Annotated in this window: 48 protein-coding genes and 1 pseudogene; 29 read left to right on the top strand and 20 right to left on the bottom strand. The window is 48.7% G+C overall.

Annotated elements, in window-relative coordinates; genetic code table 11:
- Positions 1-163: 163 nt before the first annotated feature.
- From P8P30_09715 to P8P30_09700, 4 genes are all read right to left on the bottom strand, one after another.
- A complete protein-coding gene (locus P8P30_09715) occupies positions 164-1186 on the bottom strand; it encodes a PhoH family protein (GenBank protein MDG1287820.1) in 1023 nt (340 codons plus the stop codon).
- Positions 1187-1251: 65 nt separating this feature from the next.
- Positions 1252-2616, bottom strand: coding sequence for a tRNA (N6-isopentenyl adenosine(37)-C2)-methylthiotransferase MiaB (gene miaB, locus P8P30_09710; protein ID MDG1287819.1), 1365 nt, complete (start codon positions 2614-2616; stop codon positions 1252-1254).
- A 127-nt stretch (positions 2617-2743) separates the two neighbouring features.
- Positions 2744-3355, bottom strand: coding sequence for a hypothetical protein (locus tag P8P30_09705; protein MDG1287818.1), 612 nt, complete (start codon positions 3353-3355; stop codon positions 2744-2746).
- Complete coding sequence (locus tag P8P30_09700) at positions 3336-3590, bottom strand: 4a-hydroxytetrahydrobiopterin dehydratase (protein ID MDG1287817.1); 255 nt, start codon at positions 3588-3590, stop codon at positions 3336-3338. Before P8P30_09700 ends, P8P30_09705 begins: the two co-directional genes overlap by 20 nt.
- A gap of 140 nt (positions 3591-3730) precedes the next feature.
- Here P8P30_09700 and tsaB point away from each other — a divergent pair, with 140 nt between their 5' ends.
- The 3 genes from tsaB to P8P30_09685 all read left to right on the top strand — a co-directional run bounded on the left by tsaB (position 3731) and on the right by P8P30_09685 (position 5707).
- Positions 3731-4372, top strand: coding sequence for a tRNA (adenosine(37)-N6)-threonylcarbamoyltransferase complex dimerization subunit type 1 TsaB (gene tsaB / locus P8P30_09695; protein MDG1287816.1), 642 nt, complete (start codon positions 3731-3733; stop codon positions 4370-4372).
- A 158-nt stretch (positions 4373-4530) separates the two neighbouring features.
- Positions 4531-5442, top strand: coding sequence for a sulfite exporter TauE/SafE family protein (locus tag P8P30_09690; protein MDG1287815.1), 912 nt, complete (start codon positions 4531-4533; stop codon positions 5440-5442).
- 4 nt (positions 5443-5446) lie between these two features.
- Positions 5447-5707 (top strand): hypothetical protein, encoded by a 261-nt coding sequence (locus P8P30_09685; protein MDG1287814.1) that lies wholly within the window; start codon positions 5447-5449, stop codon positions 5705-5707.
- A 41-nt stretch (positions 5708-5748) separates the two neighbouring features.
- Here the strand turns inward: P8P30_09685 and P8P30_09680 are convergent, their stop codons facing one another.
- Entirely contained in the window at positions 5749-7566 is a 1818-nt protein-coding gene (locus tag P8P30_09680; GenBank protein MDG1287813.1) for a M3 family oligoendopeptidase, read from the bottom strand.
- A gap of 65 nt (positions 7567-7631) precedes the next feature.
- Here P8P30_09680 and P8P30_09675 point away from each other — a divergent pair, with 65 nt between their 5' ends.
- Positions 7632-8930 (top strand): AMP-binding protein, encoded by a 1299-nt coding sequence (locus P8P30_09675; GenBank protein ID MDG1287812.1) that lies wholly within the window; start codon positions 7632-7634, stop codon positions 8928-8930.
- Between the two features lie 180 nt (positions 8931-9110).
- Here P8P30_09675 and P8P30_09670 read toward each other — a convergent pair whose 3' ends face one another.
- Entirely contained in the window at positions 9111-9428 is a 318-nt protein-coding gene (locus P8P30_09670; GenBank protein ID MDG1287811.1) for a DUF1476 domain-containing protein, read from the bottom strand.
- 102 nt (positions 9429-9530) lie between these two features.
- On the opposite strand from P8P30_09670, the gene P8P30_09665 reads away from it, so the two are divergent.
- Both P8P30_09665 and purS read left to right on the top strand, forming a co-directional pair.
- Complete coding sequence (locus tag P8P30_09665; GenBank protein MDG1287810.1) at positions 9531-10358, top strand: phosphoribosylaminoimidazolesuccinocarboxamide synthase; 828 nt, start codon at positions 9531-9533, stop codon at positions 10356-10358.
- 11 nt (positions 10359-10369) lie between these two features.
- Positions 10370-10612, top strand: a complete 243-nt coding sequence (gene purS, locus P8P30_09660; GenBank protein MDG1287809.1) for a phosphoribosylformylglycinamidine synthase subunit PurS — start codon at positions 10370-10372, stop codon at positions 10610-10612.
- Positions 10613-10643: 31 nt separating this feature from the next.
- Here purS and P8P30_09655 read toward each other — a convergent pair whose 3' ends face one another.
- Entirely contained in the window at positions 10644-11534 is an 891-nt protein-coding gene (locus P8P30_09655; protein ID MDG1287808.1) for a cation diffusion facilitator family transporter, read from the bottom strand.
- A 60-nt stretch (positions 11535-11594) separates the two neighbouring features.
- Here P8P30_09655 and P8P30_09650 point away from each other — a divergent pair, with 60 nt between their 5' ends.
- The 3 genes from P8P30_09650 (at position 11595) to pyrH (ending at position 13878) form a co-directional block, all read left to right on the top strand.
- Positions 11595-12581 carry a DUF2333 family protein gene (locus P8P30_09650; GenBank protein ID MDG1287807.1) on the top strand — a complete coding sequence of 329 codons (987 nt, stop codon included), beginning with the start codon at positions 11595-11597 and terminating at the stop codon, positions 12579-12581.
- A gap of 253 nt (positions 12582-12834) precedes the next feature.
- Positions 12835-13086 (top strand): helix-turn-helix transcriptional regulator, encoded by a 252-nt coding sequence (locus P8P30_09645; protein ID MDG1287806.1) that lies wholly within the window; start codon positions 12835-12837, stop codon positions 13084-13086.
- A gap of 39 nt (positions 13087-13125) precedes the next feature.
- Positions 13126-13878 carry a UMP kinase gene (gene pyrH, locus P8P30_09640; protein ID MDG1287805.1) on the top strand — a complete coding sequence of 251 codons (753 nt, stop codon included), beginning with the start codon at positions 13126-13128 and terminating at the stop codon, positions 13876-13878.
- Positions 13879-14227: 349 nt separating this feature from the next.
- Here pyrH and P8P30_09635 read toward each other — a convergent pair whose 3' ends face one another.
- Entirely contained in the window at positions 14228-14398 is a 171-nt protein-coding gene (locus P8P30_09635) for a hypothetical protein (GenBank protein ID MDG1287804.1), read from the bottom strand.
- A gap of 311 nt (positions 14399-14709) precedes the next feature.
- On the opposite strand from P8P30_09635, the gene frr reads away from it, so the two are divergent.
- From frr to lpxB, 12 genes are all read left to right on the top strand, one after another.
- Positions 14710-15267, top strand: coding sequence for a ribosome recycling factor (gene frr / locus P8P30_09630; GenBank protein ID MDG1287803.1), 558 nt, complete (start codon positions 14710-14712; stop codon positions 15265-15267).
- Positions 15267-15986 carry a polyprenyl diphosphate synthase gene (gene uppS / locus P8P30_09625; protein ID MDG1287802.1) on the top strand — a complete coding sequence of 240 codons (720 nt, stop codon included), beginning with the start codon at positions 15267-15269 and terminating at the stop codon, positions 15984-15986. Before frr ends, uppS begins: the two co-directional genes overlap by 1 nt.
- Positions 15979-16650, top strand: a complete 672-nt coding sequence (locus tag P8P30_09620; GenBank protein ID MDG1287801.1) for a phosphatidate cytidylyltransferase — start codon at positions 15979-15981, stop codon at positions 16648-16650. Before uppS ends, P8P30_09620 begins: the two co-directional genes overlap by 8 nt.
- Positions 16647-17861, top strand: a complete 1215-nt coding sequence (locus P8P30_09615) for a 1-deoxy-D-xylulose-5-phosphate reductoisomerase (GenBank protein MDG1287800.1) — start codon at positions 16647-16649, stop codon at positions 17859-17861. The genes P8P30_09620 and P8P30_09615 overlap by 4 nt, the downstream gene beginning before the upstream one ends.
- Positions 17862-17874: 13 nt before the next feature.
- Positions 17875-18981, top strand: coding sequence for an RIP metalloprotease RseP (rseP, locus tag P8P30_09610; GenBank protein ID MDG1287799.1), 1107 nt, complete (start codon positions 17875-17877; stop codon positions 18979-18981).
- Between the two features lie 64 nt (positions 18982-19045).
- Positions 19046-21391 (top strand): outer membrane protein assembly factor BamA, encoded by a 2346-nt coding sequence (bamA, locus tag P8P30_09605; protein ID MDG1287798.1) that lies wholly within the window; start codon positions 19046-19048, stop codon positions 21389-21391.
- Between the two features lie 100 nt (positions 21392-21491).
- Positions 21492-22019 (top strand): OmpH family outer membrane protein, encoded by a 528-nt coding sequence (locus tag P8P30_09600; GenBank protein MDG1287797.1) that lies wholly within the window; start codon positions 21492-21494, stop codon positions 22017-22019.
- 9 nt (positions 22020-22028) lie between these two features.
- Positions 22029-23051, top strand: a complete 1023-nt coding sequence (gene lpxD / locus P8P30_09595; GenBank protein ID MDG1287796.1) for a UDP-3-O-(3-hydroxymyristoyl)glucosamine N-acyltransferase — start codon at positions 22029-22031, stop codon at positions 23049-23051.
- A 12-nt stretch (positions 23052-23063) separates the two neighbouring features.
- The gene (fabZ, locus tag P8P30_09590) at positions 23064-23513 is read left to right on the top strand and encodes a 3-hydroxyacyl-ACP dehydratase FabZ (protein ID MDG1287795.1); all 450 of its coding nucleotides are present in this window, start codon (positions 23064-23066) and stop codon (positions 23511-23513) included.
- 2 nt (positions 23514-23515) lie between these two features.
- Positions 23516-24310: an acyl-ACP--UDP-N-acetylglucosamine O-acyltransferase gene (gene lpxA, locus P8P30_09585; GenBank protein MDG1287794.1), complete on the top strand. Its 795-nt coding sequence runs from the start codon at positions 23516-23518 to the stop codon at positions 24308-24310.
- Between the two features lie 2 nt (positions 24311-24312).
- Positions 24313-25104 (top strand): UDP-2,3-diacylglucosamine diphosphatase LpxI, encoded by a 792-nt coding sequence (gene lpxI, locus P8P30_09580; protein MDG1287793.1) that lies wholly within the window; start codon positions 24313-24315, stop codon positions 25102-25104.
- A gap of 1 nt (position 25105) precedes the next feature.
- Positions 25106-26278: a lipid-A-disaccharide synthase gene (gene lpxB, locus P8P30_09575; protein MDG1287792.1), complete on the top strand. Its 1173-nt coding sequence runs from the start codon at positions 25106-25108 to the stop codon at positions 26276-26278.
- On the opposite strand, the gene recG is transcribed toward lpxB, so the two are convergent.
- Positions 26258-28366, bottom strand: a complete 2109-nt coding sequence (gene recG / locus P8P30_09570) for an ATP-dependent DNA helicase RecG (GenBank protein MDG1287791.1) — start codon at positions 28364-28366, stop codon at positions 26258-26260. The genes lpxB and recG overlap by 21 nt on opposite strands.
- Before the next feature lie 47 nt (positions 28367-28413).
- Between recG and P8P30_09565 the strand changes: the two genes are divergently transcribed.
- Positions 28414-29193 (top strand): glycosyltransferase family 2 protein, encoded by a 780-nt coding sequence (locus tag P8P30_09565; protein MDG1287790.1) that lies wholly within the window; start codon positions 28414-28416, stop codon positions 29191-29193.
- Here P8P30_09565 and P8P30_09560 read toward each other — a convergent pair.
- Positions 29190-29552 (bottom strand): cyclic nucleotide-binding domain-containing protein, encoded by a 363-nt coding sequence (locus P8P30_09560; protein MDG1287789.1) that lies wholly within the window; start codon positions 29550-29552, stop codon positions 29190-29192. The genes P8P30_09565 and P8P30_09560 overlap by 4 nt on opposite strands.
- Before the next feature lie 155 nt (positions 29553-29707).
- Between P8P30_09560 and thrS the strand changes: the two genes are divergently transcribed.
- The 6 genes from thrS to P8P30_09530 all read left to right on the top strand — a co-directional run bounded on the left by thrS (position 29708) and on the right by P8P30_09530 (position 35049).
- On the top strand, positions 29708-31657 hold the full coding sequence (thrS, locus tag P8P30_09555) for a threonine--tRNA ligase (protein MDG1287788.1): 1950 nt from the start codon (positions 29708-29710) through the stop codon (positions 31655-31657).
- Positions 31658-31705: 48 nt separating this feature from the next.
- Positions 31706-32233: a translation initiation factor IF-3 gene (infC, locus tag P8P30_09550; protein ID MDG1287787.1), complete on the top strand. Its 528-nt coding sequence runs from the start codon at positions 31706-31708 to the stop codon at positions 32231-32233.
- Between the two features lie 126 nt (positions 32234-32359).
- The gene (locus tag P8P30_09545) at positions 32360-33445 is read left to right on the top strand and encodes an outer membrane beta-barrel protein (GenBank protein MDG1287786.1); all 1086 of its coding nucleotides are present in this window, start codon (positions 32360-32362) and stop codon (positions 33443-33445) included.
- Positions 33446-33613: 168 nt separating this feature from the next.
- Positions 33614-33949, top strand: coding sequence for a hypothetical protein (locus P8P30_09540; GenBank protein MDG1287785.1), 336 nt, complete (start codon positions 33614-33616; stop codon positions 33947-33949).
- A gap of 38 nt (positions 33950-33987) precedes the next feature.
- Positions 33988-34323 carry a ferredoxin family protein gene (locus tag P8P30_09535; protein ID MDG1287784.1) on the top strand — a complete coding sequence of 112 codons (336 nt, stop codon included), beginning with the start codon at positions 33988-33990 and terminating at the stop codon, positions 34321-34323.
- 189 nt (positions 34324-34512) lie between these two features.
- Positions 34513-35049 carry a CarD family transcriptional regulator gene (locus P8P30_09530; protein MDG1287783.1) on the top strand — a complete coding sequence of 179 codons (537 nt, stop codon included), beginning with the start codon at positions 34513-34515 and terminating at the stop codon, positions 35047-35049.
- A gap of 82 nt (positions 35050-35131) precedes the next feature.
- Here the strand turns inward: P8P30_09530 and P8P30_09525 are convergent, their stop codons facing one another.
- From P8P30_09525 to rimP, 10 genes and pseudogenes are all read right to left on the bottom strand, one after another.
- Positions 35132-35842: a pilus assembly protein gene (locus P8P30_09525; GenBank protein ID MDG1287782.1), complete on the bottom strand. Its 711-nt coding sequence runs from the start codon at positions 35840-35842 to the stop codon at positions 35132-35134.
- An 11-nt stretch (positions 35843-35853) separates the two neighbouring features.
- The gene (locus P8P30_09520) at positions 35854-36486 is read right to left on the bottom strand and encodes a TadE/TadG family type IV pilus assembly protein (protein ID MDG1287781.1); all 633 of its coding nucleotides are present in this window, start codon (positions 36484-36486) and stop codon (positions 35854-35856) included.
- Positions 36487-36630: 144 nt separating this feature from the next.
- Entirely contained in the window at positions 36631-38811 is a 2181-nt protein-coding gene (pnp, locus tag P8P30_09515; GenBank protein MDG1287780.1) for a polyribonucleotide nucleotidyltransferase, read from the bottom strand.
- A gap of 135 nt (positions 38812-38946) precedes the next feature.
- Complete coding sequence (gene rpsO, locus P8P30_09510) at positions 38947-39216, bottom strand: 30S ribosomal protein S15 (protein MDG1287779.1); 270 nt, start codon at positions 39214-39216, stop codon at positions 38947-38949.
- Between the two features lie 28 nt (positions 39217-39244).
- Positions 39245-40141, bottom strand: a complete 897-nt coding sequence (gene truB, locus P8P30_09505; protein ID MDG1287778.1) for a tRNA pseudouridine(55) synthase TruB — start codon at positions 40139-40141, stop codon at positions 39245-39247.
- Between the two features lie 11 nt (positions 40142-40152).
- Positions 40153-40563 (bottom strand): 30S ribosome-binding factor RbfA, encoded by a 411-nt coding sequence (gene rbfA, locus P8P30_09500; protein MDG1287777.1) that lies wholly within the window; start codon positions 40561-40563, stop codon positions 40153-40155.
- Between the two features lie 104 nt (positions 40564-40667).
- Positions 40668-43079, bottom strand: a pseudogene (gene infB / locus P8P30_09495) (translation initiation factor IF-2).
- Positions 43080-43107: 28 nt separating this feature from the next.
- Positions 43108-43737 (bottom strand): RNA-binding protein, encoded by a 630-nt coding sequence (locus P8P30_09490; GenBank protein ID MDG1287776.1) that lies wholly within the window; start codon positions 43735-43737, stop codon positions 43108-43110.
- A complete protein-coding gene (gene nusA, locus P8P30_09485; protein ID MDG1287775.1) occupies positions 43715-45259 on the bottom strand; it encodes a transcription termination factor NusA in 1545 nt (514 codons plus the stop codon). Before nusA ends, P8P30_09490 begins: the two co-directional genes overlap by 23 nt.
- A 111-nt stretch (positions 45260-45370) precedes the next feature.
- Positions 45371-45934, bottom strand: a complete 564-nt coding sequence (gene rimP / locus P8P30_09480; GenBank protein MDG1287774.1) for a ribosome maturation factor RimP — start codon at positions 45932-45934, stop codon at positions 45371-45373.
- 169 nt (positions 45935-46103) lie between these two features.
- Here rimP and P8P30_09475 point away from each other — a divergent pair, with 169 nt between their 5' ends.
- Positions 46104-46862, top strand: a complete 759-nt coding sequence (locus tag P8P30_09475; GenBank protein MDG1287773.1) for a hypothetical protein — start codon at positions 46104-46106, stop codon at positions 46860-46862.
- Positions 46863-47059 lie beyond the last annotated feature (197 nt).

The following is a 47059-nucleotide window of genomic DNA, read 5'->3' as shown; positions in this document are numbered from 1 at the left end:
GCCGTAGAACCCGCAATGAAATATTTTATCAACTCTAACTGCTTATTTCTCGATAACTTACAATGCTTTATATACATCAATAACTCCTAACAATTTAAATGTTAGGTGTCAGCCCCTATTTTTAAGGTACCTCCCAGTTAGGGGGGTGTTGGTGTTTTTTTGTTTAATCACCCTTACTGCGGGCTTCTTCGGCGCGGATTCTCTTTACTTTATCCCATTCTTCATAGGCGTGGACGATCTTAGCCGCCAGATCATGGCGCACGACGTCACCATCCGCAAAGCGGGTGATTTCGACACCCTCAACTCCATCAAGTTTACGGGTCGCATCGGCGAGGCCAGATTTCACATCGCGCGGCAAATCCATTTGACTCAAATCACCGGTCACCGCCATTTGGCTCCCCTCACCCAAACGTGTCAGGAACATCTTCATTTGCGTAGCAGTTGAGTTCTGTGCCTCATCCATAATGATATAGGCATTGCTCAACGTACGGCCACGCATGAAGGCCAGCGGTGCCACTTCAATTTCACCATTTTCGATATGACGCATCACTTTTTCAGGTGACATCATCTCAAACAGCGCATCGTAAAGCGGGCGTAAATAAGGATCGATTTTATCTTTCAGATCACCCGGTAGAAAACCAAGCTTCTCACCCGCTTCAACTGCAGGACGCGAAAGAATAATCCGGTCTACTTCGTGATTGATAAATTTCTTCACCGCCATCGCCACAGCGATATAGGTTTTACCCGTCCCTGCAGGGCCAAGCGCAAAGACGAGATCATGATCATGCAGCGCTTTGATATATTCCGCTTGCTTGGGCGTATACGCCTTAACCTCTTTACGCAGCGTTTTAATCGTCAACGAGGGCACCGTTGTCGTTTTATTCTTGCTCGGTTTTTTCGGATCCGTTTCCATACGAATCGCCGCGTCAATTTCGGCTTTATTCACATCTTCACCGGCCGCAAGCGCGCCATAGAGATTTTCCAAAACGGCACGTGCTTGGTTGACTGCCTCCTGTTCACCCGTAATGGCCAGCATATTACCGCGCGAGACCATTCCTACATTAAGCTTCTTTTCCAGCTTCTTAAGCGTCGCATCATTTTCACCATAAAGCATCGGTAACAGACTATTATTCTCGAAGAGCATGGTTTCGGAATGGCTGGCGGTGCTTTTGGATTTTTGAGGCATAGCTTAACTTTCGTTTTCGTCTTTGCGAAGAGCGTTAGCGACGTGGCAATCCAGTGTTTTTTGCCCTAGATTGCCGCGCTCACTGCGTTCGCTCGCAATGACGGAGTTTCTACAATCCGCCCGGCCAAGCTGTTTGGCTGAGCTTCTACAATCTCAACTTTACATAAATCTCCAACTTTGTAACCCATTGATTGTGCATCGGTGACATGAACCGACTGTTGATACGGACTTTTACCAATCAACTGCCCCTCTTTTTTGCCAACTCGATCAAACAACACTTCAAACGTCTTTCCGTCTGAACTGCGGTTAAATGCCTCATGTTGGCGACTCAGCAGGCCTTGCAACAGTGCTAAACGTTTCACCTTTTCAGGCTCGGGCACTTGCTCTTTTTCCGCCGCGGGAGTCCCCGGACGCGGGCTATATTTAAAGCTGTAACTCTGCGCATAGCCGACCGTTTCGATCAGGCGCATCGTATCTTTAAAATCTTCATCTGTCTCACCAGGGAAGCCCACAATAAAATCACCCGAAAGCGCAATATCAGAGCGCACCGTGCGCAGTTTATCAATAATCTCAATATAGCTCGCCGCCGTATGCTGACGGTTCATCGCCTTCAAAATACGATCCGAACCCGCCTGTACCGGCAAATGCAAATAGGGCATCATTTGCGGCAAATCACCATGCGCGGCGATCAGATCATCTTCCATATCGCGTGGATGCGAGGTCGTATAACGAATGCGTTTAATCTCAGGCACATCATTGGCAATCTCACGTATTAGCCACGCAAGGCCGCGCTCATTGCTATGCTTATCCAGCCCATGATAGGCATTCACATTTTGGCCTAGCAACGTCACTTCAATCGTGCCTTTGGCGGCTAGAATCTTCGCTTCTTCCAGAATCTTCTCTACCGGGCGAGAATACTCACCTCCGCGCGTATAAGGCACAACACAGAAAGTGCAGAATTTATCGCAGCCTTCCTGAACTGATAAAAAGGCCGAGCCAGCTTTAGGCTTACCTGGTTGCGGTAATTCATCAAATTTCTGCATGGTTGGGAAATCAAGTTCCACCACGCCCTTTTTTGTTTCCAACTCGCGCAACATCGCCGGCAATTTCTGATAGGTTTGGGGGCCAAATACCATATCGACATAAGGCGCACGCTTCATGATCTGCTCGCCTGCCGCCTGCCCTACACAGCCGCCAACCGCGATAATGCTTTGCTTATCGCCTCGTTTTTTCTTGATCCGACCGAGATCCGAATAGACCTTCTCCTCCGCCTTTTCACGAATATGGCAAGTATTGAGAATCACCAAATCGGCATCCTCCGCCGTATCCTGAACCTCATAACCGAGCGGCTCAAGGATGTCCTCCATCCGCTCCGTGTCATACACATTCATCTGGCAGCCATAGGTCTTAATATATAATTTCTTGCTCATAGCCGCGCGTATAGCAGACGTAACGCAATTTTAACACTGATTTTGTTATGTTGGCAGAGCGATCACGCTCGGACAGAAGTAAGAAAACAAAAATCTCGCCCATACCGGCGCAGGCCGGTATGGCTCGCTAATTAGAAACTTCCGCTTCTTCTTCCACTAATCGCTGCTCTGCATCGGCGCGCATCTTTGCCATGCTGGCGTCAGAGGGGCATTTCACTAACTCATAGAAGCGTTCTTCGGGATAGCTTTCTTCACGCACAAAGCGTTGCAGACCTTCAATATATTCGCCATCCTTATATTCGATATACATAATATGCGTTGGCGCGGCGGGGAATTCTAGGCGCTGCTTTAGCGGCCAGCGCTTCTCTTCTGTCAGTGGGAAAAATTTAATCTTGAAGGTTTCAGGGAAAAATTCGTTCAAATAAAATTCACGGATTGTCGCAAAATAATCGGCACGTTCTGGCGTTTCACAGGCTATCGATGCGGGATGGATAAGTTCCTCTAACAGCTTTGCATCTTTCTCCTGCCTTGCATCCCGATAATTAGCGACAAACTCGCTCTGATGCTTGGGCATATTAACAGACGCCTTCCAAAACGGCTCCAGCCCCTTACGCTCAACCCCAATATAATAATTGGCATAATCCTCAGGGTCACCTTGCGGCGGAGCATCCCCCTCCACTGCTTGCGCGGAAACGGCAGTTAAGCCTATTAATATCGCACTAAGCCACCAATAATGCATTCGTCTTTTCCGCCATCGTAATGTCGTTATCTGACAAGCTATCGCTATCATGTGTGGTAAAAGTAACATCCGCATAGCCCCAACCAAAGGCGATATCCGGATGGTGATTGGCTTCTTCAGCCATCTCGCCCAGCTTATTGATGAAGGCAAGAGATTCGACAAAATTGCTAAATATCCAACGACGCGAAATTGACTTCCCAGAAGCCGCTAGCTCCCATCCTTGTGGAATATTCATTTATTTCTCCTTTTAATGAGAGCTCACGGATAGGCGAACAAAGTTCGCCTGCCAGATTTCTGGCGTTACCTGCGCGGCAAATGAGCGCTCTTTTAGATTATTACTTGCTTATAGACCAATTATACGGATTTTTAGCTCCCATGTCCAATATTCTTAGCCTTGATACGACTTTAGGTGGCTGCTCTGTCGCCCTCTCCAATGGTGCCTCCCGTCACATTGTAGAACGCAACCAACAAACCTCGCAACTTAGCGCTATGGTTGAGGCGGTATTGGTAGAAGACAACCTCTCATTTGACGATTTAGACGCCTATGCCGTCACCATCGGCCCGGGCAGTTTCACCGGTGTTCGTATCGGCTTGGCATTCGTGCGCGGCCTAGCGCTGGCCGTCAAAAAGCCTATCCACTCCATCAGCGGTTTAGAGCTACTCGCCTACCAAGCCATTGAGGCCGGTGTTGAAGGAACGATCCTCGCCGCGATCAATGCCTATCGCGAGCACGTGTATCGCCAACACTTTAAGATAGAAAACGGCCTACCCGTCGCGTTAAGCAAGCCATTCGAGCTACCCAACACTGACTCTGCCCCCGCCGACAGCACCGTTGTTGGCGATGCGGGCGAGTTCTTCCCAGGCCACCCGCAACTCACCCTTTTGCCCGATGCGGCCGCGCTTGCTCGCTACGCTGAGAAACTCCCTTTACCGGCACTTCATAGCAAACCAGCACCGCTTTACCTACGCGCGCCCGATGCAAAGGTCCAAAATGGGAATTTAACCATTGCACAATAAGGTGAGGCTGGTAGCTATTAAGCTTGTCCAGATAATATGATAATTTGGCGCTTTACTCGCGGATAGGCAAGCAAGACTTGCCCGCCAGATTTTTGGTGAGAGCCATGCGCGGCAAGTGAACGCCACTTTATTGCAAATAAAGTGATTAATGACCCTCCATGCAAGTCTACCTCCCTATTGCCGAAGTCTCCGTGAATATTCTCACGATGCTGTCGCTTGGCGGTGCTGTGGGGGTTCTTTCTGGCTTATTCGGCATTGGTGGCGGCTTTCTGACCACACCATTCTTGATTCTGTTAGGCATAAACCCCGCCATTGCGGTCGCAAGCTCGGCCAACCAGATTGTCGCCGCCTCACTCTCCGGTTTTTACGCGCATTGGGCGCGCCGCAATGTCGATTTTCGCATGGGAACCCTTCTGCTCATTGGTGGTCTGATTGGGTCCACTGGCGGCGTATTTATCTTCCAATGGCTCAAAACATTAGGGCAAATTGATCTTGTTATCTCCCTCCTCTACGTCGTTTTCCTAGGCTCCATCGGCAGCTTAATGGCGATTGAGAGCCTGCAAGCCATGCTTGGCAAGAAGAAAAAGAAGAAGAAAGTCAGCAAAACCCCACTCAGCAAACGCCTACCTTGGCAGATGGAATTTCCGCGCTCCAAGCTCACCATCAGCGCGTGGTTGCCGCTGCTACTTGGCCTTGCCGTCGGCGTACTCGTTTCTATCATGGGCGTGGGTGGCGGCTTCTTCATGATTCCGGCGATGATCTATCTGCTAGGCATGCCCACCTCCGTTGTCATCGGCACGTCGCTGTTCCAAATCATGTTCATCACCATCAACGTGACCTTCCTACATGCTGTCACCACACAAACAGTCGATCTAATGCTAGCCGTACTCCTGCTACTAGGGTCGGCCACCGGCGCCCAAATCGGCTCCCGCCTCGGCGCAAAATTACCCGCCGATAAACTTCGCGGACTACTCGCCGTAATGGTGCTTGCCGTCGCCATCAAACTCGGCATGACGCTATTCACTCCTCCCGAAAACATCTATTCCATGAGTGTGGAAGAAGTACGTTAGCACCATGATTGTCGTGACAGAATGGACCTGGGAAGACGGCAAGCTGACGGTAAAAGGCAACGGAATCACCGGCCACACCGCCAAATTGCACATTAATGGCCAGCCGGTGGACATCACCACCGTCGATGATGAAGGAGCCTTTATCTTTCAAGCTTCTGGCCTTAGCTCAGCCAAAAGATTCAGTGTCGAACATGCAAGTTCAGGAAAAAAAGTCTGCTCAGCCATCCTCCCCCTCTACATTTCAAAGGACGATTTTGAGAGATAATGCCTTACCCGTCAAAACACGGGGCACTGCGCCAGAACGGCTTACTCCTCCAACTCATCAATCATCGAGCTGATAATATCCAGCCCCTGCTGCCAAAATTCCGGCTTGCTGGCATCAAGTCCAAACGGCGCAAGTAGCTCTTTATGACGCAAAGTACCGCCAGCGCTTAGCATTTCGATATATAACTTCTCAAACTCTTTGGCTTTGCCATCCGCTTGATATTGCTGATAAACGGCGTAGAGCGAGTTCACCAAGCAATCGCCGAATGCATAGGCATACACATAAAAAGGCGTATGAATAAAATGCGGGATATAGGTCCAATAATTCTCATATTCTTTGCTGAACTTAATCGCCGGGCCGAGCGATTCTTTCTGCACTCCCATCCAAATTTTACCGAGCTCTTCCGTCGATAACTCTCCCTCAGCACGCGCGTCATGCACTTGCCGTTCAAACTCGAAAAAAGCGATCTGACGCACCACGGTATTGAGCATATCTTCAACCTTATGCGCGATTAGGGCTTTACGTTTCTTCGTGTCTTTCTCCGCCTTTAGCATCGCGCGGAACGTTAACTGCTCGCCAAAGACGGAAGCCGTCTCCGCCAGTGTCAGCGGCGTATCTGCCATCAAAGCACCCTGCTTGGCCGATAGCACCTGATGCACACCGTGGCCCAGTTCATGTGCCAAAGTCATCACATCGCGCGGCTTGGCCAGATAGTTCAGCAAAATATACGGATGAACAGATGGCACCGTCGGATGCGAGAATGCCCCCCCCGCTTTACCCGGACTTGCCGGGGCATCAATCCAATTTTCCTTAAAGAACCGTTCGCCAATTTTTGCCATTTCCGGTGAGAAATCTTTGTAGGATTTCAGCACGATTTTCTTCGCATCGGCGTAGCTATAGAGCTGCTCTTTACTGCTCGGCATTGGCGCATTACGATCCCAATAATCGAGTTTCTTTTTCTTAAACCATGAGGCTTTCAACTTATAATAGCGGTGCGATAACTTCGGATAACTCGCCTTAACCGAGCTCATCAACGCATCCACCACTTCATCCTCAACCGCATTGGCGAGGTTACGGCTGCTGATGGGGCGCTCAAAATTACGGAACCCATCTTCAATTGCTTTATCCTTGGCCAGCGTGTTCGTAATCAACGTAAAGAGCGAGGCATTCTCGGCCAAACCTTCACCGTACACTTTCGCTGCCGTCGCTCGAGTTTTAGGATTACTAGAGGACATTTTATCCAGCATCTCTTCCGATGTCAGCGTTTGCGCTCCTAGCTTGAAACGTAACCCCGCCATCGTCTCATCATAGAGGCGCGCCCATGAAGCGCGGCCCACGACAGATTTCTCATGCAGCATTTTCTCCTGCGCTTCAGGTAATTGGTAAGGACGCATCTGGCGCACATCACGCAGCCAAGGCTCATATTTCGCCAAAGCAGCAGAATCCGCTAACATCGTTTGCAGAGACTTATCCGTTATCTTATTGATTTGCAGAGTAAAGAAGAGGATGCTCGAGCCATTCTCTGTCAGCGCCTCACTAATATCTTGGTAGAACTTGGCACGTTTAGGGTCACTCACATTTTCACAATAATATAACTGTGCGAATGAACCTAGCTTACCGGCCAGATCTTCAATCTTCTCATATTTCTTAATGGCTGTGACTAATTCGCCACTATTGAGCAACTTCACCTCGCCGTCATAGGTTTTTTCAAAGATTTTACAGCGCTTTTCGAAACTCCCGAGATCTTTCGCCAACTCCGCAGATTCAGCGGATGGGTAGAAATGCGTCAAATCCCAACGCGGCAGCTCCTTCAGCTCTATCTTTTTGCTTTTAATCGGTTTTTTCTTTGAAACGGCCATTTTATCTCCCTTGAGTTCCTAATTGGGAACTATACTTTTTGCTCGCTCTAAGGTACAAGGAAGTTATGGAAAAAAACAATAAGAATAAGATTCCATTAGCACTTTCTTTTGAGAATCCCCTGAGAGCCTTGTTTACACTGGCTGAACAGCAACCCAACCGTTACTGCCTGGTCGAACCTCGCGGCAATATGGTGCGTAAATACACCTATAAAGAGCTCGCCGAGCTGGTGGAAACCATCGCTCGCGGTATCGCAAAGACCAAGAACAGCGAAACCAAGCCGATCGGTATTGCGGCGCAAAGCTCCTTCCGTACCATTGCGGCGCATTTTGGCGCGCTCTTAGGCGGCGGTAAAACAATCCTTATTCCCATCAATAGCACGGCTGAAGAGCAACTGCAGATTATCGCCGATAATCAAGTTGAGCTTTTGATCCTCGACAACCTCGAAGCCGGCAGCGACCTTGTGGAACAGCTCCCATTCCTGCCGCAGCTGCGGCAGCTCTGGATCCTGGGCGATGAACCGGATCAGTATCAAGCGCAAGTTTCAACGCTCGGCTGGCATGATATGCTGCATCTTGCCAATCAAGGTAAACGCAGAATCACGCTAGAACAGCAGCTTGAAGCATTAAGCGACAGTGAAAAACTATGCCGCTTCTATAGCCGCAATGATGTGAGCGAATTCCAGCATCACGACTATTCCCTGAGCGAATTGGCTGACGAGGTGAAATTTTCGATCGAACGTGTGGAGACTGACTACCCGTCTTTCAATCACGTCTCGCGCTTCCTTTCTATCATCCCGTTCAACCGCGTCATGGGACATGTAGAGGGCATTTACCTGCCCCTCCTCACAGGCCGTATGTTGATGGCAGTTGATCGTGAAGAAGCATGGAAAAGCGCTACCCTGCCTTACGATGCCGATTGTTTAGTGGCGAGCTCACTGTTCCTCAGCAATGCTGCAGAGAAAGTACGTGCCGAAGTGTCAGACCATGGTGGCATTGCGCAGTTCAGCTTCCAAAAGAACCTAGAGCGCCTCAAGAAAATGGCACGTCGTCGCAAAGACAAGGTGCTCGATGGCAGCCCGATGGTGAACTTCATCGCTGGGAAGACCGTGCATTACATCCTTTTCCGCAAATTAAAGGAAACCTTCGGTGGTGATATCAAACTCTGCTTCGCCATTGACGATGATCTACGTTTTGAAAACCGCCTCTTCTACCGTTCCGTCGCGATGCCTCTACTCGAGACCAACGAAGTCGACCTCATCGTCAAAGCCAGCGAAGACATAACCGCCGGCCTCGCCTTCAACGGCGTCCGCGGCACCCAACTAGCCAAAAACCAAGATGTATTGAAGCTAAAAATTGTGAGTTAATTTACTTCGTCATTGCGAGCGAAGCGTGGCAATCCAAAAATCTATCAACCACTCTGGATTACCGCGTCGCTAACGCTCCTCGCAATGACGAAAATATACCTCATACCTAAAACAAAAAAAGGCGCACCAGTTGGTACGCCTTTTTTTGTGACTTCATCATTAGCGCAAGGCGCCAGACTTCTACTCTTCGCTGATGATCTGCTCGCTGGCAACGCCCAGTAGCTCAACCATTTTCGCGCGGATATCATCTTCGCGCTCTAAGCCTGCGGCTTGAAAATCTTGGTGCACTTTGCGGAACACATCTTCATCACCCGGCTCTTCAAAATCAGCCATGACCACTTCTTTGGCATAATCAGCGGCTTTAGCATCATCGTAATTTAGCTCACCTGCAGCCCAAAGACCCAGCAATTTATTACGGCGCGCCATGGCTTTAAATTCTTGTTCTTTATCCAGAGCGTATTTAGATTCTTGCCCTTTTTTACGATTGTCTATGCTCATAGCGGGATATTCCTTTTCTTTTCGGTCATTTTTCGGTAAAGCTCGTGCCTTATTTCGCGCAATATACGCGTATCGAAGTTAATAGGCAAGGATTTGAGCACCATGGCGAAGGCAAAAACTAAAGGTAAACTCCTCTATGAAGGAAAAGCGAAACAGCTTTTCGAAGGCCCTGAGCCTGGAACGATCGTTCAACATTTTAAAGACGATACGACCGCCTTTAATAATGAGAAAATGGAGATTATGAGCGGTAAGGGCATCCTTAACAACCGTATTTCCGAATTCCTCATGCTTCGCTTGATGGAAATGGGTATCCCCACTCACTTCATCAAAGCCATCAATATGCGCGAACAACTCGTGCGTGAAGTCGATATCATTCCGATTGAAGTAATCGTGCGTAACCGTATTGCCGGTAGCTTCGCCAAACGCTTCAAAATGGAAGAAGGCGATCCGCTGCCATACCCGATCGTCGAATGGTTCCTGAAATCTGACGAATTAGGCGACCCCCTCATCACCGATGAGCATATTTTCGCGCTAAACTTGGCAGATCCTGCTGAGTTAGACGAAATGCATAGCCTCGCGCTTCGCATTAACGACTTCCTAAGCGGTTTGTTCCGTGGCGTTGGCCTATCACTGCTCGATTTCAAAATCGAATTTGGCCGTATTTACGACGAAGAAGGTATCTATATCCTGCTCGCTGACGAAATCAGCCCAGATAGCTGTCGTCTATGGGATGTTGAAACGAACGAACGTCTCGATAAAGACGTTTTCCGCCATGACCTTGGCGATATGACAGCAGCCTATCAAGAAGTAGCCCGTCGTCTTGGCGTATTGCCCGAAGCGGAAATCGTTTCAGTTGATAAGAAAGCTCCTGCCGTCAAAGGCAAGCCGATCAAAAAGACCGGTGGCCGTAAAACAACGAAAAAGAAGTAAGGAATACGACCATGAAAGCACGCGTAACCGTTACCCTCAAAAATGGCGTATTAGACCCGCAAGGCAAAGCCATTGAGAACACGCTGACTCACCTAGGCTTCGATGGCGTCCAAAGCGCTCGCCAAGGCAAGCTCATCGAACTCGATCTCAAGGAGACCGACAAAGCAAAGGCCGAAGCACAGCTAAAAGACATGTGCGAAAAACTCCTAGCGAATACCGTGATCGAAAATTACGAAATTGAATTAGTCGCATAAGCAAATTCAGCGCCTTAGAAGCATGGCAATTCTATGACAATTCTTTCGGATCCAAGTGCACGATCACTTCGGCATCGTGGAAAGCTTCTTCCAGTTTTGCTTCCAGCCCATCGGCAATATCGTGAGCGTCGCGTAAGTTGAGGCTGGCATCGACATCCAGATGCATTTGGACGAACATTTTGCTGCCGCTATAACGCGTTTTTAGAGCGTGATAATCAAGTGCGCCCTCATATGCGTCGATAATCTCGACAATCTTTAAATATTCTGCCTCAGGCACTTCTTTATCCATCAGGTGGTTAAAGGCACGCCCGCCGATCTTGCCGGCTGACCACAGGATATATCCCGCAATCACCGTTCCTAAAATCGGATCAACCAGCCCGAGACCTTCCATCGAGGCAATATAAATCGACACAATGATCAGCCCATTCATCAGCATATCGGTCATGTAATGCAGCGAGTCCGCTTCCAATACCACGGATTTGGTCTTTTTAAGCGTCATGCGTTGATAGAGCACAATCGCAAGCGGCACGACGATCGAAACCAGCAAAACACTAATGCCCGTTTCAGGGTTTTGCACTTCGCTAGGGTTCATGAAACGCCGGACGGCCTCATAGAACAAAAACAACCCTGAGGCCGCAATAAAACTGGCTTGCACCAGCCCTACAATATCTTCAATCGCAGTGTGACCATGCCGATGATCATCATCTGCTGGCTTTGCCGCATAAAGCACCGCCGCCAGGTTCATCATCGAAACCAGAATATCCATTCCTGAATCGAGGAGCGACGAAAGTAAGCTGACCGAGTCCGTCTCGCGCCAGCCATAGACCTTTAATCCCACCAGAAAAATCGACAACACAATCGGCAGCGCAATGGCTTTGATGTTCATTTCGTGATGGTGGTGTCCGTGGGAGTGATCGTGCATGCATTATGCTTAAAGGGTATCTTTGATTGCACAAAGCAGAAAATGACCTACATAAGGATTATGAAAACAGCACTCGCACTTATTGGCCTTCGTTTAAAAGAATGGTTCCTGCTCCTGCCCGCCTCTTTCCTCAAGCGCGCCGCAAGCTTCTTTATCCTTATTCTCCTCATCCTCATTCCGCTCAGCATGATCTGGGTGCATGAAATTGATGACTCGAGCGACCTTAACCTCGCCTCTCACTTGCCAGACTCTCCGCAAGAAATGGTGGCCAGCCATTCCGTCGCCACAGCGATTGCCTTGATTGAGCGTGAGATGAACACGCACCACTGGGCGCCTAATGACCCATGGTTCTTCCCCGGCGCGTGGCTGGACCGCATGCCTGCATACCAACGCGGTATCACCGCAGCACTTTCACGCTTTGCCATTGAAATGTCCGATCAAATTGGCCGTACCCGTGGCTCTAGCCGCATTGATGAGGATCTAGATAACGCCGCGGGTCTGATGAAATACCCGCCTGATGTGTGGATGTGGAATCCGTCTGTTTCGTTCATGCCAACCGCCTCAAGCGAGAAACAATACCGTGGCGCCATGAAAGCATTTCGTAAATATAATGAGCGCTTAGCCAAGGGTGAAGCCACATTTGAGGCCCGCGCTGATAACCTACAGCAAACTTTAGAGCGTATCGCATCCGATATCGGTTCGGCCAGCGCCGCCATTGCTGAACGTATCGATGGCAAAAACCGCCCCTATGTCGATTTAAAGGCTGATGAGCTTTACTATGATATTAAAGGCAAGATGTACGCTTACCACATGCTGCTCAAAGCAATGCGCTATGACTTTGCTAAAGTCATAGATGAGAAACAAGTAGTAAGTTCTTGGGATCAAATGGAAGAATCGATGCGCGCGGGTGCTGAACTCTCCAACATCTTCATCCTCAATAACGCGCCAGATAGCCAAGTTCTACCCAACCATCTCACCGCGATGGGCTTCTATTTGCTGCGCGCTCGTACGCAGCTGAAAGAAATAAGCAGCATCTTACTGAAGTAAAAAATATACTTGCGTTTCCAAATTCGATATTTATACTCAACCTTGGCGTTCAAACCGTCGCAGTACCGCCCCCCCGCTCCCGGCAGAGTGGACTTTTTGTTATGCCTTTTATAGGGTATGGCTCCTTATGTCGGGAGTGCGGTGAATAAAAGACCCTTCGGGGGAATAAACCCACACGTGTACTGCGTGGTTTGAACTCCCGGCGCCCCAAGGTGGGGTGCCGTTGATTCACCCTCAACCTAAGGAGCACCTCATGCAGTATTCCAAACCTAACTTTTGCGCACTTCGACGCCAAATTGGATTTAATATCAAAGATTTACGGCTCAATAAGAATCTTTCACTTGAAGAGTTGAGCCAACGTAGTGCAGTGGATTTGCTGTATATCCACAAACTGGAACGCGGAAAATACACGCCAGAATTGTACACGCTCTTGCGCCTTTCCTGCGGGCTTAATGTTAGTTTGAAGCGCCTGTTTCGAAAGACGGGGTCTTTTGTTAATAAATAGGATTGCCGCGCCGCTCATACTGCGTTACTCCTTCCCTTTATGAGCAACACAGCATCTGCGAGCAACGCATCCGCCCCCCTTTCCCCGCTTTATAACCGGGTTATGATTAAAGTTTCCGGTGAAGCCTTGATGGGCGATAAGGAATATGGGCAAGATCTCACCATCATCAAACGCATCTGCGAAGACATCAAAACCGTGGTCGATATGGGCGTTGAAGTGTGTTTAGTCGTTGGCGGTGGAAATATTTTCCGTGGCATGAGCGCCGCTGAAGCCGGTATGGAACGTGCCAATGCCGATTATATGGGCATGCTCGCAACCGTAATGAACGCACTGGCTGTACAAAATATTCTCGAGCAAATTGGCTGCGAAACTCGTGTGCAATCGGCCATTCACATGATGGAAATTGCCGAACCTTACATTAAACGCAAAGCCGATCGCCATATGGAACAGGGCCGCGTCGTCATTTTCGCTGCAGGCACAGGTAATCCGTTCTTCACCACCGATACGGCAGCCGCTCTGCGCGCTGTTGAGATGAATTGCGATGCGCTGCTGAAAGGCACGCAAGTCGATGGCGTCTACGATTCCGATCCCAAAACCAATCCCGATGCCAAGCGCCTAGAGAAACTCACCTACCGCAAAGTGCTCTCTGAAGACCTGAAGGTCATGGATGCCTCAGCCATCTCCCTCGCCCGCGAGAATGACATCCCAATTCTGGTCTTCTCCATCCACGAGCAAGGCCAATTTGCCAAAGTCGTCTGCGGCAAAGGCCGCTATACGATCATTGAGAAGTAATACGCTCTCATCCGCCCACTTATCACCCCGTCGCATGACGGGGGGCTAGAATTAGATATCGATTCTCGTGTGAGCTTCCAGATATCGTCATATGACAGCATGACAACACCTCTAAAAAACAAAAAACCCATTATTCTAATCAGAATAAATGGGTTTTTAAGAGATTCGGGTTGTTCACTCAATCTCGTCGTCTTTTGGAGAGGATTTCCTCATTTCTATGAAAGTCATGACGAGGAAGAGCACGATCATTGCATTGAATAACATAATTTTTTGTTTTTGGTCCTATTGCTTTCCCTCAAAAGCAATAGGACTTAGGTGAATAAATAAAAGGTTACGGAAAAATTGAGTCTTATTCAATTTCCGTTGCTTCTACTCCGTAAGCAGGGTCATGTGGATCCACCTCTTCTTCTGAAGAAGACTGGGAATCTGTATTGCCTACGACGAATAAACTCCGGAACCGGAAGTAAAAAACCAACCCAATTAGCGCTATGACTAACAGGCCTTGCAATGCTGGATGCATAAATGTGTTTTTAAAAAAGTTAAAAAAATTCTTTTTCTAATCGCTACAGAAGGCTTTCTACGTATAACGTAAGAAAGTTCTGACTCGGTAAGTTGGCCATTATATAAAAGATAATGAAAACGAAGTTAAAGAACACAGCGAAAAGAATAACCGCTAATATAAACTTTTTCAGCGCTTTTGTTTGTTACAGTTCTGTGACAATCCCTCTCCTTTTATGCGAGAAAAACGCTGGCTTTCTCATTGATTCCGCATTGGAAACCCGTTATCTTGCCGCCATAAATGAACAAAGCTTAAGCAAGGAAGCCCCAATTATGAGCGATAACGAACTCTCCGCCCTGCCCACTCGTATGGAAAACTCTATCGGTGCATTTGAAAAAGAACTGAGAGGCCTGCGCGCAGGCCGCGCGAACCCAAGCTTGCTCGATCCGGTGATGGTTGAAGTCTATGGTAGCATGATGCCTTTAGGCCAAGTCGGCACCGTGAGCGCACCTGAGCCACGCATGTTGAGCGTTAGCGTTTGGGATAAAGATAATGTGAAAGCCGTTGAAAAAGCCATCGCTGCAGCGCAATTGGGTGTTAACCCCTCTGCCGATGGCCAGCTCGTGCGTATTCCGATTCCTGATATGACAGAAGAACGTCGTAAAGAGATGGTGAAAGTCGCCGGCAAATATGCGGAGCAAACGCGCATTAACCTGCGCAACATCCGCCGTGACGGTATGGATCGCTATAAGAAACTCGAAAAAGATAAGGCAATATCTGAAGATGAGCTCAAGAAAGCCAGCGACGATATCCAAAAGCTTACCGACAAATATGTGGCCATAGCGGATAAGCTGGTGGCGACGAAAGAAAAGGATATCATGAGCGTTTAATGCCTGAAACTATACCAGAGACCACATCGGGGCGTAACGTTCCCAATCACATTGCCATCATTATGGATGGTAATGGCCGCTGGGCGAAGGAACGCGGTCTGCCGCGTAAATTAGGCCATAAACGGGGTGCCGAGGCGCTCAAGGCTCTGCTTACGGAGGGCAAAAAGCTCGGTATCCGTTATCTGACAGTCTATGCTTTCTCCGCTGAAAACTGGGGGCGTCCACAGGAAGAAGTGAGTGCTCTAATGGGTTTGCTCGGGCATTACCTCGATAAAGAGGCCGAGCTGCTAATTAAAAACCAAATCCGTTTCCGTACGATTGGCGATATCTCAACGCTCGAACCTACTTTGCGCAAGCGTATTGAAGCGCTGCAGGAAAAGACTGCACAATTCGATCAACTCCACCTGACAGTCGCCCTGTCTTACGGTGCCAGGCAAGAAATTACGAATGTGGTCAAACAACTTGTGAGTGACGGGGTCGAAGCCGAATCCATCACAGATGAAGCGATTGCTGAACGCTTGGACACAGTCGACCTTCCAGAACTTGACCTCCTCATCCGCACCGGTGGCGATCAACGTTTGAGTAATTTCCTGCTTTGGCAATCAGCCTATACGGAGCTCTATTTCACGCCAACTTACTGGCCGGACTTTAATGCCGAACACCTTTCACAAGCGATTGAGAGTTTCGATCTGCGCGAGAGGCGGTATGGGAATGTCTGATGAAATCACCACTGAAGGCTATGCTTTAAGCACCTTTCACCAGCGTGTTATCACCGGGTTACTCCTTATCATCGGGAGCTTTCTAGTACTCGCCATGGGCAGCTGGGCGTTAGTCCTAGCGATACTCGCCATTGCCTATCAAATGGATAAGGAATGGCACCATATTACGCCACCCGCCTTAAGCTGGAAATTTGCCGGCATCCCTTACGTCGCCCTACCGCTTATCTCCGCTTTAGCCCTGCGCGACCTGTCCTTTAACGCAATTTTGTTTCCAGTCATTTTAATCGTCGCAACCGATGTCGGCGCTTTCTTTGCGGGTAAAACCATTGGCGGCCCTAGAATCGCGCCCAGCATTAGCCCGAATAAAACATGGTCAGGCTTGCTTGGTGGTATGAGTGCTGCGGCGCTCAGCGCAATCGCACTCCAATCTTATGTACCGTTCCCTGACGGCCTATTATCGGCAATTTTAACCGGGGTAATTATCGCACTTCTGGCACAGGCGGGAGACTTTTTCGAATCATGGCTCAAACGCAAGCAAGGGCTCAAAGATAGCGGCTCACTCCTACCGGGCCATGGCGGTATTTTAGACCGTGTCGATGGCTATATCCTTACCCTGCCCGCCTTTCTGCTCTATCTTATAATCAGCGCTGAGGTAATAGCATGAACCCACCCGTCGCATTAAGAAACACCATCAAGCCGCAACTTACGGAGCCGGTAAAGACGGTCTCAATTTTGGGTTCCACAGGCTCTATCGGACGCTCGGCAATCGCACTGATTAAAGCTCACCCTAACCGTTACCGCATCACCGCGCTCACGGCGAATAACAATGTCGAAGAGCTAATCAAGCAAGCACTCGAGCTTCGCCCGGATTGGGTCGTGATTGGTAATGCAGAAAAATTACCGCACCTAAAAAGAGCACTCGACGGCACCGGCATGACCGTGACTGGCGGCTATGACGCCATTATCGAAGCCGCAGCCTTCCCTTCCGATATTGTACTTGAAGGCATCGTCGGAGCGGCAGGCCTAGCGCCCACCTTTGCCGCAATTCGTCGAGGCGCTACCGTCGCCATCGCCAATAAAGAGCCCTTAGTCTGCGCTGGCGATCTCATCCGCCATGAAGCAGCTAAATACGGCGCTACCTTACTACCCGTTGATTCAGAGCATAACGCGATTTTCCAAGTCTTTGATTTTGAAAAGCCGGAATCGGTGGAGAAAATCATTCTTACCGCAAGTGGGGGACCTTTCCGCACCCTCAGCCTTGAGGAAATGAAACATGTCAGCATTGAACAAGCCCTGAAACATCCGACATGGAGCATGGGCGCGAAAATCTCCATTGATTCGGCGACTATGATGAACAAGGCGTTGGAAATTCTAGAGGCCTATCATCTCTTCCCCGTGCGCGCCGAACAGATTGATGTGGTCGTACACCCAGAATCGATTATCCACAGCATGGTCGAATATAAAGATGGCTCCGTGCTCGCGCAGATGGGCCCATCGGATATGATTTTGCCGATTGCTTATGCACTCTCTTGGCCAGAGCGAATTCCTACGCCAACAAAACGCCTCAATTTAGTCGAGATGAAATCGCTGAGCTTTGAAGCACCCGATGAAAAACGCTTTCCTGCGTTACGTCTTGCGCGTGAAGTGCTAGAACATCGCGGTATTTCGCCGATCGTTTTCAACGCCGCCAATGAGGTCGCCGTTGAGCATTTTCTGCAAGGAAATATCACTTTCCCAGATATCATCCGTGTAATCGAGGCGACATTACACACCATCACCGGAGAACACTTTACCAACAATACGTTGGAAGATATTCTCGCCGTCGATGCTTGGGCACGTCGCCAGGCCATCGATATCATCAAACGAAAAACATAAAGCGAAGTCTCACATGGAAGCCATTGGCGATTTAACCCACACCATTCTATCATTTGTTTTTGTCTTATCCGTCATCGTGTTCATTCACGAATTTGGGCATTACATCATTGCACGCTGGTGCGGAGTCAAAATTGAGGTTTTCTCAATTGGCTTTGGAAAAGAGATATTCGGCTTCAACGACAAAGCAGGCACACGCTGGAAATTCAGTTTGTTACCGCTCGGCGGCTACGTCAAAATGTTTGGTGATCAAGGCGCAGCGAGCACACCCGATGGCAAAGCACTCAAGAAGATGACGAAGAAACAAAAAGCCGTCAGCTTTCATTTCAAACCGCTTTGGAAAAAAGCGCTAATCGTCGCAGGCGGCCCGCTTTTCAACTTCCTCACCACCATCGCCGTGTTCACTTGGTTTGCCTTTAATAACGGTATTACCTCGACCGAACCTTTCATCGGCGAAGTTATTAAAGAGTCTGCGGCACAAGAAGCCGGCCTGCGCAAAGGCGATCGCTTCCTAAGCATAAATGGCGAAAAAATCGAAGTGTTCCACGATATTCCGATGCAAATCATGACCAATCTTGGCACCAAAATTAACGCTGAAATTCAGCGCGGCGAGAAAACCCTCACCTTCTCAATCATCCCCCGTGTCATCAAAACGACGGATGCATTCGGCAATGAAGTGGAGCAACCCTTAATCGGTATTCGCAGCCAAAAGATCACCTTTAAAGATGTCGGCGTCGTGCAGGCCGTTAAGCATTCAGTGACACGCACATGGGATATTTGTGGTGCAACCTTGCAGGTTCTCGGGCAGCTTATTACCGGTCAACGCGGCACCGAGCAGCTCAAAGGTCCGATCGGCATTGCACAAATGTCCGGCCAAGCAACCGATGCAGGAGTGTCCACTGTTTTATGGTTCATCGCTCTACTCTCAGCCAATTTGGGGTTGGTAAATTTACTGCCCATTCCGATGTTGGATGGCGGGCATTTACTCTATTACACCGTCGAAGCAGCCAATGGCAAACCGATGGCGCAGAAGTTTCAGGAATATGGCTATAAACTAGGATTAGTCACACTCGTCTCGCTCATGGCCTTCACCATCGTCAATGACATCGTGCAATTACTCTAAAATAACTTGATTTTGTCGGGGATATCCGCATCCTCACAAAGAAAATAATATGGGGAAATACTACGTGTCTTCACGTCTTTCTGCTTTTACAGTTTTAGCCTTGGTCAGCACCGCCTTTTCGCCGCTTCCGGCATTTGCGCAAGTGCAGCCGACGGCAACCGCTCCGGTTCCAGTACCAGCCTCACTGCTCGCCTCTTCCGCATCCTTCCGCGTGAATAAGGTCGCCATCACCGGCAATCAACGTATCGAACATAGCACGATCCGTTCGTATCTCGGTATTCGTGAAGGCTTGCCCTTTAACCGTTACGATATTGACCGTGGCATGAAAGCACTTTTCGCCACCGGTTTCTTTGCGGATGTAAAGATGCAACCCGTCGCCGATCCCGCTGGCGGCGCCGTGCTGCAAGTGAACGTCACAGAAAATCCGATCATCAATCAGGTGGCGTTTGAAGGCAACCGTCGCCTCCCCGATGAAGACCTCAAAAAAGAGATCGACATCACCGCACGCTCTATCTTCACCCGTCCAAAAATTGATGCAGCGGCGCAGCGCCTCTTGCAGATTTACCGCCGCAGTGGTCGTTACCAGGCCACAATCGATCCACAAGTGATCGTGCTGGAAAATAACCGAGTAAACCTCGTGTTCGAGATTTCGGAAGGCAAAGAAACCAAAGTCACGCAGATTGATTTCGTCGGCAATAAAATCTTTAACGACTCTAACCTACGCGATGTGGTCAAAACCTCAGAAGAGCGCTGGTGGAGCCCGTTCTCTAGCGATGAGAAATACGATCCTGACCGTACGGCGTTCGATAAAGAACTCCTGCGCCGCTACTATGTAAAGCAAGGCTATGCAGATTTTCAGGTTAAATCCTCCATCGCCGCAATCACACCGGATGGCGAGAGCTTCTACCTCACCTTCACGGTGGATGAAGGCAAGCAATATACGTTCGGCGACATTCATATTGATAATAGCTTGAGTAAAGGCGTTGACCTATCTGCCGAACTCACCACCGAATCCGGCGAAATTTACAATGCTGACGAGATCGAGAACACCATCGACAATATGGTCACGAAGCTTGGCGATAAGGGATTTGCCTTTGTCGATGTGAAGCCTAGATTCACCCGTAATCATGCTGAGCGCACCATTGACCTATCTTATGAAGTCAATATGGGGCCGCGTGTTTATGTCGAGCGCATCAATATTGATGGCAACTCTCGCACGTTAGATGAAGTCGTCCGGCGCGAATTTCGCCTTGCTGAGGGCGATGCTTATAGTACCTCTAAGCTCGCGCGTTCGGAGCAACGTATTCGCAACCTTGGTTTCTTTGAAAATGTGAGTATCAGCCAACAACCAGGCACCTCCCCCGATCAAACCGTTGTCAATGTTGACGTGCGCGAACAATCTACCGGTGAAATTTCACTCGGCGCAGGCTTCTCTAGCACAGACGGTGCTTTGGCTGAATTCGGTATCAAGGAATCCAACCTCCTTGGTCGCGGCCAAGAGTTACGTTTAAACGCCTTGATTGCAGCGGAACGCCAGCAGTTTGACGTTGGCTTTACCGAGCCTTACTTCCTCGATCGCGAACTTTCTGCGGGCGTTGATTTATTCAAAACCCGTACCGACTTTTCAAGCGAAAGCTCCTTTGACCGCGAAAGCGTCGGTGGCGCGCTACGCTTAGGCTATGCGGTCAGCGAACACATGAAGCACAACATGTATTATCGCTTCGAAGAGATCGACATTACCGATATTGATGCAGATGCCTCCCGCTTTATTAAAGATCAAGAAGGTGCCAATACCAGCTCCCTCGTCGGTCATTCCCTCACGTGGGATACGCGCAATAACCGCTTTGACACAACAGATGGCAATTACCTTCGTTTGAGCCAAGACTTTGCGGGTCTCGGCGGTGATAGCCGCTATATCCGTCATGAATTTAAGAGCGCGAGCTTCTTCTCGATCGCACCACAATGGACTTTCAGCCTCTCTGGAACCGGTGGCCATCTCTATGCATGGGATGAAGATCGCGACATTCGTATCAATGAGCGTTTCTTTGTCGGCAATCGCCAACTTCGCGGGTTTGATCGCGCCGGTATTGGGCCACGCGATATCACCACCGACGATGCCTTGGGCGGCAACATGTATTACACCGGAAGCGCGGAAGTGACCTTCCCGCTTGGCTTACCAGATGATCTAGGCTTCCTCGGCGCCGCCTTTGTCGATGTCGGTGATCTGTGGGATATTGATGAAATCGGCAGTGAAATCGTTGATGCCAATACGCCACGTGTTGCAGTGGGTGTCGGCTTATCTTGGCGCTCCCCCTTTGGTCCAATCCGAATCGATTTTGCAAAAGCGCTTGTCAAAGAAGATCATGACGAGACGCAGCTCTTCAACTTCAGCTTCGGCACTCGTTTTTAGTTATATTTAGTCATAAATGGTTTCGTGTTTTTACTTGCCAAAGCGAGGCGATACCCTATTTTGCAGTTCAATCATAAACCCTATCTAGGAGATGTAACCGATGAAACTTACCACCGTCTTTATGGCATTTATACTGGCTTGCCTGCCACTCAGCTTTGCACAAGCACTTGATGGTATCGCCGTGATCAATATCCAAGATATTATGCGTGATTCTCTCGCCGCTAAATCGGTAAAGAAGAAGCTTGAAGCGAAACAAAAATCTTTCCAAAACGAAATGTCTAAGAAAGAAAAAGATCTGCAAAGCAAAGAGAAAGCCCTTGCAGCTCAGCAAAGCACGCTCTCAGCCGCTGAGTTCCAAAAGAAAGTAAAATCTTTCCGTACCAGCGCGGCGAAAGCACAACGTGATGTTTCAACCAAGAAAGCCAAGCTCGATAAAGCCTTCGCCGCGGCCCTTGCAACCATCCAAAAAACCGTTGTCACTATTGTTGAAGGCATTGCGAAAGAACGTGGCGTGAAGGTTGTTCTACCTACATCGCAGCTCCTTTATGCAGACCCATCAATGAACATCACCAAAGAAGTATTGGGTAAATTGAACAAAAAACTTCCTAGCGTGAAAGTAAATTTCTAGAGTCGTTTAATGGCAGATTTACGTTTCTTTGACCGCAAGGGCCCTTTTACTTTGGAGCAAGTTGCCTCCATAAGTAGAGTGACGTTGACCGATTCAACCGATCCGTCAACCAGCTTTGAAGATATTGCACCGCTTGATAGAGCTGAAGTCACACAGATTAGCTTTTTCGATAACCCTAAATATGTTGGGCAATTCGAGAAATCCTCTGCGGGCGCTTGCTTTGTGAAAGAAAAATTCGCAGATCGCGCGCCGGAAGGCATGGTCACGCTCATCACGCCAGACCCTTACCGTGCTTATGCGCTCTTGGCACAAGCCTTCTATCCTCGCGCTCAGTTGGAACCTAGCATCTCCGAACATGCAACGATCTCTCCTAGCGCCAAAATTGGCAAAGGATGTGCCATTGAAGCGCATGTTTTCATTGGCGAAAATGTAGAAATTGGCGAGAACACCATCATCCGCGCGGGCAGCTTTATTGATCGTGGCGTGATGATTGGCCAAGACTGCCAAATTGGCGCCTGCAGCACCGTGAGCCATACGATTCTTGGCAATCAGGTCATCCTACATCGCGGCGTGAATATCGGCCAAGACGGTTTCGGTTTCGCCATGGGCCGCGAAGGCCATGTCAAAGTGCCACAACTTGGTCGTGTCGTGATTGAAGATTACGTCGAAATAGGCTCTGGCACCTGCATCGACCGTGGCACAGGCCCTGACACAACGGTTGGCGCTGGCACCAAAATCGATAATCTTGTGCAAATCGGCCATAATGTTCAAATCGGTCAGGGCGCTATTATTGTCAGCCAAGTCGGCATTGCCGGCAGCACTCATATCGGCGATGGCGTGGTACTGGGCGGACAAGTCGGTGTTTCAGGCCATTTACGCATTGGTGCAGGCGCACGTATCGCCGCACAGTCGGGTGTCATGGATGACATACCTTCTGGACAAGCGTATGGCGGCGCCCCTGCTATTCCCGTAAAAGACTGGCATCGTCAGACGATTGCGATTAAAAAACTTATAAAATCGAAAACCAACTAAAGAGTGAATGATATGAGCGAAGATCTTGTATTAGACGTAAATGACATCATGCGGATGATTCCGCACCGCTACCCTTTCCTATTGATCGATAAAATGAAAAATATCGTTTCAGGCGAAAGTGCTGTGGGTGTCAAAAACGTAACGATCAACGAACCTTTCTTCGTCGGTCACTTCCCTGAAAAACCGGTTATGCCGGGCGTGTTGATCATCGAAGCGATGGCGCAAACCTCAGGCGCCCTTGTAGTACATACACTTGGCGATGAGGCTGAAGGCAAGCTCGTTTACTTCATGTCGGTCGATAAAGCGAAATTCCGCAAACCCGTTGGTCCTGGCGACACGATTGAGATTCTCGTCGTAAAAACCCAAGCGCGGCGCAATGTTTGGAAATTCGACTGTGTCGCAACCGTTGACGGCGTAAAAGTCGCTGAGGCTTTAGTCCAAGCCATGATTATGTTGGATTAAGCGTGAGCCAAAACATCCATTCCAACGCCGTCATTGAACAGGGCGCAACACTTGGTGATAACGTCACTGTCGGTGCGTTCTGCTGCGTCGGTGCAAATGTCGTGCTTGGCGATAACGTCACGCTCAAAAGCCATGTCGCAATTGAGGGTCACACGACCATTGGCGACGGCACCGTGATCTATCCTTTCGCTAGCCTCGGCCATGCGCCGCAGGATCTGAAATTTTCAGGTGAGAAAACAACGCTCACCATCGGCAAGAACAACACCATCCGCGAACATGTCACCATAAACCCGGGCACGGGCGATGGCGGCGCTGAAACCATTATCGGCGATAACTGCCTGTTCATGGTCGCCAGCCATATCGCGCATGATTGCAAAGTGGGCAATCACGTGATCCTTGCCAATAACGCGACACTTGCGGGCCATGTTGAAGTAGACGATCATACCATCATTGGCGGTCTCGCTGCGGTTCACCAATTCGTACGCATCGGCAAACATGCCATCATCGGCGGCCTATCCGGCGTTGAACATGATGTTATCCCTTACGGCTCTGTCATTGGCGAACGCGCGAACCTTGCTGGCCTCAACCTTATCGGCCTAAAACGCCGCGGCTTCTCACGCGATGCGATCCACGGTTTACGCAACGCCTATAAAGAACTCTTCGCCGCGAATGATACACTTGAGGCGCGCAGCAAGCAGGTGAAATCCTCGCATAGCCAAAACGAGCAAGTCCAAGAAGTGATCGACTTTATTGAGAATGCAGGTTCACGTTCCATCTGCGTTCCTAAGGCGAGCTAACCATGCGCAAAGTCGGGCTTATTGCCGGACAGGGTGATCTTCCCGCGCTCATCCTAGAGGCTCTTAAATCGCAATCACGCGAGGTCTTTACTATCGCAGTCAAAAACCACGCACGCTCAGCGCTCGTATCCGATACTCCACACGCTTGGCTTGGCATGGGCGAGATTGCACAATCCTTGCCTATTTTCCGCGCACAAGGCGTCACCCATATCATCATGGCTGGAGGCGTTTCCCGCCCGCCTTTACACACATTACGCCCTTCTCTACTAGCCTTGAAAATGTTTTGCCAACTTGGAATGTCTTTCTTCCGGGGCGATAATGCTTTGTTCAAAGCCATCACTCGGATTTTAGAAAAACAAGGCTTCCAAATCATTGGTGCCGATGAAATTCTAAAAGACCTGCTAACCCCTAAAGCCTGCCTGACTCAAGCCACACCACACGATTTGGATTCAGTCACTTTCGCCGCCAAAGCGGCGCGTGATTTAGGCGCTAAAGATATAGGCCAAGCGGTCATCATCCAAAACGATAAAATCCTCGCAGCGGAAGATAGCACCGGCACCGATGCCCTCATTAAACGTGTTGGCATCGCTCAAGGCGCAATCCTTGCTAAAATGAAGAAACCGCAGCAAGAGCGGCGTGTTGACTTACCCACCATTGGTCCTGATACCATCAAAGCACTTGTAGCAGGCCAATTCGCGGGCGTAGTGCTCGAAGCGGAACATTCCCTCATCCTACATCGCGAAAAAACCATCGCCCTAGCTGACAAGCACGACCTGTTTGTGATAGGCATATAGTATGGAAAGCACGCCCCATATCTACCTCGTTGCCGGCGAATCTTCCGGTGATTTACTCGGTGGGAAGCTCATGATGGCGCTAAAGAAGATACACCCTGAGCTCACCTTCTCCGGGCTTGGCGGTCCTAAGATGGGCGCGCAGGGGCTAGCCCCTCTCTTTGATTTTAGCGAGCTCTCACTTATGGGTTTTGCGGAAGTGCTACCGCATATCCGCAAACTCAAACGTCGTATGGCACAAGTGCGTGACGACATTATCGCCAAACAACCTGAGATCGTTGTCACCATTGATTCACCGGGCTTCAACTTCCGTCTGGTCAAGCAGCTACGCGAATCGGGTAAAGTCGATAACATCAAGTTCCTGCATTATGTCGCGCCGACGGTTTGGGCTTACAAACCTAAACGTGCCGAAAAAGTGGCGACGCTTTTCGATAAACTTCTCGTTCTACTTCCCTTCGAACCGCCTTATTTTGAGCGCGAAGGCCTCTCCACCACTTTCATCGGCCATCCGGTACTTGAGGATGACTACACTCGAGCAGACGGCCAAGCCTTCCGCGAAAAGCACGGCATCTTACCCGGCGCGCCTCTCATGCTGCTGCTACCGGGGAGCCGCACGACAGAGATTCGTCGGCATCTTACGATTTTTCAGCAAACACTCGAACTGCTTGCCGCGCGTTTCGGCGGCTTAGCCGAAGTAATCATTGTGCCCAAGAATATGGAACATGAGATTCAGGAACATTTAGAGGATTGGCCGGGTCATCCCATCATTGTGACCGAGCAAGACGAGAAGCATGATGCCTTTGCCGCCGCCACCGTAGCGCTCGTAAAATCAGGCACGATCACACTTGAACTTGCCTGTGCGCGCGTGCCGATGGTCGTCACCTACCGTGTATCCGCCATCACCGCTTGGCTATTGCGCCGGATGATTAAGGTAAAATATGTCAGCCTCGTCAATCTCCTACTAAACCGCGAGGCTATCCCGGAATTAATACAAGAGAAGTGCCATCCTGATAAATTGGCGACGAAGCTTTCCGGCTTCCTCTCCAGCAATGAGATGGGCGATAAGCAGATTGAAGAAGCCCAAGCAGCCCTCGCACAACTCATCCCCGAAAGTGGCCAACCGCCCTCACAAATAGCGGCCAAAGAAGTGCTGAAGTTAGCTCTTCAAAAAGCGTAGCTTCTCATCCTGTCCGAACAGATAGAGCAGCATTCGCAATCGCTTACCCCGTTCGGTTTCCAGGTCTATATCGTTATGCAAAATGAGCTTCACCTCGTCACGTGCGGCTTTTAGTAGCACTTGATCGCGCGGGAGTTCGGCAAAATGGAAGGCGGGCATGCCGCTTTGGCGTGTGCCTAATATCTCGCCACTTCCACGCAAGCGAAGGTCCTCTTCCGCCAGATAGAAACCGTCATTACTCTCGCGCATCACCTTGAGTCGTTCCCGGCTCGTTTCACCGACTTTATCCGCATAAAGCAGCAAGCAGCTGGAGGCTTTGTCACTCCGCCCGACACGCCCACGTAGCTGGTGCAACTGTGACAGACCGAAACGCTCGGCATGTTCGATCACCATAATCGTCGCATCGGGCACATCGACCCCCACCTCAACCACGGTCGTCGCCACCAGCAAGCGGGAATCTCCATTCGCAAAGCGCTGCATTTCAATCTCGCGTTCTTCGCCTTTGATGCGGCCATGTACGAGGGTCGCATTGGTCAAATGCTTAAATCGAACCGCAAATTCACGGTGACGCTCCACCGCCGCCGCCAAATCCGTTTCCATCTCTTCCGAGCCTTCAACCAGTGGGCATATCCAATAGATTTTCTCGCCACGCGCCAACGCCTGCTCCACCGATTGCATCACCTTCTCATAACGTGCGAGCGGCATGGCGCTAGTTTTGATTTCCTGTCGGCCTGCCGGCTTTTCGCGCAAGATCGATACCTCCATATCGCCAAACAGCGTCATGGTGAGACTCCGCGGAATCGGCGTCGCAGACATGAGCAGCATGTGCGTACCCTGCCCTTTATCGGCCAGTTTCAGCCGCTGATTTACACCAAAACGATGTTGCTCATCCACCACCGCGAGCATGAGATTCTTGAACGTGACAGAATCCTGAAACACAGCATGCGTGCCAATTACGATCGGTAATTCTCCACTCTCCATTTGCGCCATCACGCGCGCGCGCTCCGCCGGCTCGCAGGAGCCCGACAGTAACGCCACTGGGATCTCCAGAGATTCCAGCACCTTCTTAAACGCGGCCAAATGCTGGCGCCCCAAAATCTCTGTTGGCACCATCAATGCCGCCTGCCCGCCCGCTTCAACCACCGCTAGCATCGCAGCCAGCGCGACCACAGTCTTACCGCTACCCACATCACCTTGCAGCAAGCGCAGCATCCGCTTACCGCTAGCCATATCATCATCGATTTCGCCAAGCACTTCCTGCTGTCCGCCGGTGAGCGTAAAGGGCAAGCTCTCTATTAACTGCTGACGTAACACTCCTTGCGGCGCAATCATCGGCGCATGCGCGCTACGCTGCATTTTCTCGCGCACGAGAGTAAGCGTGAGCTGACTGGCTAGTAGTTCATCGTAAATAAGGCGTTGGAAATAAGGGCTATTACTGCTGATATCAGCGCGTTCCTGCGGCTCATGAATCAAACGCAAGCTACGATAGAAGCACCGCCACCCCTGGCTCTTCTTCCATTCAGGGTCGAGCCATTCCGGTATCTTATCCGCCTGTATCACCGATTGCGTCATCAGCTCCAGCAATTTACGATGATGCAACCCTTGAGTCAGCGGATAAATCGGCTCTAATTTCGCCAGCGGCTCTTCCTGCTCAGGGCGCGCCACCATTTGCGGATGTACAATCTGCCAGCCTTGTTTGCCTTGCTCTAGCTTGCCCGAAACTAAGCGCACTTGCCCTTCTGGAAAGGTACGACTCAGATAATCGCCCTTGGCATTAAAAAAGATAAGATTCAGCGTGATTTGCTCATTATGGCACGCAATGCGATACGGCACTCGCCGGCGCCCCTGCGGCGCGGCATAATGATTATCAATCACCAGCTGCAACGTCACCACCTGCCCTTCAGATTTCTCGGTAATATGGCTCGTCATTGAGCGATCCACCACATCGACCGGCAGATGCATCAACAGATCCCGCACGCAAGGCGCATCACGCTTCAACAGCTGCTGAAGCTGTTCATAGCCCTTATCCCCCACCCCGCGTAAATGGCGAAGACTAAAAAACCAGTTATCAAGTTCGGTTGGGCGCATCCTTCTTTCATAGTGCTTTTAACAATGAAAACCATTAGGAAACATGCATGGACAATAAATTCCCTCTCTCCGTTTTCATTATCTGCAAGAATGAGGCAGATCGTATTCACTTACCGATTGAATCGACCAAGGATTGGGTGGATGAGGTGATCGTGGTCGATAGTGGCTCTACCGATGGCACGATGGATAAGGCGAAAGAGCTAGGGGCGACGCAGGTACTCTTCAACGAATGGCCGGGTTATGGGCCGCAGAAAGTTTTCTGCGAGAATCTATGCAAAAATCGCTGGCTGCTGAATTTGGATGCGGATGAGGCTTGTTCGCCGGACTTGATCGAGCATATCAAAACACTCTTCGCAAACGGCGAGCCTAAAGATGCGCTCTATGCGATCCGCAACACGATGGTTTTCCCGTTTGAAGATAAACCTCGCAAGTTTTCCCCTTCCGGATTCTTCGTAAGACTCTACCCTAAGGATAAGGCGGGCTTTAAAGAGAGCATCGTCCACGACTCAGTCATCGACAAAACCGATTCCCTGTCAACCCTTCGGATAGAGGCTCCGATTCACCATTCAGGCTTTCGTAACTACGCTCACATGAATGAGAAAATGAATTTTTACTCTGGCCAGCAGGCCAAAGATAATGTCGCTCGTGGAAAGAAAGTAAGCGCCTTACGTTTAGTGTTGGAACCGTTTGTAATGTTCCCTAAAGCTTATTTTGGGCGGGGGTACTGGCGATTTGGCTCTGAAGGGTTCGTGCATTCGTTATTCTACGCCTTTTGGCGCACGATGCGTTTAGCAAAAACGCGAGAACTGTATAAACAGCAAAATTAGCTTTGAGTACTGCTCAAGGTTTGTGTCAATTTACGTAAACGCTGGCATTGGATCTCAAATAACGTCTTCGCAATTGGGTGCGCGCCCTCGAACAATTCGTTAAAGCGACTTTTATCGATAACATAGCATTCCATGTCTTCAATCACGGTCACCGTGGCCGAGCGTGGCGATCCATCCACCAGTGACATCTCACCGAAGATACTATTACCTCCGACAATGGCCAATTCATGCGCCTCTGGTGCACCGCTTACGGTCACGCGCGCGGTTCCTGTTTTCACAAGATACGCCGCTCCAGGTCCATCCCCTTCATGGAAGATGACAGTGCCTGCTTTGAATGTACGCGATACAAGGGGTCTCATACTGGCACCATAAGGGGAAAGTTCTAACCTTTCGTTAACAAGAAGCATTAAACTAACGCTTGACTCTAGAAGCCGCAGTTTTACATTGCAGACATGAATATAATATGCTTCGCAACCACATCCTAATGCCTGCACTCTCGCAGAATACTTCTGGTATGGTTAGCATTACCCTCCCTGACGGATCTCACAAAGAGTTTGATACTGCACCTACTGGGCTGCAAGTAGCGGAATCTATTGGCGCGGGCTTGGCGAAAGCCGCTATCGCGATGAAAGTCAACGGCACGCAACGTGACCTGTCTGCAACATTGCAAAATGGCGATAAGATTCAACTTCTGACCCTACGCGATGAAGAAGGTCTGGAAATCATGCGTCACAGTGTGACCGCGCAAGTTCTCGCTAAGGCGATCAAACAACTCTGGCCTGCAGCAAAGCTCGCCATCGGCCCGACCATTGATGACGGTTTCTATTACGATGTCGACTTAAAAGAGAGCATCAGCATTGATGATTTCGCCAAGATTGAAGCCAAAATGGCTGAGATTATTGGTACGCAAGCGCCTGTCTCTCGCGAAATGTGGGATCGTTCAGAAGCCATTGCGATGTTCGAAGCACGAGGCGAAAGCTACAAAGCCGAACTCATCAAAGGTGCCGCCGCAGATGATACGACCGAAGCGGGGAAAATCTCGCTCTACCGCCAAGGTGATGACGACGATGCGTTTATCGATTTATGCCGTGGCCCCCATGTCACCAGCCTGACAAAGATCGCGCCCGCTTATAAACTAACCAAAGTCGCCGGTGCATACTGGCGCGGCGATAGCAAGAATAAGCAGCTCCAGCGTATCTATGGCACTGCATGGCCGACGCCTAAGGATCTAAAGAAATACCTCCTTCGTCTTGAAGAAGCCAATGCCCGCGATCACCGTAAGTTAGGTAAAGAGCTAGATCTCTTCCACTTACAAGAAGAAGCCACTGGCATTCCCTTCTGGCATGATAAAGGCTGGACGGTTTACCGCAAAATTCAAGAATACATGCGCGGACGTTTACGCATCGCAGGCTATCAAGAAGTCAACACGCCGATGCTAGTAGATCGCCGTCTATGGGAAGAATCAGGCCATTGGGATAAATTCCGCGAGAATATGTTCACGTCAGAATCGGATGAAGAACGCACGCTCGCCATGAAGCCGATGAACTGCCCCTGTCACGTACAGATATTTAATCAAGGCATCAAAAGCTACCGCGATCTGCCCCTTCGTATGGCAGAGTTCGGCACCTGCCACCGCAACGAACCCTCCGGTGCACTGCACGGCCTGATGCGTGTTCGCGGCTTTACGCAAGATGATGCACATATCTTCTGTACCGAAGATCAGATTACCGAAGAGACTATATCTTTCTGCAACTTGCTAAAGTCCGTCTATAAAGATTTTGGCTTTGAAGAAGTCATGGTGAAATTCTCTGACCGTCCAGAAACGCGCGCAGGATCAGATGATGTCTGGGATAAAGCCGAGAGCAGCTTGCGCGATGCCGTCGAAGCAACTGGTCTTGACTACACACTAAATCCCGGCGAAGGCGCGTTCTACGGCCCCAAGCTAGAATTTGTTCTACGTGATGCAATTGGCCGTGATTGGCAATGTGGCACGCTTCAAGTCGATTTCGTCCTCCCTGAACGCTTAGACGCCAATTATGTGGGCAAAGATAATGATAAACATCGCCCTGTGATGCTTCACCGCGCGATTCTTGGCTCATTAGAGCGCTTCATCGGTATTTTGATCGAAGAATATTCGGGCAAGTTCCCCTTCTGGCTCGCGCCAACACAAGTCATCGTCGCCCCTATCACCAATGAAGTCGATGATTACGCGCAGGAAGTAACGGACAAGCTAAACGCGGTTGGTATTAGCACGCAAGCGGACCTGACGAGCGAAAAGATTAACTATAAGGTACGTGAATATTCAAATCAGAAGATTCCGTATATCATTGCGGTCGGCAATCGTGAGAAGGACGAAAAATCCGTCTCTATCCGCACCCTCGGCCAACAAGGACAAAAGGTTATGTCACTCGATGACGCGATCGGAAAATTTACCGGAGAGGCAAAACCGCCTTCCCATAACTAACGAATCCTCTAAAGGATTATTTAACGATTAACTGCTACAAGGAAATACATGGCATATAACAGCAAAAAAGATCACGGCCCACGGGTAAACGGAAAAATCTCATCAGAGAAAGTACGCCTCGTTGGTGCTTCAGGTGAAATGGTGGGCGTTGTGCCTATCGAAGATGCGCTTAAACACGCACGTGAAGCGGGTCTAGATCTTGTCGAAGTTTCCCCTAATGCGGAACCTCCTGTATGTAAGGTCCTTGATTACGGTAAGTATAAGTACGAAGCGCAGAAGAAAGCCGCTGAAGCGCGTAAGAAACAAAAGACCGTTCAGCTTAAAGAGATCAAAGTGCGACCTAGTATTGATGACCATGATTTTGGCACCAAGATGAAACAAATGCATAAATTCCTCGATAATGGTGACAAAGTCAAAGTGACACTCCGCTTCCGTGGACGTGAAATGGCACATCAGCACTTAGGGATGGATGTTTTGAACCGCGTGAAAGAAGAGACCAAAGAAGTCGCACGCGTTGAGACTCTTCCTAAGATGGAAGGCCGTCAGGCTGTGATGATTCTTGCTCCCCTCAATTAATGGTGCATAAGCGCAACGCATTTTTTATAAAGGCTAGTACGTATTACGGGTTGAGATGGTTCGCAATTGCCTCTAAACCTTGCCTTGAATAAGTTTAATAAAAATAACAACGTTATTGGGAAAACCATGAACCGTAAATTACTCCTTGCATCTGCATCCGTACTCACTCTCTTTGCCAGCCCAGCCCTTGCTCAAAGCGAAGGTTTCTATATTGGTGTTGGAGGTGGTGCCAATATCATTCATGGCGATGACATTAATGGAAATGGCTTCGATAGCGAGTTTGAACATGATGCAGGCTTTGTTGGCGCCGGTACACTCGGTTATAAATATGACAACGGCTTCCGTAATGAAATCGAACTTGGTTACCGTGCTAATAAGGTAGATCAAATTGCCAATGTTGACGCAGAAGGCGATACAGAAGTTTACAGCGCAATGGTTAACTTACTATTCGATCTTGAATTGACCGATAGCAATATTGACACTTATATTGGTGTCGGTGCTGGTGGTGCATTGGTTCGTCACGATAAAGCAGGCCTTCTTAGCGGCACACGCGTCGACGATTCAGACTTTACTCCTGCCTTCCAAGGTATCGCAGGCATCAGTTATGCCTTGAGCGACAAGGCCGATCTTTACATGAACTACCAATATTTTCACGCCGCTGATCCTAACTTCTCAACGGAGAGCAATATCAAAGTGGATGCGGACTATGATAGCAGCAACATCATGCTGGGTTTGAGAGTTAACCTTTCAGGCGATATGCCAGCGCATGCGCGAGCACCTCGTCCAAGCGATATGGTTGACTCGGCTTACGATCCCGTCATGGTTGCTGATAGTGGCTTTGCTTCGGCACCGGAGTCATTGGCTGCTCCTATCTCTCGTACATACATTATCTTCTTCGATCTTGATGATACGCGTGTCACAGGTGATGCTCGTGCCATTCTAGCACAAGCAGCAGAGGATTCTCGCGCAGGTAATGCTGTTTCTATCCAGGTTGTTGGTCATGCCGACGCTTCGGGTGGCGATGACTATAATATGGGACTTTCACAACGTCGTGCTAGCTCAGTTGAACATGCACTCTCTAACATGGGTGTAAACGCGAATGCGATGGATACCATTGCTCGCGGTGAGACTGACCTTCTTGTACCGACAGCAGATGGCGTTAAAGAACCACAAAACCGCCGCGTTGAAGTGACTTACATTATTAACCCGTAAGCCTACCTACCAATATAATAAGAGAAGTCGCCTTTGAGCGGCTTTTCTTTTGTCATGAAGCGTTCATCTTTATTTGCTATAGTAGATTCATGAAACTTATGACTCTCCTATTTTTAACGGCAACGCTCCTCCCCTGCCCTTGCACAAGGCACGAAGAGAATACCGGATGTGTCCACGCAACCTATCGCGATCCAGCTAGCCGTATCGGCCCTAAAAGGCTGCATGACTCAGTACCTAGATCAATCGACGATGGATAGATTAGAACCTAAATTACTCAATGCCATCCAACGAGTTGAAGGCTATTGTCGCAATAAAAATGAGGCGAGCGCCTATAAGGCAGTGCAATATTATGCCGCACAGGCTGAAACCAAAGCTGCCATTATCTGCTTCCAGCAATTAAAGCCGATTTTAGATCAACCGTCTGTCAGTCATGCCCTAAAAAAACACCAATCGGATATCAATACCGTCCTTGCGGGTCGAATTCCGCGCCCAATCTGTCGCTAATACTTGATTTCAGCCTCAGCTATAGTTATAGCAGGCGCATGACATTCATCGTTGACGATAACTGCATTCGCTGCAAATACACAGACTGTGTTGAAGTCTGCCCCGTAGACTGTTTTTATGAGGGCGAAAACATGCTCGTCATCAATCCAGATGAATGTATCGATTGCGGCGTTTGCGAACCCGAATGCCCTGCTGAAGCAATCCACCCTGAATCCGAAGAAAATATAGATTGGGTGGAACATAATCGTAAATTTTCAGAGGTTTGGCCTAATATTACTCAGAAAAAAGACGAATTACCTGAAGCGAAGGAATTTGATGGAATACCCGATAAAATGAGCTTTTTCAGTGAGAAAGCCGGCTCCGGCGACGCTTAATTCTTAATCTCGACTGCACTATTACGCTAAAAGTGTAAATATTTAGTGAATTTATCGCCATTTTTTGCTATACTATTGGCAGGGTAGTCGGGTTAGGGCAACAGTTCCCACGTGTATTCCGATAAATAACCCCTCGTATATAATGATAATAATCAGGCCTTCTAGGCCCCTAAGAGAGAGTGTAACCACATGACGAAGAAAACCACTTCACCTGCTAAAAAAACAGCAACTGAATTCAATATTGGTGACTATGTCGTATACCCAACTCACGGTGTTGGCAAAATTATGGGTGAAGATACCCAAGAAGTTAGCGGCATGACGCTCAGACTTTTTGTCATCTCGTTCGAAAAAGACAAAATGACACTACGTGTCCCTGTAGCCCGCGCACATACTGCTGGCCTACGTGGCATTAGTAACATGACACAAATCGAAAAAGCATTCCGTACCCTACAAGGCCGCGCAAAAACAAGCCGTGGCATGTGGAGCCGTCGTGCGCAAGAATATGAGTCAAAGATCAATTCTGGCAGCCTAATCTCTGTTGCTGAAGTGGTTCGTGACTTGCACAAGAATGTTGATCAATCAGAACGTTCATACTCAGAGCGTATGATTTATGAATCAGCCTTCAGCCGTATTGTGGGCGAACTCGCCGCTGCTGAACAAACAGACATCACTAAAGCGACTGATAAGTTGCTCGATGTACTGAAGAAGCAAGTTGCTGCTGCATAAGCTGATAGACTTCTAAACACAAAAAAGCCGCTCCTTACCGGGCGGCTTTTTTTATCTCTACAATTATTGAAAGATTCTTTGCTTAAGGGCAAACCGTACTGGTTGGTGGGCAGTTATTAGCCCACATATACTGTAAATCACCATAACGAGTCCGCATGTAAGACGTATATTGAAGGTCCTCAGCACTTACGAACGGAATACCTAAAGCACCCATAACAGGGCTGATGGGGTTATGACGTCCCGTTACTTCAACGACAATTAATCCTTCTGTAGATGCCATTGTATTAATAAGCTCGGTCGGAAGCGTTGCATCGATAGGGCTCGTAAACCCTGAAACAATTCCTATATTTGAAACCCGCGAACCAGCAGTAAAGCTACGGCTATCCTCATCATACTGCCACATTAATTGCGGTGGAGTCCCCGGATCTGGCTTATATACATAACTAATAACTACTTGCCACAGGTTCTCATTCGGCGCTTCACGGAATGGAAGCATTAATTGAGGAAGCGTATCGATAAGGTCAGGGCCATTCGGATCATCTAAAAGAAGCTGCTGAAAATAGGTTGGGTCGGCAGCAACATCTACAGCAGTTGTAGCCACATCGATTGGATTGGAAATGGTGATTGAATCTCCCAATACATAGGCCACTTTGATAATTTTTTGCTGCAATAACACATAACGTGCATAATCAATCATCGGAAAGGTTAGCAACAAGAGAATTGGCAAAATGAATGCAAATTCTATCAGCACAACCCCTTGATTATCTTTGAAGAAATGACTCATTTTTTTCATTTATCGGCCTTCTATGGTTCGTTACGAGTGACTGTGGCAGATGAAATTAGATGCCAAGATTCTCCAGCACTTGAACTAGAGTTTAAGAAGCTTCCAGCATCTTGAAGAATGAACAAACCTAAACCTGGAGTAAATAAAGGTTTCTTGTAAAAAGCCACATAGGAAATGATATCTCCGGGAGCACCTAATTGCAGAGGTGGTGGGCCGATATTACACTCGCTTGGGTATTTAACATCCAACCAAAACCCATTACATTCATTGGTGTTGGCGCAAGTAGAGCCTGGAATCACAGCATTGCTATTTGTAGGGTCGACGCATTTTTCGGGTTCTGCATTTTCCCAATCATCTTCAAAATCAACATTCAACGCCGTCGTGATAATCACTTTATTTGGATCCATTAACCCAAGCGACTTTTGACCGATCAGATCGCGCACTTGTTGCTCTACCACTGTAGGATTAGGTTGAATTTTTGCAAAGCGAGTCACATTATACATCGCGCTTTCCAGCACGAAGCTATAAAAAAAGATAATTGCAAATTCGAAGATCGCTAATGTAAGAAAAAGAAACATCGGCAAGATAAATGCCATTTCAATCAGAACAGAACCGTCTTTATTTTTTCGAAACTTCTTGATAAAATTATTCATCCATTAGCATAACATGAAATTCTCTCAAAAAAAACAAAACCGAGCATTTAGCCCGGTTTTGTCAAATTTCTGTAACGCTTACTGCATTATTTTCATTCACGGCTAGGCAACAAAGTCAGCCTAGCCGTGACATGATAAAGCGTATTAGCTTGCTTCTTTGCGACGGCGAGGCCCACTATCACGCTTACCTGAAGGTGCAGCTTTAGGCGGCTCTTTTTCGTCAGAAAGGTCAGCGCCAGACTCTTGATCTACGAGACGCATAGAAAGGCGAACCTTACCGCGACCATCAATCTCGATGCACTTAACTTTCACTTCATCGCCTTCTGAGATAACGTCAGCAACGCTTTCAACACGATCATCATTGATTTCACTGATGTGAACCAGACCGTCTTTGCTGCCCATGAAGTTTACGAATGCACCGAAATCTACGATCCGAACCACTTTACCCGTATAGATTTCGCCTGCTTCTGGCTCTTGTACAATACCGTTAATCCAATCAACAGCCGCTTGGCCTGCATCACCATCAACCGCAGCAACGCGAATCGTACCATCTTCTTCGATATCGATTTTAGCACCCGTGGTTTCAGTGATTTCGCGAATCACTTTACCGCCTGTACCAATCACTTCACGAATCTTCTCAGGATCGATCTTGATTGTCGTGATGCGTGGCGCATTGCCGTTCACTTCGTCACGTGCAGTCGTCATCGCTTTGCTCATTTCAGCAAGGATGTATTTACGACCTTCACCTGCTTGATCCAATGCGATTTGCATGATCTCTTGCGTGATACCGGCTACTTTAATGTCCATTTGAAGTGCAGTTACACCATCATTGGTACCTGCAACTTTAAAGTCCATATCACCGAGGTGATCTTCATCGCCGAGGATATCAGAAAGGACCACGAAATCGTCACCTTCTTTAACCAAGCCCATTGCGATACCCGCAACAGGAGCTTTCAAAGGAACACCCGCATCCATCATTGCCAGAGACGTACCACAAACAGTCGCCATCGAAGAGGAACCGTTAGATTCTGTGATCTCAGACACCATACGAACCGTGTAAGGGAATTCATCCTTAGAAGGCATCATTGGGTTAATCGCACGGAATGCTAGCTTACCATGACCAATTTCACGACGACCAGGAGACTTCAAGAAGCCCGCCTCGCCCACTGAGAATGGAGGGAAGTTATAGTGAAGCATGAAGTTCTGACGATATTCACCTTCAACTGAATCAACCAGTTGCTCATCTTGGCCCGTACCAAGCGTTGCCGTAACAAGCGCTTGAGTCTCGCCACGTGTGAACAATGCTGAACCGTGAGTTTTCGGAAGCAAATCAACTTCTGAAGCGATATCCCGAACATCAGCAGGGCCACGTCCATCAATACGTTTCTTCGTTTTGATAAGATCGCCACGTACCACGTCGCTCTCTAAAGATTTCACGAATTTTCCGATAGCGACTGAATCACCGGCGTTTTCTTCGGTTACGAATTCAGCTTTAACTTCGTCGCGGATTTCTGCAAGACGCGTACTACGCTCTTGCTTATCCGTTAGGCCATAAGCTTCGCTGAATTTATCAGCAGCAAGCTTGCGGATGCCATCTTGAAGTTTAGAATCGAGTTCTTTCTTCTCAATCACCCATGGCTCTTTCGCACATTCTTCAGCCAATTCGATAATCATATCGATAACTGGCTGCATTTCATCATGACCAAATTTAACCGCGCCAAGCATAACTTCTTCAGAAAGCTCTTTCGCTTCAGACTCAACCATCATCACTGAATCTTTTGTCGCTGATACGATAAGATCCAAGTCAGAATCTTCCATTTCAGAGAAAGTCGGGTTGATCACATAATCACCATCAATGTAACCCACACGCGCGCCACCGATTGGGCCCATGAACGGAACACCTGAGATCGTCAAAGCCGCTGAGGCACCCACGAGCGCTACGATATCTGGATCATTTTCAAGGTCATGCGAGATAAGCGTACAAATCACTTGAGTCTCGTTATAGAAGCCAGCTGGGAATAGCGGGCGAATCGGACGATCAATCAAACGGCTCGTCAGAGTTTCTTTTTCTGAAGGACGACCTTCACGTTTGAAGAAGCCACCTGGAATTTTACCAGCAGCATAGGTTTTCTCAACGTAATTTACCGTGAGCGGGAAAAAATCGATCCCAGTCTTAGGAGTTTTCTGTGCCACTGCCGTACATAAGAGTACCGTGTCACCGTAGGAAATCTTAACAGCACCACCAGCTTGGCGTGCAATTTTTCCGGTTTCCATTGTTAGGGTACGTCCACCCCATTGAATTTCTTTTTTCGTAACTTTAAACATATCGTATGTTTCTCTCTTTAATTTATCCTTTATGAACGCGCGCGTTATAGCCCTTTTAGCGCCAAAAGGGAAGTAATAAAAAAGGCAGGAAAGCTCTCGCTCCCTGCCTTTTAGTATATTTTATTAGACTGTTGCTTACTTACGTAGGCCTAGGCTCTTGATAAGAGCGGTATAGCGCTTCTCATCTTTACGTTTCAGATAATCCAACAAGCGACGGCGGCGACCAACCATAATCAATAGGCCGCGGCGTGAGTGATGGTCATGCTTATGAGTTTTGAAGTGCTCAGTCAGGTTATTAATACGTTCAGAAACAACGGCCACCTGAACTTCAGGGCTGCCTGTATCATTAGGAACGGTTGCGAATTCTTTAAGCAGTTCTTGCTTTCTTTCTGGGGTAATCGACATCGTGGTTCTCCTATTACATTGTACGGGGTTAATTCCCCAGGTTAAACACCCTAGTCGGTTTCACCAAGCTGCCTGATGGCCTCCCTAAAGCCGCGAATTCTCCGGTGATTGCATTGTAACAACGCAGCACCGTTTCATCGCGAAACTCTCTTGCCGCAGCAAGCGGAGACGCAGACTGGCCTTGGTTCAGCCTATAGAGTTGATCCGGTTTAAATCTAAGCGCGAGGATGTCGTCCAGCGGCTCATCGATTGACATTAAACCAAAATCAAGTGGCAGTGCATACTGCCCTTCTTCCACTAAGTCCAGCGAAACTGCACTCTTCAGATCAAAAATTCCGACGCTCGAGCGCTGCAGGAATGTTACATAGCCATAACAACCCAGTTTTTCACCCATATCCCGCGCCAGAGAGCGCACATAGGTGCCTTTGCCGCAAATTACGGTGAAGGTAACCTCATTAGCGCTAGACTCCTCTACATGCAGCTCATAGACCGTGACAGGGCGCGCAGGTAAGTCAACCTTCTTCCCTTCACGGGCTTTCTTGTAAGAACGCTCTCCCGCCACCTTAATGGCCGAAAAGTCAGGTGGACGCTGCATGATCTCACCGGTAAATTCAGACAAGATCGCTTGCACCTGCGCTAATGTCGGACGGTTATCCGATTGAGCAATCACTTCACCTTCACGGTCATCCGTGCCGGTTTGCTTGCCCCACTCTACCCTAAATCGATAATTCTTACGGTCCGCCATCACATATTGCGAGAGCTTTGTCGCCTCGCCAATCGCTAGCGGCAGCACGCCACATGCCAATGGATCCAATGTGCCCGTATGCCCCACTTTCTTCACGCCGAGCAATCGCTTCACAATCGACACCGCCTTAGCCGAGGTCATTTCTTCCGGTTTATTAAGATTGAGCCAGCCATGTTGCATGTGGGGCGAGTCTACTCTTCATCCTCTACATCCGCAGAGCGTTCTTTAGCTTCGCGTAGGAGACTATCAATTTGGGATGCAGTTTCGAAGCTGCCATCAAGTTTGAAATGGACGCGCGGCGAGAATTTCAAACTCATCTTTTTAGAGATCAGCGTGCGAATCATGCCATTGGAGTTCTTTAGCAGCTCCAGCACTTCATCTTTTTTATCACCATTTAGCGGCATTACATAAGCCGTTGCATTGCGCAAGTCAGGGCTGATACGCACTTCTGATACGGTAATCGATGCTTCTTCGATACGCGGATCGCCAAGCTCACCTCGCATAAAAATCTCCGACAGCCCGTGACGGATTTCTTCGCCTACGCGCAGTTGGCGCTGTGATGCCCCTTTGGCCTGATACTTATCTTTATTAAATTTCGGCACGACACTCTCGCTTATGCTTCTGCGCTAGCAGCTGCTTTCGCTGCTGCTTTATCCGCTTTGGCTTTAGCTGCGTTATTCTTGGCCTCTTCTTTATTGACCTCATCCACGGTACGATCGACTTCTTCAATTTCGAAGGCTTCAATCACATCACCCGCTTTGATATCTTCATAATTTTCGAACGCCATACCACACTCAACACCGTTCTTCACGTCTTTCACTTCATCTTTGAAGCGTTTGAGCGTTTTGAGCGTACCTTCATGAATCACGACATCATCACGTAGCAAGCGTACGCCTGCACCACGTTTCATCACGCCTTCAGTGACCATACAACCACCCACCTTACCGGCTTTGGTAATATTGAAGACTTCGCGAATTTCAGCGTAACCGATGAAGTTCTCTTGTTTACGTGGCGATAACATGCCTGACATCAAGGCTTTAATCTCATCCACTACATCATAGATGATAGAGTAATAACGAATCTCAATGCCTTCTTTATCTGCGAGCAGTTTCGCTTGCTTATTTGCACGTACGTTAAAGGCGATGATGCTTGCCCCGGTTGTTTGCGCAAGCGCCACATCCGATTCAGAAATACCACCCACTGCCGCGTGCAGCACACGAGTCGAGATTTCGTCGTTATTCATCTTCGCGAGGCTGCCTGTAATGGCTTCCGCTGAACCCTGAACATCCGTCTTAAGGATAAGAGGAAGCTCTTGTTTCTTCGAGTTACCAGCAGAAGCAAAGAGCTGCTCCATGCTTTGCATGCCACCAGCGACTTTAAGGTTCTTATTCTTCTGTGCACGATATTCCGTAATATCACGAGCGGTTTTCTCATCTTCAACCGCTGCCACTTCGTCACCCGCTTCAGGTGGCTCATTCAGACCAAGCACTTCGACCGGCATTGCAGGTCCAGCCTGTTTCACCTGATTGCCTTTATCGTCAATCATCGCGCGAACTCTACCAAAAGCGGCACCCGCCACCATAATTTCGCCGACATTCAACGTACCATTACGTACGAGAACTGTCGCAACGGTACCACGACCCGGCTCAACTTTAGACTCAACCACAACACCGCTTGCGCGACGATCAGGGTTGGCTTTGAATTCGGCCATTTCAGACGTCAGAAGAATCGCTTCTTCTAGTTTATCAAGGTTTGTGCCTTTAATCGCTGAAACTTCAATCATGATCGTATCGCCACCGAATTCTTCGGCAACAAGCTCATGCTGCATCAGTTCGTTCTTCACCTTAGCAGGATCAGCACCTTCTTTATCCATCTTATTGATGGCAACAATGATGGGAACGCCTGCCGCCTTAGAGTGATTAATCGCCTCTTCGGTTTGTGGCATAATGCCATCGTCAGCTGCAACTACAAGGATAACAATATCTGTCGCCTGTGCACCACGTGAACGCATAGCCGTAAAAGCTTCGTGACCCGGAGTATCAAGGAAAGTAATCTTGTCACCGCTTGCCATTTCCACTTGATAAGCACCTATATGCTGCGTGATACCACCCGCCTCGCCCGCTGCTACATCAGTTTTACGCAATGCATCAAGCAGTGAAGTTTTACCATGATCTACGTGGCCCATCACTGTCACAACAGGAGGACGTGCTTTTAGATCTTCCGCATTATCTTCGTCCACTTGCACGAGAACATTCTCGACATCACTGTCGGAAACACGCTTGATACGGTGACCAAATTCTTCCACGATCAATTCTGCGGTATCTTGGTCAATTGCCTGATTCACTGTTACCATCGAACCCATTTTCATGAGTTCTTTAACGACATCAACTGCACGTTCAGCCATACGATTAGCGAGTTCTTGCACCGTAATAACATCAGGCACAACCACATCGCGAATACGCTTTTCGCGCGACTCATCGCCAAGTCCTAATTCTGCGCGTCTTGCTTTTTCACGCGCACGTTTAACCGCTGCAAGTGAACGCTGACGTTTACCATCACCGTAATTGAGTGCTTGAGTCACGGTCATTTTACCGCCACGGCGCACATCATTGCCTAACTTCATCTTGTTAGAACGGTCACCCTTAGGGCCTTTATGATCCACTTTCTTATGCGTCGGATGCGAAGGAGCCGCTTTAGTTGGCTCCGCTTTCTTTTTCGCTTCAGGCTTTGATTTTACGACAGGAGGCTCAATGATCGCCTTTTCAGGTTCAATAATATCACTGTCAGACTTGTGTTTTTCGCGAACCTTCACCGCGGCTTGCACGGGCGGTTGGTTGACTTCTTTTTTATCGCCTTTGGCGGCTTCAGCTGCTTTCAAAGCATTCATGCGAGCTTCTTGCTCACGTACACTTAAGCCAGGGGTCGCGCCTGCTTCGCGCTTCATTTCGCCGCCATCACGGCTGTAATTACGGGTTTTTCGGACCTCGACCGTCACAGTTTTAGAGCGACCACGTTGGAAATTTTGTGTCACTTTACCGCCCTCAACCGTTTTGGTTAGGGAAAGTTTGCTTGGCCCAATTTTGAGCGTCGACTTTGAACTATTATCTTTATCTACCATGGTAACCTTTATACTCGTGCGTTCGCGCTTATAACCTATCCGTTTGAAGAAATCCAGCCCAGACGTCATAGGAGTGACGAATTGATTTCGCTAATCCTGCTGATCTGACCGATAAATGCACCGGATTTGCGATTTTCAGCACCTCCGACATTTCTTCGCGCGAGCAGGGTTGGATAATTATTACATTCTCTGCAGCAAGCTTATTGAGCTTCGAAACTCCATCATCACTCGCATCATTTGCATGCACCAAAAGGCGCGTTTCTTCTGACCGTAAAGCCGAGGATACTTTCTCAAACCCATTGACCATTTCGCGGCTTTGAAGCCCACGCTGCAACAAGCTTAACACTCTACGTTTTAATGCTTTTTCGACCTTTTCCAGCAAATCTTCTGGCACCTTTACCGCTTGTTTCGCGCCGCGTGCAAACAGTTTCTTTTCAATCGCCTGTTCCACGTGAGTCTTCTGAGGATAAACCCAGATTCCACGCCCCGGAAGGTTACGTTTCACATCAAAAACAAGCTGTCCTTCAGGAGAGGCAACAAAGCGCAGCAATGTATCGCGCGGGAAGGATTCCTCCGTAACGACACAGCGCCGCATCGGAACCCCGTACGGCGCTGCCTCTAACTCTGAACTGTGACTATTCGGATCCAGATTTTCCACCCTTGTCCTCATCATCAAACCAATGTGCACGTGCACGCATGATCAAATCGTCGATCTCATCATCATGCAATGGCGATTTTGGCAGGAAGTCACGATATTCATCGCGCGCAAGATCTGCAAAATCATCCAACGACTTCACGCCATTATCAGCGAGCTTCAATAGATCTTCATTTGAAATACCTTCAAATTCAACCAAATCATCGCTCACGCCCATTTCGCGCAATTTCTCTTGTGTTTCAACACGTTGTTGCTCAATCCAATCCTTCGCACGAGACTGTAGCTCGCCCGCGATATCTTCATCAAAGCCTTCAATATTTGCGAGATCTTCAACCGGAACAAATGCCGCTTCTTCCACGCTTGAGAAACCTTCTGATACGAGAAGATGTGCAATCACTTCCTCTACGTTCAGGGCATTCACAAACATTTCAGTAATACGGTTAAACTCACCGGCGCGGCGCTCTGACTCTTCATCTTCTGTCAGAATATCAATGCGCCAGCCACAAAGCTGCGACGCAAGACGAACATTTTGACCACGACGGCCAATGGCGAGGCTGAGCTGATCATCAGGCACAACCACTTCGATACGGTTATTGTCTTCGTCGATCACGACTTTCGCAACTTCAGCAGAAGAAAGTGCATTTACAACGAAAGTTGCTGGATCCGGAGACCATTCAACAATATCAACTTTCTCGCCTTGGAGCTCACTCACCACGGCCTGCACACGTGAACCACGTACGCCGACACAAGCAAGAATTGGGTTTACGCTAGAATCTTGCGTGTAAACCGCAATTTTCGCACGTGAACCAGGATCACGCGCAACGGCTTTAATATCGACCAAACCATCGTAAATCTCAGGAACTTCTTGGCTGAAAAGTTTCTTCATAAAGTCAGGATGCGTACGAGAGAGGAAAATTTGGGGGCCTTGGCGCTCTTTATCAACATCAGCAATATAAGCACGGATGCGGTCACCCATACGGAATGCCTCACGCGGAATAAGCTGATCGCGGCGAATGATGCACTCAGTACGACCGAAATCAACGATCACGTTACCGTATTCCATACGCTTAACGACGCCTGAGGCGATCTCGCCCATTTTGTCTTTAAACTCTTCAAACTGAACTTCACGCTCAGCATCACGTACTTTTTGTACGATCACTTGCTTTGCACTTTGTGCAGCGATACGACCAAAATCAATGGGAGGAAGTTCATCCTTAAGTTCAGAGCCCACTTCTAATGCAGCATCGTCTTTTTGCGCTTCTGAGAGACGCAAGATTCTGAGTTCGTCATCATCATCTTCTTCTGACTCATGATCATCTGCCACAACCGTCACCACTTTATAAAGTGAAATACGGCCGCTTTTAGGGTTCATCTCTGCACGGATATCATGCTCAGCACCGTATTTACGGCGAGCGGCGACTTCAATCGCATTCTCCATTGCATCCAGAATGGTTTCCTTACCAATTCCTTTTTCACGTGCCACTGCATCTGCAATTTGCACTAATTCTGTTCCACCAAAAGCCATAATCGTTACCTCGTTATTCAATTTTTTCTTTTGCAGCCAATAAATTGGCGCTCATTCGTCGTGTATGCTTCGCCGGGCTCCCGGCAGGTCAACCCTCGGCAGCCCTGATCCTTACGTTACGTTTGCAACCTCTTCATCACTGTCTTCTACTTCTTGCTTAGTGTCTTCTACTTTTTGTTCCATCCGTTGGGCTAAATCTTCCATTAGCTCATCGGTCATCACTAATTTTGCGGAGGACATCTCATCTAACGGCAGTTCAAATACTTCGCCGCCATTTTTCAATATCACCATTCCGTCTTTTACTTCTGCAATACCACTACGGAAACGACGACGCCCCTCTTGCGGGATGGCCATCTCTACTTTTACTTCATGCCCGATATAATCGTTAAAATCTGCCTCATTCACCAATGGGCGATCGACTCCGGGACTACTAACTTCTAGCTCATAAGCACCATCAATTGGGTCCTTCACATCTAAAAGAGCCGAAACCATATGACTAATCTCGCTGCAATCATCAACCATCATATCCACGCCATCGCAGCGTTCAACCATGATCTGTAAGATGCGGCGCTTTTCGCTACCTTGCCAAATGATGCGCACCAAACGATAGCCTATCGCCGCGACGCTGGGTTCGATGATCGGTCCGATAGATTGCTGTATAATACTTAATTGCATGGTAATCCTTAAATTCTCCAAAAGAAAAGGCGGACTCTCGCCCACCTCTTATGCTCCCTATCTACGCCCTAATAAAGCAAAGCACAAGCGAAATCCGTAAAAAACACTTCACTTTCGTCAAAAACTCTATAGAGAAGGCGAGTAATAACTACAAAGAAAGAGGGTTGGTATGAAATCGACTACAATCGTAATTTTGGCAATTATCCTTGCCTTTGCCATTATTGGCTTAAACACTATGTCTGATGGCAAAAGCCTGACAGACGGTATTACTGAAGCGGCTAGCAACGTGACTGATGGTGCTGCTGATATGGCTAATAGTGCAACAGATATGGTTTCTGATGCTGCAGATGCAACGGCTACGGCTGCTACAGATGCTGCTAAGGCAACCACTGACATGGCAAAAGATGCTGCGGACGCAACTGTTGATGCTGCGGACGCTGCTGTTGATGCAACGGCTGACGCTGCTGCAAGCGCTGTAGATGCAACAACAGATGCTGCGGCTTCTGCTGCTGACATGGCAACTGACGCTGCGGACGCAACGGTTTCTGCTGCTGCGGATGCTGCTGACGCAACGACAGATATGGCGAAAGACGCAATGGATGCTACGGCTGATGCTGCCAACTCTACTGTTGATGCAACGACTGATGCTGCAGCTTCTGCTACCGACATGGTAAAAGACGCTGCCACAGCAACAGCTGACGCAGCAACCGACACACTTGATGCTGCGGCTAAAGGCGTGACGGACACTGCTACTGATGCAATGGACGCTGCGAAAAAAGCGGAAGCTGCTGCGGACGAGCTAAGCACTATCTCTAAAGATAGCATGATGGAAAAAGCGACGGATGAAGCTTCTTCTATCGCAGTTTCTGAGTTAGATGCTGCTGCGGATGCTGCTGCAAAATCATTGGACCAAAAACTAGCTAACTAGTTTTATCCAGCAAGATTCATTAAGACCGGCTTGGGAAACCTCGCCGGTTTTTTTGTGTCATTAATCTCATCCTTAAATATAGGGGCTGACACCTAACATTTAAATTGTTAGGAGTTATTGATGTATATAAAGCATTGTAAGTTATCGAGAAATAAGCAGTTAGAGTTGATAAAATATTTCATTGCGGGTTCTACGGC

This window comes from Rickettsiales bacterium, assembly GCA_029252805.1.
Lineage (GTDB): Bacteria > Pseudomonadota > Alphaproteobacteria > Rickettsiales > JALZUV01 > JALZUV01.
Note: the sequence above shows the minus strand (reverse complement) of the source record. Positions and strands in the feature narration are given on the sequence as shown.

Excerpts from the sequence above, each read along its gene's own strand:
- P8P30_09715 (MDG1287820.1), bottom strand. The coding sequence starts at position 1,186 with ATGCCTCAAAAATCCAAAAGCACCGCCAGCCATTCCGAAACCATGCTC.
- miaB (MDG1287819.1), bottom strand. The coding sequence starts at position 2,616 with ATGAGCAAGAAATTATATATTAAGACCTATGGCTGCCAGATGAATGTG.
- P8P30_09705 (MDG1287818.1), bottom strand. The coding sequence starts at position 3,355 with ATGCATTATTGGTGGCTTAGTGCGATATTAATAGGCTTAACTGCCGTT.
- P8P30_09700 (MDG1287817.1), bottom strand. The coding sequence starts at position 3,590 with ATGAATATTCCACAAGGATGGGAGCTAGCGGCTTCTGGGAAGTCAATT.
- tsaB (MDG1287816.1), top strand. The coding sequence starts at position 3,731 with ATGTCCAATATTCTTAGCCTTGATACGACTTTAGGTGGCTGCTCTGTC.
- P8P30_09690 (MDG1287815.1), top strand. The coding sequence starts at position 4,531 with ATGCAAGTCTACCTCCCTATTGCCGAAGTCTCCGTGAATATTCTCACG.
- P8P30_09685 (MDG1287814.1), top strand. The coding sequence starts at position 5,447 with ATGATTGTCGTGACAGAATGGACCTGGGAAGACGGCAAGCTGACGGTA.
- P8P30_09680 (MDG1287813.1), bottom strand. The coding sequence starts at position 7,566 with ATGGCCGTTTCAAAGAAAAAACCGATTAAAAGCAAAAAGATAGAGCTG.
- P8P30_09675 (MDG1287812.1), top strand. The coding sequence starts at position 7,632 with ATGGAAAAAAACAATAAGAATAAGATTCCATTAGCACTTTCTTTTGAG.
- P8P30_09670 (MDG1287811.1), bottom strand. The coding sequence starts at position 9,428 with ATGAGCATAGACAATCGTAAAAAAGGGCAAGAATCTAAATACGCTCTG.
- P8P30_09665 (MDG1287810.1), top strand. The coding sequence starts at position 9,531 with ATGGCGAAGGCAAAAACTAAAGGTAAACTCCTCTATGAAGGAAAAGCG.
- purS (MDG1287809.1), top strand. The coding sequence starts at position 10,370 with ATGAAAGCACGCGTAACCGTTACCCTCAAAAATGGCGTATTAGACCCG.
- P8P30_09655 (MDG1287808.1), bottom strand. The coding sequence starts at position 11,534 with ATGCACGATCACTCCCACGGACACCACCATCACGAAATGAACATCAAA.
- P8P30_09650 (MDG1287807.1), top strand. The coding sequence starts at position 11,595 with ATGAAAACAGCACTCGCACTTATTGGCCTTCGTTTAAAAGAATGGTTC.
- P8P30_09645 (MDG1287806.1), top strand. The coding sequence starts at position 12,835 with ATGCAGTATTCCAAACCTAACTTTTGCGCACTTCGACGCCAAATTGGA.
- pyrH (MDG1287805.1), top strand. The coding sequence starts at position 13,126 with ATGAGCAACACAGCATCTGCGAGCAACGCATCCGCCCCCCTTTCCCCG.
- P8P30_09635 (MDG1287804.1), bottom strand. The coding sequence starts at position 14,398 with ATGCATCCAGCATTGCAAGGCCTGTTAGTCATAGCGCTAATTGGGTTG.
- frr (MDG1287803.1), top strand. The coding sequence starts at position 14,710 with ATGAGCGATAACGAACTCTCCGCCCTGCCCACTCGTATGGAAAACTCT.
- uppS (MDG1287802.1), top strand. The coding sequence starts at position 15,267 with ATGCCTGAAACTATACCAGAGACCACATCGGGGCGTAACGTTCCCAAT.
- P8P30_09620 (MDG1287801.1), top strand. The coding sequence starts at position 15,979 with ATGTCTGATGAAATCACCACTGAAGGCTATGCTTTAAGCACCTTTCAC.
- P8P30_09615 (MDG1287800.1), top strand. The coding sequence starts at position 16,647 with ATGAACCCACCCGTCGCATTAAGAAACACCATCAAGCCGCAACTTACG.
- rseP (MDG1287799.1), top strand. The coding sequence starts at position 17,875 with ATGGAAGCCATTGGCGATTTAACCCACACCATTCTATCATTTGTTTTT.
- P8P30_09600 (MDG1287797.1), top strand. The coding sequence starts at position 21,492 with ATGAAACTTACCACCGTCTTTATGGCATTTATACTGGCTTGCCTGCCA.
- lpxD (MDG1287796.1), top strand. The coding sequence starts at position 22,029 with ATGGCAGATTTACGTTTCTTTGACCGCAAGGGCCCTTTTACTTTGGAG.
- fabZ (MDG1287795.1), top strand. The coding sequence starts at position 23,064 with ATGAGCGAAGATCTTGTATTAGACGTAAATGACATCATGCGGATGATT.
- lpxI (MDG1287793.1), top strand. The coding sequence starts at position 24,313 with ATGCGCAAAGTCGGGCTTATTGCCGGACAGGGTGATCTTCCCGCGCTC.
- lpxB (MDG1287792.1), top strand. The coding sequence starts at position 25,106 with ATGGAAAGCACGCCCCATATCTACCTCGTTGCCGGCGAATCTTCCGGT.
- recG (MDG1287791.1), bottom strand. The coding sequence starts at position 28,366 with ATGCGCCCAACCGAACTTGATAACTGGTTTTTTAGTCTTCGCCATTTA.
- P8P30_09565 (MDG1287790.1), top strand. The coding sequence starts at position 28,414 with ATGGACAATAAATTCCCTCTCTCCGTTTTCATTATCTGCAAGAATGAG.
- P8P30_09560 (MDG1287789.1), bottom strand. The coding sequence starts at position 29,552 with ATGAGACCCCTTGTATCGCGTACATTCAAAGCAGGCACTGTCATCTTC.
- thrS (MDG1287788.1), top strand. The coding sequence starts at position 29,708 with ATGGTTAGCATTACCCTCCCTGACGGATCTCACAAAGAGTTTGATACT.
- infC (MDG1287787.1), top strand. The coding sequence starts at position 31,706 with ATGGCATATAACAGCAAAAAAGATCACGGCCCACGGGTAAACGGAAAA.
- P8P30_09545 (MDG1287786.1), top strand. The coding sequence starts at position 32,360 with ATGAACCGTAAATTACTCCTTGCATCTGCATCCGTACTCACTCTCTTT.
- P8P30_09535 (MDG1287784.1), top strand. The coding sequence starts at position 33,988 with ATGACATTCATCGTTGACGATAACTGCATTCGCTGCAAATACACAGAC.
- P8P30_09530 (MDG1287783.1), top strand. The coding sequence starts at position 34,513 with ATGACGAAGAAAACCACTTCACCTGCTAAAAAAACAGCAACTGAATTC.
- P8P30_09525 (MDG1287782.1), bottom strand. The coding sequence starts at position 35,842 with ATGAAAAAAATGAGTCATTTCTTCAAAGATAATCAAGGGGTTGTGCTG.
- P8P30_09520 (MDG1287781.1), bottom strand. The coding sequence starts at position 36,486 with ATGAATAATTTTATCAAGAAGTTTCGAAAAAATAAAGACGGTTCTGTT.
- pnp (MDG1287780.1), bottom strand. The coding sequence starts at position 38,811 with ATGTTTAAAGTTACGAAAAAAGAAATTCAATGGGGTGGACGTACCCTA.
- rpsO (MDG1287779.1), bottom strand. The coding sequence starts at position 39,216 with ATGTCGATTACCCCAGAAAGAAAGCAAGAACTGCTTAAAGAATTCGCA.
- truB (MDG1287778.1), bottom strand. The coding sequence starts at position 40,141 with ATGCAACATGGCTGGCTCAATCTTAATAAACCGGAAGAAATGACCTCG.
- nusA (MDG1287775.1), bottom strand. The coding sequence starts at position 45,259 with ATGGCTTTTGGTGGAACAGAATTAGTGCAAATTGCAGATGCAGTGGCA.
- rimP (MDG1287774.1), bottom strand. The coding sequence starts at position 45,934 with ATGCAATTAAGTATTATACAGCAATCTATCGGACCGATCATCGAACCC.
- P8P30_09475 (MDG1287773.1), top strand. The coding sequence starts at position 46,104 with ATGAAATCGACTACAATCGTAATTTTGGCAATTATCCTTGCCTTTGCC.